Source organism: Blastococcus carthaginiensis, assembly GCF_030731085.1.
GTDB classification, from domain to species: Bacteria; Actinomycetota; Actinomycetes; order Mycobacteriales; family Geodermatophilaceae; genus Blastococcus; species Blastococcus carthaginiensis.
Genome location: NZ_JASNFN010000002.1, coordinates 284,278 through 341,731, shown reverse-complemented (window position 1 = coordinate 341,731; position 57,454 = coordinate 284,278). Strand labels below are relative to the sequence as shown.

The following is a 57,454-nucleotide window of genomic DNA, read 5'->3' as shown; positions in this document are numbered from 1 at the left end:
GCCACCAGTGCCGACTTCGGCCAGATCTCGGTGCTGTCCCGCAAGCACGCGGCGAGCAACCCCAGGGCCTGGTTCCACGGGCGGCCGATCACCCTGGAGGAGCACCAGAACTCCCGGATGATCGCCGACCCGCTGCGGCTGCTGGACTGCTGCCAGGAGAGCGACGGGGGCCAGGCGCTGGTCATCGTCAGCACCGAACGGGCCCGGGACCTGCCGCACCCGCCGGCGGTGATCTCCGCCGCGGCCCAGGGCGTGGGTCCGCAGCAGATCTCGATGAGCAGCTACTACCGCGAGGACATCGACCGGATGCCCGAGGTGGAGCTGGTGGCGCGGCAGATGTGGCGCCAGGCCGGGATCGGGCCCGACCAGGTGGACGCGGCGATCCTCTACGACGCGTTCACGCCCATGGTGCTGCTGCAGCTGGAGGAGTACGGCTTCTGCGGCCGCGGCGAGGCGAAGGACTTCATCGCCGAGGGCAACCTCGAGCTCGACGGCCGGCTGCCGGTCAACACCCACGGGGGCCAGCTCGGCGAGGGCTACATCCACGGCGTCAACGGCATCGCCGAGGGCGTCCGGCTGGTGCGCGGCACCTCGGTCAACCAGCCGGCCAAGGCGATCGACACCGTGCTGGTGACGGGTGGCTCACCGGTGCCGCACAGCGCCCTCGTCCTGACCGCCGACCACTGACCCATCCCAAGGAGTTCTGATGACCGAGACAGTGCGGACCGGGGACCCGGCCGACCGCATCACCTATGCGCGCGCCACCCACGGCGAGGAGGAGATCCGGGCCGTCGTCGACGTCCTGCGCAGCGGCCACCAGGGGTTGCGCATCGGCAGGAACGTCCACGAGATGGAGACCCGGGTCGCCGCGCTGAGCGGCAAGGCGCTGGGCGCGATGTGCAACTCCGGGTCCTCCGGCCTCTACCTGGCCGTCGAGCTGCTCGGGCTGCCTGAGGGCAGCGAGGTCATCACCTCGCCGCTGACCTTCTCCACCGATGTGGCCCCGATCGTGCGGGCCGGGCTGGTGCCGGTCTTCGTCGACGTGGAACCGGCGACCTTCAACGTCGACGTGGCCGCCATCGAGGAGATGGTGACCGACCGCACGCGGGCGATCCTGATGCCGAACCTGGCCGGCAACTGCCCGGACTGGGACGCCATCCGCGAGATCGCCGACCGGCACGGCCTGAAGGTCATCGAGGACTCCTGCGACGCCCTCGGGCCCAGGCTGCGCGGCACCCCCACCGGTGCGCGCGCCGACATCAGCGTCACCAGCTTCTCGATGGCGCACATCATCACCTGCGCCGGCACCGGCGGGATGGTGCTGGTCGACGACGAGGCGACCCGGGACCGGGCCCTCCTGCTGCGCCGGTGGGGTCGTCGGTCCGAGCCGAACCTGTTCGGCTCCTCGGGCACCGGGCGGGTGTTCCGCGAGAGCCTCGACGGCGTCGACTACGACAACGACTTCATCTTCGACGTGCTGCCGTGGAACTTCGAGCCCTCCGAGCTGGGCGCGGCCTACGGGGTCGTGCAGCTCGACAAGCTGGAGGCCAACTACAAGCGCCGCAAGGAGCTGTTCGCCGCCTACACCGCGGCCTATGGCGCCTACCCGGAGTTCTTCACCACCCCGGTGGAGACCCCGGAGCTGGACACCGCCTGGCTCTGCTACCCGGTGATGATCAACGCCGACGCCCCGTTCACCCGCAGCGAGCTGCAGGAGGCGATCGAGGGTGACGGCATCGACACCCGCACGGTGTGGAGCGGCAACATCACCCGGCACCCGATGATGGCCGGCGTCGAGCACCGCACGCCCGAGCGCGGCCTGCCCGAGGCCGACGCGGTCTTTGCCCGCGGCATGACCCTGGGCATGAGCCACGGCCTCGGGAACGCCGAGGTGGCGCGGATCGGCGACAGCATCCACCGGTTCGCCGCCCGGTACCGATGAGCCGGCGGTTCACCGGGCAGCGGGCACTGGTGACCGGCGCCAGCCGCGGCATCGGCGCCGGTGTCGCCGAGCGGCTGGCCGCCGAGGGCGCCGACGTGCTCATCACCGCCCGCACGCTCGAGCAGCACGACTCCCTCAGCGGGACGCTGAGGGAGACCGCCGAGCGGCTGTCGCGCTACGGAACCCGGGTGGAGGTGCTCGTCGCCGACCTCAGCGATCCCGAGGACGTCGCCCGCATCGTCCCGGCCGCGGTCGAGCGGCTCGGCGGCCCGGTCGACGTCCTGGTCAACAACGCCGCGGCGGCGATCTACCAGCCACTGGCGGACTACCCGCTGCGGCGCCGGCTGCTCTCCTTCCAGGTCAACGTGCACGCTCCGCTGGAGCTCATGCAGGGGGTGATCCCGGGCATGCGCGAGGCCGGTCGCGGCTGGATCGTCAACGTCTCCAGCGCCAGTGCCCGGCTCTCGGCCGGCCCGCCGTTCTCCGTGCACCCGCCCGGCTCGGCGATGGGGGTGTACGCCGGCTCGAAGGCGGCGCTGAACCGGATCACCAACCTCATGGCCGTCGAGCTCTACGGGAGCGGGATCCGGGTGAACACCGTGGAGCCGAGGTCCGCCGTCCTCAGCGAGGGAGCAGCCGCCCTGGTCGGCGAGCTGATCCGGCCCGAGGAGGTCGAGACGTTGGAGGAGATGGCGGAGGCGGTGACAGCGCTCTGCGACTGCCCCGAGGACGTCACCGGGCAGATCGGGGTCAGCCTCGACCTGATCCGCGAGTGGAACCTGACCGTGCGCGGCCTGGACGCGCAACCCTGGAAGCGCGAGGAGATCCTCCGATGAAGCCCGTGATCGTCGACGCCGCCCGCACCCCGTTCGGAAAGCGGGCGGGCTGGCTGTCCGGCCTGCACGCCACCGAGATCCTCGGGGCCGCCCAGCGGGGCGTGCTGGACCGTCTGGACCTCGACCCGACGCTGATCGAGCAGGCCATCGGCGGCTGCGTGACCCCGGTCGGGGAGCAGTTCGGCAACATCACCCGCACCGCGTGGGTGCACGCGGGGCTGCCGACCGAGACCGGCTGCACCACGATCGACGCACAGTGCGGCACGGCGGCGCAGGCGGTGCAGCTGCTCGCCGGCCAGATCGCCATCGGTGCGCTCGAGGTCGGCATGGCCTGCGGTGTCGAGCTGATGTCCCGGGTGCCGCTGACCGCCAAGGTGGGCCTCGGGTTCGACACTCCCCGGCCGGCGGACTGGTCGGTCGACATGCCCGACCAGTACACCGCCGCCGACCGGATCGCCCGCAGGCGTGGCTTCTCCCGGGAGGACCTCGACGCCTTCGGGTTGCGCTCCCAGCAGCGGGCGCGCGCGGCGTGGGACGACGGGCGGTTCGACCGCCAGGTCATCCCGGTAACGGTGCCCGGCGCCGACGGCGAGGGGCCGCAGGTGGTCGATCGGGACCAGGGTCTCCGTGACACGAGCACGGAGGCGCTGGCCCGGCTCAAGCCGACGGTCGAGGGCGGGATGCACACCGCGGGCACGTCCTCGCAGGTCACCGACGGCGGGAGCGCGGCCGTGCTGATGTCCGAGGACCGGGCCCGGGCACTGGGGCTCGCGCCGCGGGCACGGCTGCTGGCTCAGTGCGTGATCGGCGGCGACCTGGAATACATGCTGGACGGGCCGGTGGACGCCGGCCGGAAGCTGCTGGAGCGCACGGGCATGTCCGTCGAGGACATCGACCTGTTCGAGGTCAACGAGGCGTTCGCCTCGGTGCCGATGTCGTTCGCCCGCGTGCACGGGGTCGACGAGGACAAGCTCAACGTCAACGGCGGCGCGATCGCCCTCGGCCACCCTGCCGGCGCCACCGGCATCCGGCTGATCGCCACCGCGATCGACGAGCTCGAACGCCGGGACCTGCAGATCGCGATGGTCGCGATCTGCGCGTCGGCGGCGACCACCTGCCTGATCCTCGAGCGCGCCTGAACCCGTACCGCCGTCCCCGATCCCGACTACCGCGAGGAACCAGCCGTGCCCCTTCCGCTCACCGACGACCAGCGCGCCCTGGCCGAGTCCGTCGCGGCGTTCGCCCGGCGGTCCGCGCCGATGGAGTCCACCCGCGCGACCTTCGACGACTCGGCCGCCGGCGCACGTCCTGCCTTCTGGGAGGCGCTGCTCCGTCAGGGGCTGCACGCACTGCACCTCCCGGAGAAGCACGGCGGTGCCGACGCCGGACTGGTCGAGCTGGCCGTGGTCGTCGAGCAGCTGGGCCGGGCCCTCGTCCCCGGGCCGTACCTGCCGACCGTCACCGCCAGCGCGGTGGTCGCCGCCGCCGGAGAGGGCGCCCTGCGTGACGAGCTGCTGGCGGCGTTCGCCGACGGAGCGACCGGGGCGCTGGTCCGCTCCACCGGGCTTCGGGCCGAGTCCGTTGAATTCGGCTGGACGGTGAGCGGCAGTTCCGAGCCGGTGCTGGGTCTGCCGGGAGCCGATGTCGTCGTCGTCCGCGCCGAGGGCGCCGACGGGCCGGTGTGGTTCCGCGTACGCGCGGCGGACGCCGCGGTCCGCACCGAATCCGGCACCGACCTCTCCCGGTCGGTCGGGCGGCTCGAGCTGGAGGCGTACGTGGTCTCCGCCGACGAGGTCCTCCCCGCCCCCGCTCCCGACCTGGTCGACGTCACCGTCAACTCCCTGCTGGCCGCCGAGGCCAGCGGCCTGGCCGCCTGGTGCCTGTCGACGGCGGTCGAGTACGTGCGCACCCGCGTCCAGTTCGGCAAGCCGATCGGCAGCTTCCAGGCGGTGCAGCACAAAGCCGCGATGCTGCTGGTCCGTGCCGAGCGGATCACCGCCGCCGCGTGGGACGCCGCCCGCTCGGCCGGTCAGCCGGCCGAGCAGCAGCGACTGGCCGCCGCGCAGGCCGCGCTCACCGCCCTGCCACTCGCCATCGACGCCGCGCTGGAGTGCGTGACCCTCCTCGGCGGCATCGGCTTCACCTGGGAGCACGACGTCCACCTCTACTGGCGGCGGGCGATCAGCATCGCCTCTTCCGTGGGGACCGAGGAGGAGTGGGCCCGCCGACTGGGCGAGGTGGCGCTCACCGCCGAGCGGGACTTCTCCTTCGTCGACGCCGATGCGCTGCCCGAACTGCGCGCCCAGGTCGGTGCGGTGCTCGACGAGGTGCTCACCTTGCCGCCGGACCCGGTGAGCAGTACCGGGTGGGCGTCGGCCCGCGGCGGTCCACGGATGGCCCGACTGGCCGAAGCCGGGCTGGTCGCGCCGCACTATCCGAAGCCGTACGGCATCGGAGCCGGGCCCCACGAGCAGGCCGTCATCGCCGCCGAGTTCGCCCGCCGCAACCTGCCGCAGCCCACCACGATCATCGGCGAATGGGTGCTGCCCACGATCCTCGCCGGCGGGACCCCGGCCCAGCAGGAGCGCTTCCTGACCCCGACGCTGCGCGGGGAGATCGTCTGGTGCCAGCTGTTCAGCGAGCCCGGCGCCGGGTCGGACCTGGCCGGCCTGTCCACCCGGGCGGAGCAGGTGGAGGGCGGCTGGAAGCTCAACGGTCAGAAGGTGTGGACGTCGTCGGCGCACGAGGCCGACTGGGGCGTGTGTCTGGCCCGCACCGACCCGGATGCGCCCAAGCACAAGGGCATCTCCTACTTCCTGATCGACCTGCGCACGCCCGGCGTGGACATCCGGCCCCTGGTGCAGTCCACCGGGATGGCCGAGTTCAACGAGGTGTTCCTCGACGACGTGGTCGTGCCCGACGACTGCCTGCTGGGGGAGCCCGGTCAGGGTTGGAAGCTGGCGACGACGACGCTGACCGAGGAGCGGGTCAGCATGGGCGGCATGCTGCCGCACGGCGGCGCTCGGCTGGTCAAGCGGGCCATCGCCGAGGGCAGCTACGCCACCAGCCGGGCCGAAGCGGTCCGGGTGCTGGGCCGCAACACCGCCCGGGAGCTGTCCCTGGGTGCGTTGAACCTGCGCAGTGTGCAGACCCTGCTGGCCGGTGCCCGACCGGGTGCGGAGATCAGCGTGCAGAAGGTCTACAACGCGCTCGCCCAGCGGGAGGGCTCGCGGGGGATCCTCACCCTGCTCGGGCCGCTGGGCACGCTGACCGGATCCTCGGTCGATCCGGCCTCGGACTTCGTGCTCGACCACATCGCGCTGCCGTCGGTGCTGTTCGGGGGCGGCACGATCGAGATCCAGCTCAACGTCATCGCCCAGCGGATCCTCGGGCTGCCCCGCTAGTCCGCCCGCACCACCCACTCATCCCCTCGCAAGGAGCGCCCATCCCATGCAGATGGACCTGTCCCCGGAGTCGAAGGCGCTGCGCCGGCAGCTGCGCGAGTACTTCGCCGAGATCATCACCGAGCAGGACCGCCGCGACCTGGTCGACCAGACCGAGGGCGGTCCGACCTTCGACCGGATCTACCAGCGCATGGGCCGCGACGGGTGGCTGGGCCTGGGCTGGCCGGAGGAGTACGGGGGCCGCGGCGAGGACCCGGAGGCCCTCTTCGTCTTCTACGACGAGGTGCTCCGGGCCAACGCCCCGCTGTCCCTGGTCACGCTGAACACGGTCGCCCCGTCGCTGATGAAGTACGGGACCCAGGAGCAGAAGGACTTCTTCCTCCCCCGGATCTTGGCCGGGACGCTGATCTTCGCCATCGGCTACACCGAGCCGGGCGCGGGCACCGACCTCGCCGCCCTGCAGACCCGGGCAGTGGTCGACGGGAACGAGCTGGTCATCAACGGCAACAAGATCTACACCAGTGCGGGGGTCTACGCCGACTGGATCTGGCTCGCCGTCCGCACCGACCCCGACGCGCCGCGCCACAAGGGCATCTCGGTCGTCCTCGTGCCCACGTCGGCGCCCGGGTTCTCGGTCACCGAGATCCACACCGTCGGTGGGATCAGCACCTCTGCGACGTACTACGAGGACGTCCGGGTGCCGATCACCAACGTGGTCGGCGAGCTCGACGCGGGCTGGTCGCTGATCACCTCCCAGCTCAATCACGAGCGGGTCGCGCTGGCTGCCCGTGGCGGGATCGCCAACGAGCTGTTCTCCGGCGTCCTGGCGTGGGCCAAGGAGGAGCGGACCGACGCCGGTCGCCTCTACGACGTGCCCTGGGTGCGCAGCACGCTCGCCGAGGTCTACGCGCTGCTCTCCGCAGCCGATCTGGTCAACCTCCGCCTGGTCGCCGACGTCGCGGCCAACGCGCTCGGTGGCGGCGACTCCGCCGCAGCCAAGGTCTTCGGTACCGAAGCGGTGGTCACCGCCTACGGGCGGCTGCAGGAGGTGCTCGGTGCCCAGGGCCTGCTGCGCCCCGGCAGCCCCGGTGCCGTGCTGCAGGGACGGGTGGAGACCCTCGCCCGCAGAGCGCAGAACAACACCTTCGGCGGGGGCACCAACGAGGTGATGCGGGAGATCGTGGCGGCCAAGACCCTCGGCATGACGCTGGCCGCCCGCCGCCGCGACGAGCAGAAGTCACCGGCCAGGAGTGGGAGCAACTGACGATGCAGTTCGAGCTGGACGACGACCTGGTCGCGGTGCGCGACCTGACGGAGAAGATCTTCGGGGACCGCGCGGAGGTGGAGCGGGTCCGGCAGGTCGAGGCGGACGAGGGTGGCCACGACCGCGAGCTGTGGCGGATCCTGGCCGACGCCGGCGTGCTGGGCATCCCGCTGCCCGAGGACGCCGGCGGTGCCGGGATGGGCATGCTCGGGTTGGTCACCCTGCTGGAGCAGCAGGGACGCCGGGTCGCCCCGGTGCCGCTGTGGGCGGCCCTGGCCACCGCGGCTCTGCCGATCGCGCAGTTCGGTACCCAGCAGCAGGTCGAGCGGTGGCTGCCCGGTCTGGTGGACGGGTCGGTGGTCCTGACCGGAGCCTTCGATGCGCCCACCGGCCGCGCCGTCACGGTCACGGCCGAGGAGGATGCCGGGTCGCTGCGGCTGAACGGGCACCTGGCCTCCGTGCCGGGGGCCGAGGTGGCGGGGGCGGTGCTGGTGCCGGTCGGCCTGCCGGTGGGGGAGACCGCCGTGGCGATCGTCCCGACCGACCGCCCCGGGGTGACCGTCAGGTCCTTGTCCGTGACGAGCCGGGAGAGCAACGCCGCCGTGGCCCTCGACGGCGTCGTCGTGTCCGCCGAGGAGGTGCTGCCCGGGGACGGTGCGGAGATCGCCCGCTGGACCCGTCGGCGCGCCCGCGTGGCATTGGCGGCCCTGCAGGTCGGCGTGTGTTCCGAGGCGCTGCAGATGACCGCCCGGTACACCTCCGAGCGGGTGCAGTTCGGTCGGCCGCTGTCGACCAACCAGGCCGTCGCCGTCCGTGCTGCCGACGCCTACCTCGACACTGAGAGCATCCGGCTGACCACGCAGCGAGCCGCCTGGCTGATGGACCTCGGGCAGGAGGAGGAGGCCGAGGCCGCCTCGCTCGTCGCCAAGTGGTGGGCCTCGCGTGGGGGGCTGCGGGCGGTCCACGCGACGCAGCACCTGCACGGCGGCATCGGCGCGGACATCGACTACCCGATCCACCGGTACTTCCTGTGGGGCCGGCAGGTCGCGTTCACCCTGGGCAGCGCCGACGCGGTCGGCGCCGAGCTGGGCGATGCCCTGGAGCACGGCGGCGACATCGGCGCTCCGGCTTGACCGACGGAGAGGCGCCGACCGGCGCCTGGGACGAGGGGCCGTTCCGCCTGCCGAACCGGACCGCGCTCGTCACCGGCGCGGGCCGCGGCGTGGGCGAGGGCATCGCCCGGGCGCTGGCCGCGGCCGGTGCGGCGGTCGCCGTCAACGACCTGCATCCGGACCGGGCGGATCGGGTCGTGGCCGAGATCGCCGCGGCCGGTGGCCGGGCGAGCGCCGTGCCGTTCGACGTCACCGACGCCGAGGGCCTGGCGGTCGCGCTCGAGCGCATCCGCGAGACGTTCGGTGGGGTCGACATCCTTGTCCACAACGCCGGCATCCCGGACGGCGGTTCGACGATGGTGCGCTTCGGGGATATGCCCTCGGAAGCGTGGCGGCAGCAGATCGAGCTCAACCTGGTGGCAACGATGCGGCTGGTGCAGGCGGTCCTGCCCCACCAGGTGGCGCGTGGCTGGGGCCGGATCATCCACATCTCCTCCGGCGCCTCCTCGCGGGGATTGGCGCTCGGCGTGGGTGCCTACGGCGCGGCCAAGGCCGGATCCGAGGCGCTGATGCGGCACCTCGGTGTGGAGTACGGTCCCGTCGGCATCACCGCCAACTCCCTGGCTCTCGGGATCATGACCGGCCTGGAGGACTCCGGGAGCGGTCTGCTGCAGCGGCTCGTCCAGAGCGTCCCCATCCGCCGGCTGGGAACCGGCGCAGACGTCGGCGCGGCCGCGGTGTGGCTGTCGAGCGCGGCCGGTGGGTTCGTCAATTCCCTGGCCAGCCACCTCACCGGCGGCACCGCGTGCGGTCGCTGAGCCGGCTCGGGCTGCCGCGTGTGCCGCAGCCCGAGCCGGCCGCTCAGTAGGCCGCGGTGTTCTCGAAGTACCGGCGGGGGTTGGCGACGAGCATCGTCTCGATCTGCTCGTCGGTCACCCCCTGCTGCCGCAGGTACGGCAGCACCTTCTCGTGGATGTGGGTGTAGTGCCACGCGGGGAACATCGGTGCGAACTCCGGGGGGACCGCGTCGTAGTAGCAGGCGGCGTCGTGGGAGAGCACCATGTGCCCGGCGTAGCCCCGCCGGCACATCTCGACCACGGTGCCGGCGCGGGCCTCGAACGAGGTCTCGAGGTAGATGCCGAACCGGTCCATCCCCAACAGGAAGCCGGCGTCGGCGAGCTCACTCAGGTGGGCGATGTCCGTGGTGTCACCGCTGTGTCCCAGCACCACCCGCCTCGGATCGACACCCTCGTCGGCGAGCACCTCCGCGACCGCCGACCCCTGGCGACTGCCCGGGTGGGTGTGCACGGTGATCGGCGCACCGGTGCGGCGGTGCGCCTTCGCGACCGCCCGCAGGACGCGTTCGACGTCGGAGGTCATGCCCTGGTGGTCGATCGCGCACTTGAGCAGCCCGGCCCGCACACCGGTGTCGGCGATCCCGTGCTCGATGTCCCGGACGAACATGTCCACCATCGGATCGGGCACCTCCCTGCCCACGACCGCCGCCAGGGCAGGTCCCCGGTACTGGAAGTAGAACGGCAGGTGGTCATAGGTGTAATACCCGGTCGCCACGATGACGTTGAGGTCGACCTGGGCGGCGATCTCCTGGATCCGCGGGATGTAGCGCCCCATGCCGAGCACCGTCGGATCGACGATCGTCCGCACCCCCGTGCCGGCCAGGGCACTCAACCGTTCGACCGCGTCTGCCACGCGTTCGCTCTCGCTGCCCCATTCCTCGGGGTGGTTGCTCTGGATCTCCGGGTCGAGCACGAAGAGGTGCTCGTGCATGAGCACCTGCCCGAGCCGAGCCGTGTCGACCGGCCCGGTGACGGTGTGCACCTGAGGCACGCTTTCCTCCAGCAGCAGGGATGGGCGTCCGCCGGGCCGCCCGCGAAGGGCCGCGCCGGCGCAGCGCAGTCGGACGTCAGGCGACTCAGGCCTCGACGCGGGTCCGCAGCACCTTGCCGGTGGCATTGCGAGGCAGCGGATCCGTGCGCAGCTGCCAGCGGGTCGGGACCTTGTAGTAGGCCAGTCGATCCCGGAGGAACTCGACGAGCTCGGCTTCCGTCACGGGGCGAGCGGGGTCGGGGACGACCACCGCCGAGACCTCCTGCCCGAGGTCCTCGTGCGGACGGCCCAGGACGATGCACTCCAGCACGGCCGGGTGCTCGGCCAACGCGCCCTCGATTTCCGCGGGGTACACGTTCTCCCCGCCGCGGATGATGAGGTCCGACCGGCGGGCGTTGAGATGCAACAGGCCCCGCTCGATCGTGCCGATGTCCCCGGTGTGCAGCCAGCGATCCGGATCGATCGCCGTCGCCGTCGCGTCCGGATCGTTCCAGTAGCCCAGCATGTTGAAGGGGCTGCGCACGCAGATTTCACCCTCGACCCCCTCCGGGACCGCCTGGTTGGCCTCGTCGCGGATCTCCAGCTCGACGGTGGCGATCGGCCGGCCCAGCGTGCCGGGCGTAGCGGCGAGGTCCCCGGCGGTCGCCACGGTCAGTGCCGTGCAGGACTCGGTGAGCCCGTAGCTGTCCACCAGGGCGCGCTCGGCCACCGGCAGCGCCCGGCGCAGCCGCTCCTGGAACTCCGGGGACGACGGCGCCGACGCCAGCGAGAAAGCCCGTAGCGAGGAGAGGTCGTAGCCGGAGAGATCTCCGTGCTGGAGCAGACGGTGGGCCATGGTGGGGACCGCGCCCCAGTTGGTGACCCGCTCCCGCTCGATCAGCCGCAGGACCCGGTCGACGTCGAAGGCGCCCTGGTGCACCACTGCGGTGCTGCCCGTCGCCAGCCGGGGAAGGGCCAGGTTGTGCAGGCTGGCGATGTGGAACAGCGGCGAGGTGAGCAGGTAACGGCGGTCGCGCGGATCGGTGGGGTCGCCGAAGGCCTGGGCCAGCGCATCGTTCATCCGGTGATACTCGATGACCGAGGTCAGGTTCCGGTGCGAGTGCACCGCACCCTTGGGCCGCCCTGAGGTGCCGCTGGTGTAGAGGATCACCGCCGGGTCGTCCTCGGACACCTCGACCGGTGTCAGGTCCTCGCCGGGGTGGGCGGTGACCAGCCGGGGGAGGTCGTCCTCCATCGACAGGACCGTGACGTCGCTGCCGCCGATGAGGGCGGCACGCTTGCTGTCGGCGACGACGACCTTCGGCGTGCTGTGCTCCAGCGCGTAGCCGACCTCGCTCCGCGACCACAATGAGTTGAAGCCGACCGCGATCGCGCCCGTTGCCACGGCCGCCCAGAACGAGACGATCCACTCAGGACAGTTGGCCGCCAGGATGGCGACCCGGTCTCCCTTGCCGACGCCGTGCTCCTCGCGCAGCACCCGGGCCAGGGAGGCCACCTGCTGGGCGTGCTCGGCGAAGCTCAGCCGGGAGTGGGCCGTGACGACGTAGTCCCGGTCGCCGTGCCGCTGCGAGTCCACCAGCACCTCACCCAGCGAGCGCTGCCGGTTGCGGAACACCGTCATCTCCACCCCGAGCACCTCCTCGCGGGCCAGCTCGAACGGCCCGCCGGGGCCGGTGAGGCCGGTCAGTACCGCGAGGGCGGCAGCCTGGGGATCGGTCGAGGTGGTCATCGAAGCTCCGTGGTTCGGGATGGCGGAACAGCGCACACGACGGGCCATGCTGGCTTCTCCGTGGTCCGTCCGGGCACTCGTCCCGATCACCGGGACACGGCCGTGACCGGGGACACCGCCTTCCTGACGTCCGTGGTCGTGGCCGCATCCAACCCCACCGCTTCCCGGTACAGGGGCACCGCGCGGCTCGCCCAGGTGTTCGCCGCCCAGAAGGCGCTGGTTGCCCAGCGCCGCGTCGTCCGGCGCAGGCGCGGTACGAACGCATACAGCGGGTCATCGACCTTGTGGCCGAGCACCGCGGCGCGCTCGTCGCCGCCGGGATGTCGCGGGCGAGCTCGAGGAAGACGGCGACCTCCCGGCCATTGGGAGTGCGCCCGGGTGCCGTCCCCGCCGCTGCCTACCGTCCGCAAGCCGGCGATCGACTACCCGAGCACCGGTTGCGCAGAAGGGGATCTCATGGTGAATTCGATTGTGCAGCGGGCTCGACCCGTCGTCGGAGTGGCAACGGTTCTGGTACTGGCTGCGGCCTGTTCCTCGTCCGGCGGGCGCGGGGCCGATCGGGCGGAGGTTCGGAGCTCCGGGGACGCCTACGAGGTCGGCGTCATCGGGGCCGAGTCCGGAGGTGACCCGGTCGACGGGGGGACGCTGACGTTCGGGGCCTACTCCGAGCCTCGCAGCCTCGACCCCGCGGTCTCGATCGTCGCCGGCTCCACGGGGGGCCTGGAGATGGCGGCGATCTACGACGTCCTGATGCGCTGGGACAGCGAGACGAACACGGTCGAACCCCAGCTGGCCGAGTCGCTCGAGGCGAACGACGACTCCACCGTCTGGACGCTGACGCTGCGCGACGGCGTCACGTTCAGCGATGGCACGCCCCTGAATGCTGAGGCCGTCAGGTGGAGCCTGGAGCGCTACGTCGCCAAGGGCGCCGACGAGGCCGGTTTGTTCACCAACAACGTCACGGGCATCGACACCCCCGACGACCGGACCGTCGTCTTCACCCTGGCCACTGAGTGGCCGAGCTTCGACTACCTGCTCACCACCGGGCCGGGCATGGTCGTCGCGCAGTCCGCGGATGCCGGTGGCACCTTCACCCCGATAGGCGCCGGCGCCTTCACGCTGAGCACCTACGCCCCGCAGGAGGAGATGGTCCTCGAGCCGCGGGACGACTACTGGGACGGCCCGCCTCATCTGGACAGCATCCGGATCGTGTATCTCAGCGACCCGCAGGCCCGGTTCGACTCTTTCCAGGCCGGCGAGATCGGCTCCGCGTTCATCCGGGAGCCCGACCTGGTCGACCAGGCCCTGGACGAGGGAACGTCGGGCTTCCTGAACCTCGTGGCGCTGGGCAGCGTTGCGGTGATCAACACCGACGAGGGGCGACCCGGCGCGGATCCCCGGGTGCGGCAGGCCATGTTCCAGGCCATCGATCCCGAGCTCGTCGTGCAGCGGGCCTCCGGCGGCGCCGGCATCGCCAGCAACGCCATCTTCCCCGAGTACTCCCGCTGGCACACCGACGTGGAGCCGCTGCCCTACGACCCCGAGGCGGCGCGGGCGCTGGTAGAGGAAGCGAAGGCCGACGGCTTCGACGGCAAGGTCACCTATCTGGATGCCCAGGACCCGGCATCGCGCGCGACCGCGCTGGCGGTCAAGGCCTCGCTCGAGACGGTGGGGTTCGAGGTCGAGACCGATCTGGTGCCCACGGTCGCCGACCAGGTCAACCGGGTCGCGGTGAACCGTGACTACGACGTGGCCGGCTGGGGGATCAGCTGGCGTGAGGCCGGACCGTACGGGCGCATGTATGCAACGTTGCACGAGGAAGGCAACCTCACGGTCGGCATGCCCACCAGCCCGGAGATGAGCGCGCTCATCACCGAGTTCCAGGGGGCGGGGACCGAGGAGGAGCAGCGCGAGATCATGGGGCGTATCCAGGAGCAGTGGAACGCCGATGTGCCCGCCCTGGTCTACGGGCCGACGCCGGAGTTCCTCATGTGGTCCGACGATCTCCACGGTGTCGAGGACACGGTCAACAGCATGGTTCTGCTGGACGACGCGTGGCTGGACGCGGGTAGCTGATCGCGGGCACGCCGGCGCCCCCGGAGGCGCCGGCGCCCCCCGTTGGGCAGCGGATGCCGGACGTGACCAGGGTGCTGGATCGCCGATCAACCGGGCGATCGCGCAGGCGTCGACGTCGATCCCCGATCCGGCGTTCTCGCCGTCCACGTCCGGGTTCCGGCCCGGTTGCAGCGCCCATCAGGCGGTGCGGACGGCGCGGGGGTTCCTCGACGGGGGCTACCGCTGGAGGTGGACGTCGATCCGGGCCCGTTGTTCGACCGCGTGCAGCACGCCGTCTTGATGGCCCGGGTGGCCCGCAAGGTCAGCGGCTGCAGAGTGCTGAAGTCGGCCCGACGCCGGACGTCCGGTCGTGTGGGAGGGGGGCCGGGCGACCCCGGCCCCCCTCCCCGTTCCTGGCCGGAGTTCCTACCGGCGCCCCAGCTCCCGGACCACGCCACGGACCCAGCGGAGTTCGCCGGCGCCGGCGTCGTAGTCGGCTTCGATCGGGCTGATCGACACGAGATCTGCCTCGAGCGCCGCGAGGTCGGAGTTGCGGACGTCCGCTGACAGGCCCAGCCCGTACTCGAACGTGAACGAGGACGACTCGCCAGGCTCGGGCAGGGCGCCTGCGTAGTCGAGATCGAACAGCCCGCGGCCGGTCTCGGTGGCGGCCACCCCTTCGGGCTGGCCGCCGTCCTCGACCAGCGGGTAGTTGACGTTCAGGCCGATGCCGTCGGGCAACAGGTCGCCGCGGTGCGCCCGGTCCTGCAACCGGTCGACCAGGCGGACGACGAACTGCGCGGTCTCCGCGAACGGTCCCACGTCGTCGCCATCGACCTCCGTGCTGACGGCGATGGCGGGCACCCCGTCGGCCAGTGCGTTGACCGCGGCCCCGACGGTGCCGGAGTGGATGATGCCCTCCGCGACGTTCTCCCCGACGTTGGTCCCGGAGATCACGAGGTCCGGCGGGTCGTTCTCGTCGAAGACCGCCGACAGGCCGAACTCGGCGGCGTCGACGGGGGTGCCGGTGACCGCGTACTTGCCATCTGCGGGCTGGGCCACGGTCAGCGAGCCGCCGAACGTCAGGGCAGCGCCCTTGCCGCTCTGGTTGGTCGCCGGCGCAACGAGCACCACATGGTGACCAGCTCCGACCAGTTCGTCGTACACGGCGGTGATGCCCGGCGCGTCCCAGCCATCGTCGTTGGTCAGCAGGATGTGCAGCCGCTCGGGTCCGTCCCCCGATGCGGTGGCTGATGTGGCACTCACCCCCAGGACCACACACGTGCTCGCGGCGAGCGCACCGACGATCCTCGTTCTTCTCACATGCACTTCCTCTGGTGATCGGAGACCGACGGTCACCGAGCGGCGAGCGCACCGGGCGATGCGCCCGCTCGTCCTAGCTGTGCGGGACGTCACCGGTCGAGGCCGTCCCGCTGAGTGGCCGCATCCGTGTGCCGACAGACTTCGGTCCTGATCAGCGCTCAGAGAAGCTGGACCATCTCGGTGGAACGCTGAGGGCGCGTGCGGCCGCCGTGAGCGAGCCGTCGTCGGGCAGCCTGCTCGACCGAGCCCTGCCGTCCGCCGCCGTGGCCCGGTGGCTCCCGGTCAGCGGGATCGTCCCCGGGCCCCGCATCGCCGGTGGTTAGCGTCCGCAGGCCAGGGGGCCGTGCGTTCGCTCAGGGCTTTCGAGACCTTCCGGATCGGGGAGGCGCACCAGGTGTGGAGGAGACGACCATGACCCAGAAGCCCGTGGCGCAGCACGAGGTGCCGGACGTGTTCGCTCCGGCCCAGCTCGGCCCGGTCACGCTGCGCAACCGCACGATCAAGGCGGCCACCTACGAGGGCATGAGCCACAAGAGCCTGGTGACCGACAGGCTCATCGACTTCCACGTCCAGCACGCCGCCGGCGGGGTGGGCATGACCACGGTGGCCTACTGCGCCGTGGCGCCGGAGGGCCGTACCGACCGGCACCAGATCCTGTGGCGGCCCGAAGCGCTGCCCGGGCTGCGCAAGCTGACCGACGCCGTGCACGCCGAGGGCGCGGCGATCTCCGCGCAGATCGGGCACGCCGGCCCGGTGGGCAACCCCAAGGCCAACGGCGCGCCCGCCCTGTCGCCCAGCCGGCACTTCCACAAGACCACGCTGAGCTTCACCAAGGTCGCCACCCGCGACGACCTGGCCCGCATCGTCGCAGCCCACGGCAACGCGGCCACCATGGCCGCTGAGGCCGGCTTCGACGCGGTCGAGGTCCACCTGGGCCACAACTACCTCGCGAGCTCGTTCCTCAGCCCGAAGCTCAACCACCGCACGGACGAGTACGGCGGCAGCCTGGAGAACCGCGCCCGGCTGGCGCTGGAGACGGTCCAGGCGGTCCGCCGGGCGGTCGGCGACCGGATCGCGATCATCGTGAAGCTCAACATGGACGACGGCTACCCCGGCGGCTTCTGGTTGGACGAGGCCATCGTGGTCGCCCAGTGGCTCGAGCAGTCCGGGGCGGTCGACGCGCTGGAGATGACGGCCGGCAGCTCGCTGCTCAACCCCATGTACCTGTTCAAGGGCGACGCCCCGCTGCAAGAGTTCGCCGGCGTCATGCCGGAACCGCTCAAGACCGGCATCAAGTTGGTCGGGTCGCGCTTCCTGCACTCCTACCCTTACCGGGACGGCTACCTGCTCGAGGACGCCAAGCAGATCCGTTCGCACGTGAAGCTCCCGATGATCCTGCTCGGCGGCATCACCGACCGGCAGATCATGGACACGGCCATGGCCGAGGGCTTCGAGTTCGTCGCCCTGGGGCGGGCGCTGCTCCGCGAGCCCGATCTGATCAACCGCATCCAGGCCGACGCAGGCACCCGGTCGCTGTGCAACCACAACAACAAGTGCATGACCAAGATCTACGGCGGGACGCGCTGCGTGCTCGTCCCGCAGTCCGACGGGAAGCCGACGGCGCAGGCCCCGGCCGCCGACGTGACCCAGGTGGTGGAGGCGGCCGAGACGCTGGAGGCGCGGGCGTGATGCACCAGACCATCGCGGGCCTGCTGCTCGACCGGGTCGGGGACTTCCGCACCGGTCTGCGCACCCGCGAGCGGACGTGGACCTGGGACGAGGTGGTGCGGGAGAGCGCCGCCCGCGCCGACCTGCTGCGCTCGCTGCGGACCGACGGCCCCTTCCACATCGGTGTCCTCCTGGACAACGTGCCGGAGTACGTCTTCTGGCTGGGCGGTGCGGCGCTGGCCGGTGCCACCGTCGTCGGGATCAACTCCACCCGCCGGGGCGAGTACCTCGAGGCCGAGGTCCGGCACACCGACTGCCAACTGGTGATCACCGACCGTGCGGGTCTGGCGTTGCTCGACGGCCTGGACATCGGTGTCGACCGCAGCCGGTTCCTGCTGGTGGACGACCCGGCGTACGCCGACCAGGTGGTCGCCGCGGACCGCGAGCCCCTGGCCGACCCGTCCGTCACCCCGCAGACGCAGATGCTGCTGCTGTTCACCTCCGGCACCACCGGGGCGTCCAAGGCGGTCCGCTGCTCGCAGGGCCGGCTGGCCGGGCTGGGCACGGCCAACGCGGCGAAGTTCGACATCGACCGCGACGACGTCAGCTACTGCTGCATGCCGCTGTTCCACGGCAACGCCCTGATGGCGCTGTGGGCACCGTCGCTGCTGGCCGGGGCCTGCGTCGCCCTGACCCCCAAGTTCTCCGCGTCGGGTTTCCTCCCGGACGTCCGTCTCCACGGAGCCACGTACTTCACGTACGTCGGCAAGGCGATCAGCTACGTCCTGGCCCTCCCGGAACGGCCCGATGACGGCGACAACCCCCTCACCCACGGGTTCGGCACCGAGGCCTCCCCGGAGGACCAGGCCGAGTTCAAGCGCCGCTTCGGAGCGAAGCTGTACGAGGGCTACGGCTCCAGCGAGGGAGCAGGCATGATCCGGCTCGCTCCCGAGGGCCCGGTGACCGCGCTCGGCCGCCCGGCGCACGACGACGTCTGCATCGTCGACCCGGAGACGCGCCAGGTGTGCCCGCCGGCGCGGCAGGACCGGCACGGCCGGGTGCTCAACGCCGAGGAGGCGATCGGGGAGCTGGTCAACAAGGCCGGCGCAGCGACGTTCGAGGGCTACTACAAGAACCCGGCCGCCGACGCCGAACGGGTCCGGCACGGGTGGTACTGGACCGGCGACCTCGGCTACGTCGACGAGGACGGCTACATCTACTTCGCCGGACGATCCGGGGACTGGATCCGGGTGGACGGCGAGAACGTCTCGGCGTTGCACGCCGAGCGGGTGCTCCGGCGCCATCCGGCGATCCTGGCAGCCGGTGTCTTCGCCGTCCCCGACCCGCGCTCCGGTGACCAGGTGATGGCCGCGGTCGAGGTGCCCGACGGCACGTCCTTCTCCGGCCTGGACCTGCCGGCCTTCCTGGCCGCGCAGGAGGACCTCGGCACCAAGGGTGCGCCGCGGTTCGTGCGGATCTCCCCGAGTCTGCCGACCACGGGATCGGGCAAGCTCCGCAAGAAGGAGATGCAGGCCGAGGGCTGGCGGACCGGTGACCCGGTGTACCGGTGGGCGGGCCGTGGCCGGCCGTCCTACGAGCTCATGACCGACGACGACAAGACCGCGCTGCGCGAGGAGTTCGCCGCCGCGGGCCGGCTGCGCTTCCTGCCCTGACGGGCTGGTAGTCCAGACCCACCCGACCCCGAGGAGAGGCATCGATGGATCTGCGCGAGACGCCTGCCCAGCGCGAGTTGCGGGCGGAGCTCCGGGCGTACTTCTCCGGCTTGCTGCCCGAGGACGAGCGCCGCCGGGTGGGAGAGCAGGGCGTGGGCGGCCCGCGGTTCCGCGAGGTGGTCAAGCGGCTGGGTGAGGACGGCTGGCTGGGCATCGGCTGGCCGGTGGAGTACGGCGGCCAGGGTCGCTCGGTCGAGGAGCAGTACGTGTTCTTCGACGAGGTGCAGCGGGCCGGCCTGCCGTTCCCGTTCGTCACCGTGAACACCGTCGGCCCGACGTTGATGAGCCACGGCTCGCAAGAACAGAAGCAGCGCTACCTGCCGGGAATCCTCGCCGGTGACGTCGTCTTCGCGATCGGTTACACCGAACCCGGCGCCGGCACCGACCTGGCGTCGCTGACCACCCGTGCCGTCCGGGACGGTGACGAGTTCGTCATCGACGGCAGCAAGATCTTCACCAGCGGTGCCAACACCGCCGACCACGTGTGGCTGGCCTGCCGCACCGATCCGGACGCGCCGAAGCACAAGGGCATCTCGATCGTCATCGTCCCGACCGACGACCCGGGCTTCTCCTGGAGCCCGATCGAGACGGTCGGGGGACTGCAGGTCACCGCGACCTACTACAGCGGCATCCGGGTGCCCGCGGGCGACGTGGTCGGCGAGGTCAACGGCGGCTGGAGCCTGTTGACCACCCAGCTCAACCACGAGCGGATCGGGCTGGCCGCTCTGGGGGGTCGGATGATCGCGCTGTGGGAGCAGGTGCGGGAATGGGCCCGTGACAACGGCACCGTCGACCTGCCCTGGGTGCAGGCCGACCTCGCCCGCACCTACGCCAAGCTCGAGGCGATGCGGCTGATGAACTGGAAGATGGCCAGCGCCGTGGCCCGTGGGGAGCTCACCGGCGCCGACGCCGGCGCGGCCAAGGCGTACGGCACCGAGACGCACATCGACGTCCAGCGCACGCTGACCGGCATCCTCGGCGCCGCCGGGCGGATCCGGCCGGAATCACCCGGTGCGGTCCTCGCCGGCCAGGTGGAGCAGCTGTCCCGGCAGGGGATCGTCAACACCTTCGGTGGCGGCGTGAACGAGATCCTCCGCGACATGGTCGCCACCCAGGGGCTGGGGCTGCCCCGGCCGCGGCGGACGGCATGAGCCCCGTACGGACGCCGGCCGGGCCGGCGACGTGGCGGTGCGCGCGCGCCGGCCGGGCACCGTCGCTGCCGGCGCGTGAGCCGACGACGAGGGAGGGACACTGATGGACTTCACCCTGGGCGAGGAGCTGCGGGCGGTCCGCGATCTGGCGCGCGAGATCTTCGCCGATCGGGCCACTCCGGAGCGTGCTCGCGTCGTCGAGGCCGGGGAGGACCGGATCGACGAGCAGCTCTGGGCGGAGCTGGCCAAGGCCGGGCTCGTGGGCGTCGCCGTGCCCGACACCGACGGTGGCGCCGGCCTCGGGCTCGGCGGGCTCTGCGTCCTGCTGGAGGAGCAGGGCCGGGTGGTCGCCCCGGTACCGCTGTGGCCGGCCGTCGTCGGCGCACTCGCCGTCGCCGCGCACGGCAGCCCCGAGCAGCGGGGCAGGCTCCTGCCCGGCGCGGTCGACGGCTCCCTGCGGTTGACGCTGGCGCTGGAGGAGTTCGCCGGTACCGAGCCGGCACGGCCCGGTTGCACCGCCGAACCCGACGGCGAGCGCTGGCGGCTGACCGGCACCAAAGCCGTCGTCCCCTCACCGTTCGGCGCCACCGCGGTGCTGGTCGCGGCCGGTACCGAGCAGGGGCCGGGACTGTTTCTCGTGGCGCCCGACGCCGACGGTGTGCAGTGGCAGGCGGCGGAGACGACGACCCATGACCGGAGCGGTCACCTGCACCTCGACGGCGTGGTCGGCGAGGCGCTGGGCACACCCGGCACCGGCGTCCTCGATGCGGTGCTGGAGCGGGCCTCTGTCGCGCTGGCTGCGCTGCAGCTCGGAGTCGCCCAGGGCGCGCTGGCCTACGCGGCGGCCTACGTCCGCGAGCGTGAGCAGTTCGGCCGCCCGTTGGGCACCTTCCAGGCCGTGCAGCACCAGCTCGCCGACTGCTACATCGACATCGACGCGCTCCGGGTCACCCTCTGGCAGGCCGTCGCCGACCTCGAGGACGGTGCGCCCGACGCCGGGGCCGCCGCGCTCGTGGCGGCCTGGTGGGCCGGCGAGGGCGGGCTCGACGTGGTGCACCGGGTCCAGCACGTGCACGGCGGGATCGGGGTGGACACCGATTACCCGGTGCATCGGCACTTCCTGTGGGGCAAGCAGCTGGCCGGCACGCTCGGGGGGCCGAGCGCCGTCCTGGCCCGGCTCGGCACCGCGCTCGCCGCCGGCACGGCCTCGCGGTGAGCGCGGCCGGAACTCCGCCCGCGACGTCCACAGGGGCGCCCGACAGCGATCCGATCCGAGGAGGGGTCCAGTGACGGTGGCACACGCACGCACGGCAGGGGAGTGGCAGGGTGCGGACCTCGGCACCCGCACGGCGTCCTACGACGAGCGGGACGCGATCCTGTACGCCCTCGCCGTAGGGGCAGCTCCCGACGAGCTGGACCTGGTGTTCGAGGAGCGGCTGCGGGTGCTGCCGACCTTCGCGCTGACCCTGGCCCAGTGGGCGCCGGACGCCCTCGGCGACCAGGGCGCCTTCGACGTCCGCACCGCGGTGCACGGCAGCCAGCGGCTGCAGGTTCTGAGGCCACTGCCTCGTGCGGGTCGCCTGGAGCTGGCCGCCCGGGTCGGCGAGGTGTGGGACAAGGGATCGGCGGCGGTGTTCGAGGTGGTGGTGGAGAGTGACGCCTTCGTCGCGACCTGGTCGTTGTTCGCCCCTGGCTGCGGCGGTTTCGGCGGTGAGCGGGGCCCGTCGAGCCCGAAGCGGCCCGAGGCGCAACCGGGCCTGCGAGCCGAGGTGCGCACCGCGCCGAACCAGGCCGCGCTCTACCGGTTGCTCGGGGACCGGCACCACATGCACATCGATCCGGACGCCGCCCAGGCCGCAGGGCAGCCGCGGCCCTTCCTGCACGGGCTGTGCACGCTGGCGGCGACCACGCTGGAGCTGGCCCGCTCGGTGGGCGCGCACCCGGCCGAGCTCGTCGAGCTGGACGGCCGGTTCAGCGCACCGGTCTTCCCCGGGGACCGCCTGGGGGTGACCGCCTGGCCGGACGGTCGGACCGCGTCGTTCGAGGTCACCGACGGCGGACGCCCGGTGATCTCCGGCGGCCGCGTCCGGTTCGGCTGATCACCCGGTCGCCGTACCGGCGGTCTGACGGCCGGGACGGCGACCGGGTGGTGCCGGTCAGGAGCGCGTGGCGAGGTACCGGGCCGGCAGCTCGCCACCACCGTGCACGGCGAGATCCGACCCGGTCACGTAGCCGGCCAGATCACTGGCGAGGTACAGGCAGCTCCGCGCGATGTCGGCCGGCACGGCCATGCGCTGCATCGGGATGACCGCGGCCACCGCGGCGCCGCCGTCCTCGCCGTAGACCGACGCCGCGGCCTCGGTGCGGATCAAGCCGGTGGTGATGTGGTTGACGCGGACCTTCGGCGCCCATTCCAGGGCCAGCGCCCGGGTCAGCGCGAGCAGTCCGGCCTTCGCTGCGGTGTAGGCCGCCGTCCCGGGCTGGGGATCGTGCGCCGAGACGCTACCGATGTTGACGATCGCGCCACCGGACTCCTGCTCCTGCATGATCGCGTTGGCCGCCTGCGCGACGTAGAAGGGTGCGAGCAGGTTGAGCGCGACGATCTTCTCGACGAACCTGGGGGAGACGGTCGCGGCAGGTGCGTCGGGCGAGCCGCCGGCGTTGTTCACCAGGACGTCGAGCCGGCCGAACCGGTCGACGGTGGTCCGCACGAGCGCGGTGGCCTGGGCTGCCTCGCGGACGTCGGTGGGGACGAAGACGGCCTCGTGCCCCCCGCCCTGCGGTGGTCGTTCGGGCTCGGTGCGCCCGCACACCACCACGTCGGCGCCTGCCGCCAGGAAGGTCTCGGCGATCTCGCGGCCGATTCCCTTCGTGCCGCCGGTGACCAGCACCGTCCGTCCCGAGAAGTCCAGCCCAGTGCTCATGCCCGTCCTCGTCGTCGATGGCCCGTCGAAGGCTAGGCAGTGCACGGGGGGACGGGCGTCGGCTTCTCGCTCAGCGGAACGCCCACCACGGCCGGGCTCACGCCGACCACGATCTCGACCGGCGCCCCAGCCGCACCTGGCAGGCGTCGTACCGATCAGTGGGATGGATCACGCCGGCGGTCGCGGAGGTGCTTTCCTTTGCCCCCGGGCGCAGAGCCCGTCCGCACCCGGCGAGGTGGAAGAGAGGAGGCGCGATGGGCCGCACCCTGCTGAAGCGAGTGGGCGAGCTCGCGGCGGTGCTGCTGATCGTCAGCTTCGGCACGTTCATGCTCGTGTCGCTGCTACCCAACGATCCGGCGGTGACGATCCTCGGGGAGGGGCGCGAACCGGCCGAGTACGCCGAGGTCCGGGAGGACCTGGGGCTGAACGACCCGCTGCCGGTGCGCTACCTCGACTGGCTCGGCTCGGCGGCCACCGGTGACCTCGGCGAGACGGTCGTGCCGCCGTACACCGACGTGCTGGACAGGATCGCCGCCGCGCTACCGGTCAGCGTGGAGCTCGCCGTGCTCGGTATGGGGATGGCGCTGCTCTTCTCGATCCCGCTGGCGATGTGGTCGGCCTACCGCGCCGGTGGACGGGTCGACCGGGTGATCAGCGCCGGTGCCTTCGGCGTGCTCTCGGTGCCCAGCTTCCTGGCCGGCCTGCTGATCATCATGGTGTTCGCCAACCAGCTGGGCTGGTTCCCGCGGGCGCAGTGGGTGCGGATCAGCGAGAGCCTCGGGGACAACCTGTACCACGCCTTCCTGCCGGCGCTGGTGATCGCGCTGGCCGAGACGGCGCTGTTCACCCGCATCCTCCGCAACGATCTGATCACCACGCTGCAGGAGGACTTCATCCTCGCCGCCAAGGCCAAGGGCATGTCGGCGCGGCACATCATGCTCAGCGATGCCCTGCGCCCGTCGTCCTTCTCCATGATCACGTTGCTGGGGATCAGTCTCGGGCGGCTGATCGGCAGCACCGTCATCGTCGAGTACCTGTTCGCCCTCCCGGGCATGGGGTCGCTCGTCATCGGTGCCGCCAACACCGGCGACTTCACCATGGTGCAGGGAGCGGTCCTGGTGATCGCGGTGATCTACGTGCTCACCAACCTGCTGATCGACCTCTCCTACGGCGTTCTCGACCCACGGATCAGGCGGGCTCATGTCTGAGATGACCCAGGTGTCCACTCCTCCTGCCTACGGCCAGGCGGTGGATGCAGCTGTCGCCCCTGCACCGGTGCGCGACCCCCGCCGCTCCCGGTCGTTGTGGGCGGGCGTTGTTCTCACCGCGCTCGGCATCGTGACGGTCGCGATCGGCGTCGCCGGGCTGAGAGGTGCCAACGGCTGGCTGCAGCTGGCCGTCGTGGTCGCCGGTCTGGCCCTCACGCACGTCGGGGCCGGCCGGTTGCTCCGCCACCGTTTCGGGGCCGGTTTCGACCTCACCTCCTGGCTCTCCGCCATCTGGCTGGTGCTCCTGGTCCTGGCCGCGCTGCTCGCACCGGTGCTGCCGCTGGGAGAGCACGAGGACATCGCGAGCACCCTGAGTGCGCCGGTCTTCGCGCGGCCGGATCTATTGTCGGAGTACCCCCTCGGCACCAACAACTTCGGCCTCGACCTGCTCGCCCGGGTCCTCTACGGTGCCCGCGCATCCCTGGTCGTGGCGCTGGGAGCCGTCGCGATGGGGCTGGTGATCGGCGCGGCGCTGGGGATCGTCTCGGGCTTCTTCCGCAAGACCACCGACGCGGTGATCGGCATCTTCACCAACTCGCTGCTCGCGGTGCCACCGCTGATCCTGCTGATCGCGCTGGCCACGGTCCTGGAGCCGAGCCTGCGCAACCTGGCGTTCGCGCTGTCGTTGCTGGCCCTGCCGAGCATCGTCCGCATGGCGCGGGCGAGCACGCTGACGTTCGTGCAACGGGAGTTCGTCCTCGCGGCCCGGGCGATGGGGGCGAGCCGGCTGCGGATCATGACCCGCGAGCTGCTGCCCAACGTGATGCTCCCGCTGCTCTCCTACGCGATGGTCATGATCTCGGTGCTGATCGTCGCCGAGGCGTCGCTGAGCTTCCTGGGTCTGGGGATCCAGCCCCCGGATCCGTCCTGGGGCAACATGATCGCCGAGGGCGAGGGCAACGCCTTCGAGGAACATCCGCACATCGTCCTCGTGCCGGGCGTCGTGCTGTTCCTGACCGTCTTCTCGTTGAACCTGCTCGGGGAGAAGGCGCGCAAGCGCTTCGACCCGCGCCAGGCGAAGCTCTAGGGAGTGCCATGAGCTCCAGTTCCGCTGCGCTCCAGGAGAGGTCCGGCGCCGAACGGGAAACGCCGGTGCTCGTCGTGGACGACCTCCGGACGCAGATCCACACGCCGCACGGCGACGTGCAGGCCGTCGACGGCATCTCCTTCACCCTCGGTCGCGGCGAGACCCTGGGGGTCGTCGGCGAGTCCGGCTCCGGGAAGTCGGTGCTCGGGCGCACGATCATGGGGCTGTACACCACCGGCCCCACCATGACGGTGACGGGACGGGTGCTGATCGCCGGCAAGGACGTGCACGCGCTGAGCGCGTCCGAGCTGCGCGACCTCTGGGGCGGTGACGTCGGCATGGTGTTCCAGGACCCGATGACCGCGCTCAACCCGGTCAAGAAGGTCGGCGTGCACCTGACCGAGAGCCTGCGCAAGCGCCGCGGGATGAACCGGCCGCAGGCGAAGGCGCGCGCCGCGGAGCTGCTGGCCCTCGTCGGCATCCCCGAGCCGCGGCGCCGGCTCGATCAGTATCCTCATGAGCTCTCCGGTGGCATGCGGCAGCGGGTGGTGATCGCGATGGCGCTGGCCAACGAGCCGGCGCTGCTGATCGCCGACGAGCCGACCACGGCACTCGACGTCACCGTGCAGAGGCAGATCCTGGACCTGCTCGCGCGGCTGCAGGACGAACTGGGCATGGCGATCATGCTGATCAGCCACAACCTCGGGGTCGTCGCCGGCCGGGCCGACCGGGTGGCGGTGATGTACGCCGGCCGGGTGGTGGAGACGGCGGACGCGGCGGCGTTGTTCGATGCGCCGCACCACCCCTACACCGAGGCGCTGCTCGAAGCCATCCCGCGGCTGCACCAGCCACCGCACGTGCGACTGGCGGCGATCGACGGCTCCCCGCCGAACATGGTGGCTCCGCCGGTCGGCTGCCGCTTCGCCCCCCGGTGCCGTTACGCGCAGCCCGACTGCACCGAGGCGCCGCCGTCGCTGGACCCCGCCACGGTGAACGGCGCGGTCACCCCCGGACACGCTTTTGCCTGTTACCACCCCGTCAACGCAGGAGGGCAGTGATGGCTGGGAGCGGAGTCGCGCACCTGCGACCGGAGGCCGACCAGGTTCTCGCGGTCGAGGAGCTCGTCGTGCAGTTCCCGGCCAAGGGCGGGCATACGGTGCATGCGGTCTCAGGCATCAGCTTCGACGTGCTCGACGGTGAGACGCTGGGGATCCTGGGCGAATCCGGCTGCGGCAAGTCCAGTGCCGGCCGCGCCCTTATGCAGTTGCCGCCGCCGACCTCCGGGTCGGTGCGTCTCGGGGACGACGAGCTGACCGGACTCACGGCGCAGACCGTCCGGGAGCGACGAGCCCGGATGCAGATGATCTTCCAGGACCCGGTCTCGTCGCTCAACCCCCGCCGCAAGGTCAAGGATCTGGTGGCCGAGGGGCCCAGGATCTGGGGCAAGGAGGCCACCCGGGAGCAGATCGAGGCGGTGCTGCGCGCGGTGGGGCTCGATCCGGCGGTGGTGTGGGAGCGCCGGCCGCACGAGCTCTCCGGCGGGCAGTGCCAGAGGCTCTGCATCGCCCGGGCGCTGATGCTCGATCCGCAGGTGCTGATCTGCGACGAGCCGGTGTCGAGTCTCGACGTCTCGGTGCAGGCCCAGATCCTCAACCTGCTCGAGGACACCAAAAAGCGCTACGGCCTGAGCATGGTGTTCATCGCGCACGACCTTGCCGTCGTCAAGAACATCAGCGACCGCATCATGATCATGTATCTGGGCAAGGTGTGCGAGGTGCTGCCCGCCGCCAGTCTGGCCGAGCACGCGATGCATCCCTACACGCGGCTGCTCCTGGAGTCGGTGCCGGAGGCCACCGCCTCGGAGGCTGCGACCGGCGGGGAGCAGCAGCGGGCCGGCGGCGAGCTGCCCTCGCCGCTGAACCCGCCCAGCGGCTGCCGGTTCCGCACCCGCTGCCCGCTGGTCACCGAGGAGTGCGCGGCGGTCGAGCCACAGCTGCGCGAGGTCGGCGAAGGGCACTACCTCGCCTGCCACAACTCCGGCCCCGGCGCCTTCCCGGCGGCCTGAACCGCCGCAGGTCGCAGCTCCTCCTCCCCTCGCTCGCGGTGCCCCGGCCGACCCGGCCGGGGCACCGCTGTGCGTGGAGCGTCCCGAGTGGGAGCACCTGGCGGCGGTCTCCTCGGCATCCGCCGCCCGATGCTCATCTGTGATTCCACTCACCGAGACGGGACCCGGTCCCTGCTCTCCGCGTTGCTTCGCTGATGCAGTCAGCCACCCGGGCATCCGATCGGTGGCGCGTGACCGTCCTGTTGGAGGAGCTCCGTGACAAGAACACTGCTGTCCGCGCGTCTGGTCGCCACCTTCGGCGCCGGTGCTCTCGTGCTGTCCGCCTGCGGTGGCGGCGGAGGTGCACCATCCGGCTCCGCGAGCGGGGAGACGCCCGAGCCCACCACCGGGATCATCGGCGGTCAGGAGGACTGTGACAACCCCGTCGAGGGTGGCACGCTCACCCTGGCTGATTTCTCCGAGGCTCGCAGCCTCAACCCCACCCAGACGATCGCGAGCGCCTTCGCGGGTGGTACCGCGCTGGCGGCCGTCTACGACGTCCTGGTGCGGTACAACCCGGAGACCCAGGAGTTCGAGCCGCACCTGGCCGAGGACGTGACCTCCAACGAGGACTTCACCGAGTGGACGGTCACCCTGCCCGAGGGAGTCACGTTCAGCGACGGCACGCCGCTGAACGCCCAGGCCGTCGTCGACAGCGCGAACTGGTACCTGACCAACCGCGGGTTCGAGGCCGCGGTCATCGGCCCTCACCTGGACGGCATCCGGGCGGAGGGCGACAACACGGTCGTCTTCGACCTCTCGACGCCGTGGGCCACGTTCCCGGCGTTGCTCGGCCAAGGGATCGGCATGATCGTCGCGCCGGCGGCCATCTCGGGGCCGGAGTTCCAGCCCATCGGTGCCGGACCGTTCACGTTGGACCGCTACGCCCCGCAGGAAGAGCTCGTGCTCGACGCTCGGGACGACTACTGGGGCGGTGACCCGTACCTCGACCAGCTGCGGTTCGTCTGGCTCGGCAACGACGACGCCCGGTTCGAGACGCTCGAGGCCGAGGGCGCCGACGTCACGGTGCTGCGGGATCCCGGCGTGGTCCAGGAGGCGCGGGACGCGGGGTACTCGGGCTACTCGACGGTGCAGAGTCTCGGCAACATCATCATGGTCAACAACGCCGAGGGCCGGCCGGGCGCCGACCCCAGGGTGCGGCAGGCCCTCGCCCTCGCCGTCGACCCCAGCGTCCTCAACGAGCGGGTGTTCGGCGGTGTGGACATCGCGAGCAAGGCGCTGTTCTCCGACCTCTCGCGCTGGCACGCCGAGGACGTCGAGATCACGCCCCTCGACGTCGAGCAGGCGCGCGCGCTCGTCGACGAGGCCAAGGCCGATGGGTTCGACGGCACCATCCGGTACCTCGGTAACGCCTCTCCGGGGGGTCGGGACCAGGCGCTGGCGCTGCAGGCGATGCTGGAGAACGCCGGCTTCACGGTGGAGACGGAGCTGCTGCAGTCGACCGCGGACATCATCCAGCGGGTCTTCGTCTCCCGGGACTACGACCTGTCCCAAGCGGGTCTGTCGATCACGGAGGAGGACCCGTTCCAGCGGCTGTACAGCAGCTTCCACAGCGAGTCCCTGTCCAGCGCCAGCGGGTACGCCAACCCGGAGATGGACGCGCTGATCACCGAGCTCCAGGGGACCGAGGGGGACGAGCGCCAGGACGTCCTCACCCGCATCGAGGAGCTCTTCCAGGAGACCATGCCGGTGGTGTCACTGTCCCCGGTCACTCCCTTCTTCCCCTGGCAGGACGACGTGCACGGCGTCGAGCCGACGATCGACGGCATGCTCCTGTTCGGGGACGCCTGGATCGGTGAGTGCTCCTGACGTCGGCCCGGGCCGGGGCACGGCACCGGGTCAGAGAGCCGGAGCTGAGGGCTCTGCCTGAAACCCGGCGCTAGGGTTTCCTTCAGCACAGGCGGTTGTCCACTGTTGTGGGCAACCGCCTGTGCCGTCGGGCCACGAGAACTCACTGCCCTGACTTCCACGTCGATGACGAGCGCACCCGGCCGTGGTGGGTGACGGGCGCGGGGCCAGGTCCTGCTCCCGCACCGAGACATCGGAATCGGTCTCAGGAGCTCGGCGACCGCCGAGCAGGGGCCCCGCGTGCGCGGGCGACCCGGCCAGCCGCAATCAGGCGTCGGCGGTGCAGGCCATGCCGGAGAACGTCGGCTTCACGGTGGAGCCCCAGTCGCTGCAGGCGATCGCCGACCGGATCCTGCGGACGTTCGTCACCCGGGACTACGACGTCGCCCAGGCGGCGCTCTCGGCCTCCGAGGAGGACCCGTTCCAGCGGCTGTACACCAGCCTGCACAGCGCCTCGGCCGCGAATGCGCTCGGCTACGCGGACCCGGAGCTGATCATCGAGCTGCAGGTCACGGCCGGAGAGGGCCGCCCCGAGGTGGTCAGCCGGACAAGGAGCACTTCCAGGAGACGGCGCCCCTCCTGTCCTTCGCCCCCTCGGTGCCCTTCGTGTCGCGGCAGGAGGACGACCACGGGGTGACCCCGATCAACGAGGGCATGCTGAGCTTCGACAACACCTGGATCGGGGAGTGCTGACGCCGGTGTGACCGGATCGGCGCTCGACGGCGCGGGCCGTCGCAGGTGTCTGCCCGCGGCCGGCCCGCTGCGTCCGGTTGCGCCGACCGGCCTGTCCGGTTCGCGCACGCGCGAGCCACCCGCCACGTCAGCGTGGTGGGAGCGCCCCGTCCCCGACCGGCGCGGTCATGAGCGCCACAAGGGTGGCCACGAGCTCGCCGACCACCTGCTCGGTCGGCGCGGCTCGGTCGTCCCCGGAGGCGAGCTGCCGCTCCTGCTCCGCCAGGATGCGGAAGGCGATGAGGGCGGCCCACTGGCTGCGCCGGCGAAAGGTTGCCGCCGACTGCGAGGGGCACAGCGCCCGCAGTCGCCCGCGCATCCAGCGCAGTGCAGGCTGGTCGGTGCCGGAGGACTCCGCGTTGCGCACGAACGTCGGGTGGTCCATCAGGCTGGCCAGAAAGCGCAGGTAATACGTCCGCTCTCCGCCGGCGCCGATGGTCTCCGCGAGCGGGCGGACCAAGAGGTGGAGCAGGGACGCCGGGGTGAGCCGCTCCCCGGTGGCCTGGAGCTCGGTGACCAACTCCAGCCGCCGTGCGTCGATCAGCGGTGAGCGAGCGGCGATGACGGCCTCGATCAGCCCCTCCTTGGACCCGAAGTGGTACTGGGCGACGGAGTTGTTGCGCTGACCGGCGGCCGCCCCGACCATGCGGAGCGAGACAGCTTCGATCCCGTACTCGGCGAACAGCCGCTCCGCGACGTCGACCATCCGGGCACGGGTGGTGGCGCCCGCGCCCTCGACGGGCGCACGGGTCAGCGGGTCAGCGGCCACGGCGCCAGGCTAACCCGAGCGACCCGCGACCTCCTTGGGCATGCCGGATCCAGCGCGCGCAGTCGGAGGACGTTTCCCGGCGTGTTCGGCCCGAGGCGCGACCGCCTTTGCTTGACCGGCTAAGCCACGTGTCTTAACGTGCGCAGTAAGACGCGTGTCTCAAACAAGGGAGAATCTCGTGGCCGTCACGTTTCCGGAGAACCAGAGGGCGTCTGCGCGCGCCGCGTTCGGCCTCTTCAATCCCGAGCAGGGGCGGCGGATCTTCTCGCGCGCCCACGGCTCGGGCCACGAGCCGATCGTGCTGGAGGCCACCCCCCGCACCTGGTACATCCAGCCGGGCATGGTCAACGTCGCGCTGTTCGAGACCGACGAGGGTCTGTTGTTGGTCGACGCCGGGTGCGCCGGGGACGGGCCGGCACTGCTGCAGGCGGTGCGGTCGGTCAGCGACAAGCCGCTGCACACCGTCGTCTACACCCACGGGCACAGCGACCACGCCTTCGGGCTCTGGGCCTTCCTGGAGGCCGGCGAGACGCCGCGCGTCGTCGCGCACGAGAACGTGGTCGCGCACTTCGAGCGCTACATCAAGACCGCAGGGCTCAACGCCCGCATCAACGGCCAGCTGCCCGGGCCCGACGGCAAGCGCTGGGCCAGCGAGCGCGAGGACTTCGTCTGGCCGACCGAGGTCTTCTCCGACACGCTGGAGCTCACCCTCGGCGGCGAGCGGTTCGTCCTCCGGCACGGCAAGGGCGAGACCGACGACGCGACGTGGCTGTGGGCGCCCGAGCGCGGCGTGTTGGCCGCCGGCGACCTCGTCACCGGCTACCTGCCCAACGCCGGCAACCCCAAGAAGGTGCAGCGTTACGCCGAGGAGTGGGCCGACGCCGCCGAGGAGATGGCGGCACTGCGCCCCGAGGTGATCATCCCGGGCCACGGCGAGCTGGTCACCGGTGCCGATGCCATCGTCGACGAGCTGCAGGCGATGGCCCGCTACCTGCGGCACATCGTCGACCACGCGCTGCGCGGCATGAACGCCGGACTGCTGGCCGACGAGATCGTGGAGACCCTCACCATCCCCGAGGAGCTCGCCGCGCACCCGCGGCTGCCGGCGGTCTACGACCAGCCCGAGTTCATCTGCCGCAACGTGATCCGCCGGTACGCAGGCTGGTGGGACGGCTACCCGTCCTCGCTCCTCCCGGCGCCCCGCCCGCAGCAGGCCCAGGAGATCGCCCACCTGGCCGGTGGCGTCGGCGCGCTGGTCGACCGTGCCTGGAGCCTCGCCGACGAGGACCTGCGGCTGGCCTGCCACGTCGCCGAGTGGGCCTTCCTCGCCGACCGGGACGACCCCCGCGCGCAGGACTGCTACGAGCAGATCCTGGAGCGTCGGGCCGCTCTCGAGACCGGTCTCATGGCTCAGGTCAACCTCCGCGTCAGCCGGTACTGGGTCGAGGCGGCCCGGTCGGCAGGCGCGGCTGCGGCGACGTCGGGCGCTCGGTGAGCACCCGCCCGAACGTCGTCGTCGTCCTGCTCGACGACGTCGGCTTCGGCGCACCTGCCACCTTCGGCGGGCCGGTCGAGACACCGGTGCTGGATGCGCTGGCGGGGGAGGGGCTGCGCTACAACCACTTCCACACCACGGCCATCTGCTCACCGACCCGTGCGGCGCTGCTCACCGGCCGCGACGCGCACGCCGCGGGCGTCGGCACGGTGCTCAACAGTGCCAACACCAATCCCGGGTACGAGGGCGTCCTGCGGCCGGAGACCGCGACCGTGGCCACCGTGCTCAAGCAGGCCGGATACAGCACGGCGGCCTTCGGCAAGTGGCACCTCGGCCCGCCGTGGGAGTCGTCCCAGGTGGGGCCGTTCGACCGGTGGCCGACCGGGCAGGGCTTCGAGCGGTTCTACGGATTCCTCGGCGGGGAGACCGACCAGTACGCGCCGACGCTGTACGAAGGCACGACGCCGGTTCCGCCGCCGGACCGCGAGGACTACCACCTGACCGAGGACCTCGCCGAGCAGGCGGCGTCCTGGATGCACATGCAGCACGCGATGACCCCCGACCGGCCCTTCTTCCTCTACTTCGCACCCGGGGCCACGCACGCACCGCTGCAGGTGCCGGGCCCGTGGAGCGAGAAGTACCGGGGGCGCTTCGGCGCCGGGTGGGACGTCGTCCGGGAGGAGACACTCGCCCGCCAGAAGGAGCTGGGGGTGGTGCCACCGGACACCGAGCTGACCCCGCGCCCCGACGCGCTGCCGGCCTGGGAGTCCCTCGGCCCGGACGAGCGGGCCGTGGCCGAGCGGCTCATGGAGGTCTACGCCGGCTTCCTCGAGCACACCGACGTGCAGATCGGAAAGCTGGTCGATGCGCTGAAGGACAGCGACCGGTTCGACGACACGCTGTTCGTCTACGTCGTCGGCGACAACGGGAGCAGCGCAGAGGGCGGTCCGCCCGGCAGCGTCAACTACATGGGTGCCCTGCAGGGCATCCCGGAGCCGGCCGCCGGCCTGGTGCAGCGCCTGGACGAGATCGGCGGCCCGGACAGCTACCCGCAGTACCCCGCCGACTGGGCGTGGGCCATGACCGCGCCCTTCCAGTGGGTCAAGCAGGTCGCCTCGCACCTGGGGGGCACCCGCAACCCCATGGTGCTGAGCTATCCCGCGCGGATCGCCGACCGGGGCGGGCTGCGCAGCCAGTTCGCCCACGTCAACGACATCGCGCCCACCATCCTCGAGATCGCCGGGACGACCCTGCCGGAGCAGGTCCACGGCGTGGCCCAGCTGCCGATGGACGGCACCAGTCTCGCCTACTCGTGGGACGACGCCGCCGCGGCCGAGCGGCACCGCACCCAGTACTTCGAGGTGTACGGGCACCGCTCGATCTACTCCGACGGCTGGATGGCCTCGGCCTACCACGGCGGGCTGCCGTGGGGCGTGGGGCGGCCGGGCGAGGAGCGTTCCTTCGACGAGGACGTGTGGGAGCTCTACCACCTCGACACGGACTTCAGCCAGGCCCGGGACGTCGCCGCGGCCGAGCCGGAGAAGCTGGCCGAGCTGCAGCAGCTGTTCCTCCACGAGGCCGGGCGGGTCGGCATCCTGCCACTGCACGACGCGCGGGTGCGGACGGCCCTGTCGCGGATGCCGAACCTGAGCGCCGGCCGGAAGTCCTTCACCTTCCATCCCGGCACGGTGGGTGTCCCGGAGTCGAACGCGCCTCGCCTGGTCGGTCGCTCCTGGACCATGCGGGCCCGGCTGCGCCGGACGGGCGAGGAGCCGGTGCGCGGCGTCATCGCCTCGATGGGTGGGCGGGCCGCCGGGCTGGCGTTCTACCTCGACGACGTCGGCCGGGCGGCGTTCCACCTGCGCACCTTCGACGTCGCCACGCTGTCGCTGCAGGGCGAGGACCCGGTGGGTCCCGGCGAGCACGAGCTGGAGGTCGATTTCCGGTACGACGGCGGTGGGTGGGCGCGCGGGGCCGAGGTGGTGCTCTGCCTCGACGGCGCAGAGATCGCGCGTGGACGGATCGCGGTGACCCCGCCCGTGATCTTCTCCATCGACGAGACCTTCGACATCGGGCTGAGCACCGGATCCCCGGCGGGCCCCTACCGATCGCCCAACGCCTTCACCGGCGGGCGGCTGGAGCGGGTCGACGTGGAGCTGGCCTGAGTGACGCCTGACCGCGCCCCGGTACGTGCCCGGGCGTGGTCAGGCGTCGTTGGCGCAGCGGAATCCGATGTTGGATGCCGACGAGTCGGGGGTGTTGCTGGACCGGGCCGCCACCCGGTAGCGGTTGCAGTAGGAGTCGTGGCACAGGAACGACCCGCCGCGCAGCACTCGCGCGGCGCCCCTCTCCGGGCCCCGCGGATCCCGCAGAGGGGAATGCTGGTAGTAGCTGGGGTCGAACCAGTCCGCGCACCACTCCCACACGTTGCCCGACATGTTCCACAACCCGAATGCGTTGGGGCGGTAGCTCTTCGCCGGCGCGGTGGCGGCGTGGCCGTCCTCGGCGGTGTTGCGCGTCGGGAACGTGCCCTGCCAGATGTTGCACATCCACCGGCCGCGGGGCCGTAGCTCGTCGCCCCAGACGTAGCGCCGTCCCTTCGCGCCGCCCCGGGCGGCGTACTCCCACTCGGCCTCCGTGGGCAGCCGCTTGCCGGCCCACCGGCAGTAGGCCTGCGCGTCCTCGTGGGAGACGTGGACGACGGGGTGGTGGGGCATCCGGTCGATGCCGGAGAGCGGCCCGAACGGGTGTCGCCAGTCGGCTCCCCGCACGGCCAGCCACCAGGGTGCGTCGGTGACGCGACCGAGCACGTCGCGCGGTGCGGCCTGGAGGGTGCCGTGGAAAATGGCAGAGGAGCCGAATCGCTCGGCGTCGGTGACGTGCCCGGTGGCACGGACGAAGGTGGCGAACGCGGCGTTGGTGACCGTGGTCGCGTCCATCGCGAACGGCGGCAGCAGGATCTCGTGCACCGGGGTCTCGCCGTCGGCGGGGTAGCCCTCGCCGAAGGCGTCGCCCATCGCGAAGCGGCCACCGGGCAGCCGCACCTGCCCGTTCGTGCGACGCTCACCGGCGGCCGGCCGGAAGGGCTCGGGGGCGACCGACTCGGCGGCCGGCCGATCGGGCCGCGGACCGCCACTGCAGCACGGATTGCCCCGGTCGGCCGCCGCCGGGCCGGTGCCGGGCAGGTCCGGCTCCCCGGGCCTGCCGGTCACCGGAGCCACACGGCTGTCGCCTCGGTCAGCGCGAGCACCGCGGTGGCGAGGGTGAGAGCCAGGGGAGCCCGACCGTCGCGCGAGCGGGACCGGCGGCGCAACCCGGCATCGTGGGCGTAGCGGCCACGGCTCTCCAGGAAGACCCAGGCCGCGAGCGGCACTGCGGCGCCCATGCTGGCCAGCGACGCCAGGCCCAGCGCGTCGGCCGTGAACCGGGTCAGCAGGGCGGAGGCCGCGATCAGCGCCAGCGCGGTCCGCTGCCAGGCCAGGGCCGTTCGTTCATTGCCCCGCCCCGGATCCGGGACGACGCCCGTCACCGGGCAGCCACGAGCAGGAGTGCGCCGCAGACCACGATGCCGGCGACGAGGACGGCTCCCATCAGGGAGGAGGGCAGCGGTGTGCCGTGCCGCATGGCCCGCTCCGCCCTCGCCCAGCGGAACCAGGAGGCCACCGCGGACACCAGGGCAAGCAGCACCAGCAGCAGGGCCAGTGGCCGCTGGAGCGCGTCGGACATGGGGAGATCGAGTGCATCCAGCGCCACGCCGCCGGCGATCAGCGCCAGTGCCGTCCGCAGCCAGGCGAGCAGGGTCCGCTCGTTGGCGAAGCTGACCCGGGGGTCTGGCTCCTCGCCGATCCCGTACACCCACCCGGGCCAGCGTCGATCGCCGCTCATACCGTCCTCACCAGCGTCGCCGGATGCGAGGCTCGGCCCGGCTCTGCGACCAGCCTGGCAGGACCCTCGGGACCGATTCGGGCCGGTCCCGGAGACCGGGATCGTCCGGAAGGGCCGGGCGCGACCCTTCTACGCTCCGCCTCCAGCGGGCCGACGAGTGCAGATGAGGTGGCGGAGTGGTCGAACAGCCATGGGATGCGGTCGAGACCGCGAGCCGGATCGACAGCGGCGAGGTATCCGCCCGCGAGGTGGTGGAGGAGTCGATCCGCCGGATCGAGAAGCACGACCCCGACCTCAACATGATGGTGGCCACCCGCTTCGAGGAAGCCCTCGCGGAGGTCGACCGGGGCTTGCCCGACGGCCCGCTCCGGGGTGTCCCCATCGTGATCAAGGATCTGGGGGCCGATGTCGCCGGGCTGCCCAGCACCAAGGGCAGTCGCCTCTTCGCCGAGGGCGTCGCGGCCCGGGACAGCACGGTGGTGGCGCGCTATCGCGCCGCAGGCATGGTCGTGCTGGGCACCACCAACAGCCCGGAACTGGGCAAGAACGCGAGCACCGAGCCTGTTCTGTACGGCCCCACGCGGAACCCGTGGAACATCGACCGTTCGCCGGGCGGGTCCAGCGGAGGATCGGCGGCCGCGGTGTCGGCCGGCCTGGTTCCGGTCGCGCACGGCAACGACGGCGGCGGATCGATCCGGATTCCGGCCGCCATGTGCGGGCTGTTCGGCCTCAAGCCCAGCCGCGGCCGCGTGCCGTCGTGGCCCTACCCCAGCGCGCTCTCCGCGCCGGTGTCGGTGCACCATGCACTCACGACCACGGTGCGGGACAGCGCAGTGCTCCTGGACGTCGTCGCCGGCCACGTGCCGGGTGATGCGTACGGTGCCCCGACTCCTAACCGGTCGTTCGCCGAGCACCTCGAGGTCAGGGCTCCCCGGCTGCGGATCGGCTGGTCGACCGCGGCTCTGGGCGGCGTCCCGGTCCACCCGGACTGCGCCGCGGCCGTTCAGCGGGCTGCGGAACTCTGTGCGGAACTCGGGCACGACGTCGCCGAGGTGACGCTGAACCATGATCCTGCCCTGGTCATGGCGGCCTCCGGCACGATCATGGCCGTCGAGTTGGTGGCCGCCGTGGAGCAGCGGCTGCGTGAACTGGGCCGGGAGCTGCGGGACGACGACCTCGAGCCGTTCACCCACGGGCTCCTCCAGCACGGGAGGACGATCACCGGGGCGCAGACCGCCGAGGCGTTGCGGGCGGCGCAGGAGGTCGGCTGGCAGGTGGGGCGCCTGTTCGCCGACCACGACGTGCTGCTGCTCCCCACGCTCGCGCAGCCCGTGCCGCCCCTGGGCCTGCTGGACACGACGCGTCCCGAGACGCTGTACGAGCACGGGACCACCTACTCGATCTTCACCAGCCTCTTCAACGTCACCGGGCAGCCGGCGATGTCGGTGCCGTTCGGAACGGACACGGCGGGTCTTCCCGTCGGCGTGCAGTTCGCCGCCGACCTGGGGGAAGAGGGGCGGCTCCTGCAGCTCGCGGCCCAGTTGGAGCAGGCCGCTCCCTGGCCCCGGAACGCGCCAGGCTACGCGCAGGAGTGACGCTCGCGGCCCTCGCCGCGGCGGCGGCCGCGGTCTTCCTGCTGGCCGCGACCGCGCAGGCGGTCACCGGGTTCGGTTTCGCGCTGGTCGCGGTACCGCTCCTGCTGCTGGTCACCGACTCGGTCACGGCGGTCGTGGCGACCACCGCGGTGAGCCTGGTGCTCACCGGTCTCATCGGCTATCGGGAGCGCGGGCACGTCCAGCGGCCGACGGCGGTCCGTTTCATCGTCGCGGGACTGATCGGCATGCCGCTGGGGCTCGTGGCTCTCGCGCGACTGGACGAACGGCCCCTGACGGTCCTGATCGCGGTGGCCGTGCTGCTGTGCGCCGGCCTGCTCTGGTCGGGAGTGCGCGTACCGGCCGGTTCCGGGCCGCAGTGGGGCGCCGGTCTGCTCAGCGGGGCGCTGCTCACCTCCACCGGGATGAACGGCCCTCCCGTCGTGCTGATGTTGCAGGCGCGCGCGCTCGCGCCGCGTCCCTTCCGCGCGACGTTGCAGATCGTCTTCCTCGGCCAGGACGTCGCAGCCGTGGCCGCCTTCGCCGTCCTCGGGTACCTCTCTCCGGTCGTGGCGACGGTCGTGGCCGCCGCCGCGGTCGGGGTACCGGCCGGCTGGTGGCTGGGCGACCGGCTGTTCGGCCTGCTACCCCCGGCGGGGTTCCGGGTCCTGGTCCTGACGACGGTCACAGCGACCGCCGCCGTGTCCCTCGCCACGGCGGCGACCTGAGATGCTCCGCATGCGGCCTCGCCGGGGCAGGAGACCGTCCGACGTGGCCGGGCCGTCGCGGGCCGGGGAAGCGGCACCCGGCGCATTCGACATCCTGCGCATCCGTCCGTTCCTGGTGCTGTGGCTCAGCGCGGCGGTCGTGTTCCTGGGCGTGATGGCGCAGAACATCGCCCGCACCTGGCTGGCGTTCGAGCTCACCGGTTCCAACGCTGCGCTGGGTGGCGTCCTGCTCTCCTTCGGCGTCGCGATGCTCGTGGCGACGCCGTGGGGCGGCGTCGCGGCCGACCGGCTCCCCAAGCGGCTGGTGATGCAGGTGGCCACCCTGCTGCTCGTGCTGTCCAGCGCCTGGATCGGCGTCGCGACGGCCACCGCCGTCGTCACGTACTGGATGCTGATCGTGGCCGGTGTCGTGCAGGCGATCGGGTTCGCTCTCTTCAGCCCGGCCCGCATGGCCCTGCTCGCCGAGCTGGTGCCGCGGGACGCGGTGCCCGGCGCGGTGTCGCTGATCCTGGTCAACTCCGAGGTCAGCCGGGTCGTGGGGCCGGCGCTGGCCGGCTTGGTCATCGGCAGCTTCACGTTCGGCACCGAAGCGGTCTTCCTGACCAGCGCCGTCCTGCTGGCCCTGGGGATCGGAATCAATCTCGCCCTTCCGCCGGGCCGCCGCCGGGTCGATGCGTCGGGCCGGTCACCCCTGGGTGAGTTGATGGACGGGCTGTCCTACGTGCGCCGTCGGCCGGACCTCGCGGCCCTGCTGTGGTGCGGCATCGGGGTCACGATGGCCGGCCTGCCCTACCTGGCCTTCCTCCCGGCGGTGGCCAGCGATCTCTTCGATCTCGGTTCGCTCGGCTACGGCCTGCTGTCGGCGAGTTCCGCGGTAGGCGCGGTGCTGACCGGGCTCACGCTCGGTCGGAGGTCGCACCGCGGCGACCAGCACCGGCTGCTCATCGTGGCGGGGGCGGTCTTCGGGCTCGCGCTGGCCGCGATGGCGGCGGCGCCCAGCTTCGTCCTGGCGGTCGTCGCACTCGTCGTGGTGGGTGGGGCCCTGCTGGCCTTCCAGACGACGAGTCAGGCGCTGCTGCTCGCGCTGTCGGACATCGAGTTCCACGGCCGCGTCCAGGGGCTGGTCATGCTCAGCTTCGGTGCCTTCGGCGTCGCGGCACTCCCGCTGGGAATCCTGGCGGATGCGATCGGGGCACGGTGGACCCTCGCCGGGATGGGCGTGGTGGTCGTAGGGATCGTCCTCGTCTTCGCCGTCGTCAGCAGACGGACGAGGGCGGCGTCGCGGCTGCTCGACCTCGGCTGATCCCGCCCTTCAGCTTCGCCAGTCGACCCCGGGCAGGGTGGCGTTCCACGATTCGACGATCCGCCCGCCGGCCAGGCGCTGCACCACGAGCCAGGTCAGCAGCGACGGCTCACCCGTGTCGAGGTTGAGCCCGTCGGTGGTGGCACGGGTCCAGACCCGGTCACCGTCGACCACTTGGTCGTCCACGGTGCTGACGGCGTCGTGCAGAAAATGCCAGGCGGTCCGGAACTCCCTCTTGAGCTCTTCGCGCCCGAGGACCTTCGTGCCCGCGGAGGAATGGCGGACGTACTCCTCGGCGAAGAGTTCGTCGACCACGTCCACGTTCCGCCGGGTCCACAGCTCGTCCCAGTAGCGCGCGACCGTCGCAGCCATCTCCTGTTCGTCCACGACCGGCGAGTCTAGGTGCCGGCACCGGCCGCAGCCCCTGCTTCGCTCACCCGGTGCGGCCGGACGCTCAGACCTCCTCGACGGCGAAGGTGCGGGTCGGCGCGACGAACTCCTCCTGCGCGGCGACCAGCAGGATCTCGCGGGAACCGGCGTCCTCGGTGCGCTGCAGCAGGCCGAACACCGAGGCCGCGGCGCGCCCGAGGGACTCGGCCGCCGAGCGGGTCTCCAGCCAGTGGGCGAGGAACAGCGCGGCGATCGCGTCGCCGGCCCCGTTGACCGACACGCCCAGCCGCGGGGTGCGCACGCGCCAGTGCCGGCCGCCCTCGGAGGCGAGCAGGTCGACGGCGTCGTCGGGGGTGCCCTCGGCGACCAGTGACGTGGTGAGGACGACCCGCGGCCCGAGCGCCTGCACCGCGGCGACCGCGTCCTTCACCGAGGCCGGCGAGCGGGTGGTGGTGCCCGCGAGCAGGTCCAGCTCGTAGTGGTTGGGCGTCACCAGGTCGGCGGCCGGGACGGCGACCTCGCGCATGAACTCCTCGATGCCGGGGCGCACGAACACGCCGCGGCCGACGTCGCCGATGACCGGGTCGCAGCAGTAGACGGCGGCCGGGTTGGCCGCGCGCACCCGCGCCACCGTGCCGACGACGGCGTGCCCGATGTCGGCCGAGCCGAGGTAGCCCGACAGCACCGCGTCGCAGCTGCCGAGCGCGCCGCGGTCGGCGACGCCCTGCACGATCTCCTCGATCGACTGGCCGTCGTAGACGCGGCCGGTCCACTCGCCGTAGCCGGTGTGGTTGGAGAACTGGACGGTGTGCACCGGCCACACCTCGATGCCGAGGCGCTGCAGCGGGAAGACGGCGGAGCTGTTCCCGACGTGGCCGTAGGTGACGTGCGACTGGACGGAGAGGACGGCGGTCACGTCGGCCACCCTGGCACACGCGCCCACCGCCGCCACCAGCTCACCGGGTCATCGGCCTCGTCCTCCCTCACCGGGAGGCGTCCTCCCTCACCTCCTGCGCCGAGGGAGGACACGCCACGATCAGGGAACCTGATCGTGGCCGGGGTCAGGCGGTGGCGTCCGTCGTCCGCCCGGGGGAGAGCTCCACGTGCGGGCGGGACTGCCACAGCGCCCACTCGGCGCTGATGTCTCCGGCCGTGCGCAGCAGGTGGGGGAGGTGCTCGCCGACCAGCCGCTCGGTGGAGGTCTCGGCGGCGTGCACGGTGACGTTCATGGCCGCGCGGACGACGCCGTCGCCGTCCCGGACGGGCACCGCCACCGAGCGCACGCCCGGCGCGAGCTCCTCGTCGGCGAACGCCCAGCCGCGGGCGCGCACCTCGGTGAGCTCGGCGCGCAGCTGCTCGGGGGAGCGTCCGATCACGGGCGGCAGCCCGGCGCGGCTGGGCTGGGCGAGCGTGGCGGCGAGCTGGTCCGGCGCCAGCGCGGCGAGCAGGACCTTCCCCTGCGAGGTCTGGGCCGCCGGGAAGCGGGTGCCGATGTCGACCCGGAGTGCGATCAGCTTGGGCACCGCCACGCGGGCGACGTAGACGATGTCGGACCCGTCGAGCTGGGCCATCGAGGAGGATTCGCCGGTGCGGGCGACCAGCGCCTCCAGGTGCGGGCGGGCGATGTCCCAGAGCCCGAGCGCGCCGACGTAGGCCATGCCGAGAATGAGCACCTTCGGGGTGAGGGCGAACGCGCCGGCCGACGACCGCACGAAGCCCAGCTCCTCCAGCGTGAGCAGCAGCCGCCGGGCGGTCGGACGCGCCAGCCGCGCCGCCGCCGCCACCTCCGAGAGCGTCATCGTCGGGTGGTCGCGGTCGAAGGAGGCGAGGACGTCGAGGCCCCGTGCCAGCGCCTCGACGAAGTCGGGCCCGCTGCCGCGCCCTGCCATGTCCGTCGTCCTCTCTCGGTGCCGCGGTGGCGCGGCGGTCCCGCACGCACCCGCTGCCGGGAGTGTGCGAGACCGCCGGGCCGGTGCGCTCAGTGGTGCCGGGTCGGCTGCTCGCCGGCCGGCCGCTCGGTGGCCAGGTGCTCCTCGAACACCTGCTCGCGGGCGGCGTGCGTGCCGTGCGACTTGTACTCGGTGTACTGGTACGGGTTGTCGAGCACCTCGGTGCCGGGCAGGTCGGGGTACATGCCACCGGCCCACGCCTCCTCGCCCATCGCGCCGCGCAGGTGGTCCACGGTCGCGTCGACCTCCCGGCGGACGGCGGCCAGGTCGACGTCGACCAGGCGGTGCGCGTGCTTCACGACCCGGCCGTCGACCAGCACCGTGTGCACGTCGCCGCGCTGCGCCTGGAAGGCGACGTGGCCGAACGGGTTGAGCAGCGGGAAGGAGACCGGCGAGGCATCGTTCTTGATCAGGACGACGTCGGCCTTCCTGCCCGGCTGCAGGGTGCCCAGGTCGTCGCGGCCGAGCGCCAGCGCCCCGCCGCGGGTGGCCCACTGGACGACGTCCTGCGCGCGCAGCTGCAGGTGGGTGACCGTCTCGCCGGTCAGGTGCGCCTCGAAGTGCTCGCGGGAGCGGTCGGCGCCCAGCGTGGTGCGCATCGCGGAGAACAGGTCACCGCTCCACCACACGCTGGTGTCCATCGACAGCGACACCGGGATGCCGTGCGAGCGCACCTGCCAGGTGGGCGGGTACCCCTGCCCGGCGCTCTGCTCGGACTCCGTCGACACCGAGATCGACCCGCCGGTGGCGGCGATGCGGTGGTAGGAGTCAGGGGTGAGGGTGGCGGCGTGGACGTAGACCGTCTCGGGGGTCATGAAGCCGTGCTCGTGCATGAGCCGGATGCCGTCGTCGTTCGTGGCGCCCCAGACGCCGGCGTGCGTGGTGACCGGCAGGCCCAGCTCGCGGGCCACCTCGAAGGCGGCCTTCTCGGGGAAGGCGGGGTCGCCGGTGACGTCGAAGGCCAGCTGCAGGCCCAGCATGCCGTCGGCGGCGTCGCGGTGCCGCTCGAGGAAGGCGCGGACGGCCGGGTCGGCGGTCCACTCCCACGGCGCGGCCTGGATGTTGCCGTAGGCCAGGACGAAGCGGCCCGGCACCGAGCGCAGCGCCTCGACGGCGGCCTCGGCGTGGTCGACCGACTGCAGCCCGTGCGACCAGTCGACGGTGGTGGTGACGCCGGCCTCCAGCGCCTCCAGGGCCGAGAGCCGGTTGCCCGCCGCGACGTCCTCGGGCCGGAACTTCCGCCCGTGCTCGAGGTAGTACCAGACGAAGTACTGCGTGAGCGTCCAGTCGGCGCCGTAGCCGCGCATCGCGGTCTGCCACATGTGCCGGTGGGTGTCGATCATCCCGGGCATCACGATGCCGCCGCGGGCGTCGATCTCCTGCGTGCCCTCGGGCACCTCCAGCGCCGGCCCGACGGCGGCGATGCGGTCGTCCACGACCAGCACGTCCGCGTCGGGCAGGACGGTGCAGGTCTCGTCCATGGTCAGCACGGTCCCGCCGCGCAGGACCACCGGACGGCCGGCCGCCGGAGCGGGTTCGGAGTGGGTCATCGTCTCCTCCTGGACGTCGTCGTCGCGTCGCCGGACCAGCGTCCGTGCAGCGGACACCCAGTGCGACCTTCGTCACGATGTCCGGTGCGACCGGCGCTGTCAACCGGTGCAGCGTCGGTCCGTCCTGCGCCACGGACCGCGGTTGACAGCCTTCCGCGGGCGCCGGAGACTGCGGACGCCGATTTGCGGACGGTCGTCCGCGCGCGTCGACGACGAGGAGGGTGCATCCCGGATGAGCGCTGACGCCGAGGACTCCGGGGGACCGGCGACCGGCCCTCTCTCCGGCCTGCTGGTGGCGGACTTCTCCCGCATCCTGGCCGGGCCCTACGCCACGATGCTGCTCGCCGACCTCGGGGCGGAGGTGGTCAAGGTCGAGGGGCCGCACGGCGACGACACCCGCACCTGGCAGCCGCCCGTCCGCGACGGCGTCTCGACGTACTACATGGGCGCCAACCGCAACAAACGCTCGGTCGCCCTCGACCTCAAGGACCCGGCCGACCAGGCGGTCGCGCAGGAGCTGGCGCGGCGGGCCGACGTCTTCGTGGAGAACTTCAAGCCGGGCGGGCTGGCCCGCTTCGGGCTGGACTACGACGCCGTCGCGCGCACCAACCCCGGCGTCGTCTACGCCTCCGTCAGCGGTTTCGGCAGCGCGCCCGAGGGCGCGTCGCTGCCGGGCTACGACCTCATCGTGCAGGCGATCTCGGGGTTCATGAGCCTGACCGGTGACCCCGCCGGGTCGCCCTACCGCGGCGGGGTCGCGCTCTTCGACGTGATGGCCGGCCTGCACGCCACGATCGGGGTGCTCTCGGCGCTGAACCACCGGCACGCCACCGGGCGGGGGCAGCACATCGAGGTCAACCTGCTCTCCTCGGCGCTCTCGGGTCTGGTCAACCAGACCAGCGCCTACGTCGCCGGCGGCGTGGTGCCCTTCCGGATGGGCAACAGCCACCCCAGCCTGTTCCCGTACGAACCGCTGCCCTGCGCCGACGGCGACCTGATCGTCACCGCCGGCAACAACGGCCAGTTCCGCAAGCTGGTGGAGGTGCTGGGCGTACCGGAGCTGGCCGACGACCCGCGGTTCAGCCGCAACGAGGACCGCACCGCCAACCGCGACGAGCTGCGCCCGCTGCTGGTGGAGCGGCTGCGCACCCGTACCAAGCAGGAGTGGTTCCGCGACATCATCGGCGCCGGCGTGCCCTGCGGGCCGATCAACACGATCGACCAGGGCGTGGCCTTCGCGCAGGAGGTGGGCCTGGACCCCGTCGTCGAGGTGGGGGAGGGTGCGGCCGCGGTGCCGACCGTGCGCAACCCGATCACCTTCTCCGAGACGCCGCCGGCCTACCGGCTGCCGCCGCCGGGCCTGGACGAGCACGGCGCGGAGATCCGCCGCTGGCTGAGCGCACCCGAGGAGGAGGCCCGGTGACCGCCGAGCACCCGCAGCACCTGCAGTACCGGACGGCGCTCGGCGCCTCGAGCCTGGAGTCGATCACCCTCCTCGGCACGGACCTCGCCCGCGACGTCATGGGCACCGTGGGCTTCGGGGAGCTGGCCTTCTGGCTGGCCACCCAGCGGCGGCCGGCGCCGGGCGAGACCCGCGTGTTCGAGGCGGTGCTCGCCGCGCTCGCCGACCACGGCTTCACGCCGACCGCGATCGTCACCCGGCTCACCTACCTGTCGGCACCCGACTCGATCCAGGGCGCCCTGGCCGCCGGTCTGCTGGGTGGCGGGTCCCGCTTCCTGGGCGTCACCGAGGACTGCGGCCGCTTCCTGCACGGCGTCCTCACCTCGGTGAACGGCGACCTGCCCGACGACGACGCCGGCTGGGACGCGCTCGCCCTGGAGACGGTGACGGCGCAGCGGGCCGCCGGCCGGTTCGTCCCCGGGCTCGGCCACCACGTGCACAAGCAGGGCGACCCGCGCACCCCGCGGCTGTTCGAGATCGCCGCCGAGGAGCGCCTGGTCGGCCCGCACCTGCAGCTGTTCGCCGCCATCGGCCGCACCCACGACCAGGTGCTCGGCAAGCGGCTCCCGCTCAACGGCGCCGGCGTCTGCGGTGCCGCCCTGGCGGACCTGGGGCTGCCGATGGAGCTGCTGCGCGGGTTCGCGCTGCTCGCCCGCACCGCCGGGCTGATCGGCCAGCTCGCCGAGGAGCTGCGGCACCCGGTGGCCAACGACGTCTTCCTCTCGGTCGACCTGAACAACCGGCCGGTCGAGCCCGATCCCTTCGTCCCCGCGCCGCTGCCCGGCGCCGGACCGCAGGGCTGAGGGGCCGGCCGTGCGCGCCGCCGTCCTGCACACGCCGGGGGAGACCCCGGAGCTGCGCGAGCACCCCGACCCCGGGCCCGGCAGTGACCGCACCGTCGTCCGGGTGACCGCGGCGCCGCTGGTCCCGCTCGACCTGCTGTGCGCGTCGGGCACCTCGTACTTCGGGCGGCCCGCGGTGCCCTACGTGCCCGGGGTGCAGGGGGTGGGCGTGGTCGAGAGCGGGCCGGGCGCGGCCGCGGGCACGCGGGTCTGGTTCAGCACGACCGCCGGCATGGCCCCCGGCGACGGCAGCCTCGCAGAGCGCTGCGCGGTGGCGGCCGACGACGTCGTCCCCGTGGACGCCGACGTCCCCGACGCCGCCCTGGCCGCCCTCGGGCTCTCCGCCGTCGCCGCCTGGATGTCGCTCACCTGGCGCGGCGGGTTGCGGCCGGGCGAGCACGTGCTCGTGCTCGGCGCGGGCGGGGCGGTCGGCCAGGCGGCGGTCGGCGCGGCGCGGCTGCTGGGCGCCGGCCGGGTGGTGGCGGCGGCGCGCTCGGCCGCGGCCCGCGACCGGGCGCTGGCCGCCGGCGCCGACGCGGTGGTGGCGCTGGACGCCGGTGCCGACGCGCTCGCGGAGCGGTTCGCCGACGCGGCCGGCGGGCGGCTGGACCTCGTCGTCGACCCCGTCTTCGGCGTGGCGGCCACGGCCGCCGCCCGGGCGCTCTCGGCGGGCGGGCGGCTGGTGAACCTGGGCGGCGCCTCGGGGGACACCGCGGAGTTCTCCTCCGCGGTGCTGCGGGGGAAGGCGGCGTCGGTGCTCGGCTACACGAACAACGCGCTGACCGCGGCGCAGCGCGCCGAGTCCGTCGGCGCGATCGCACGCGAGGCGGCGGCCGGCCGGCTGGCCGTCGCGCACGAGCAGGTGCCGCTCGCCGACGTCGCCACCGCGTGGCGGCGGCAGGCGACGGGCGACCCCGGTGTCCGGCTGGTCCTGACGCCCTGAACGAGCAGGCCCCGCGCGGGAACCGCGGGGGGAGGAACCGCGCGGCCGGCACCCGGTCGCGCCGGACGGCAGGAGGACCGTCGTGCACCTGGTGACCGAGAAGAACATCACCGAGCTCGCGGTGGAGCGCTGGGCCACCGCCCGCGATCCGCGGCTGGCGGAGGTCATGACCGCGCTCGTGCGGCACCTGCACGACTTCGCCCGCGAGGTGCGGCTGACCGAGGACGAGTGGATGTCCGCCGTCCAGTGGCTGACCGCCACGGGGCAGATCAGCACCGAGAAGCGCGAGGAGTTCATCCTCGCCTCCGACGTGCTCGGCCTGTCGATGCTCGTCGTCCAGATGAACCACCGGCTGGACCCGCGGGCGACCCCGGCCACGGTGCTGGGGCCCTTCCACATCGAGGGCTCGCCCGAGCTCGGCCACGGCGAGGACATGTCCGAGGGGCTGCCCGGCACCCCGCTGTACCTGCACGGCCGGGTCACCGACCTCGACGGCGCCCCGGTGGCCGGCGCGGTCCTCGACGTGTGGCAGGCCGACACCGAGGGCGCGTACGAGTCCCAGATCCCCGACATCGACGAGGCCCGGCTGCGCGCCAAGTACACGACGGACGACGACGGCCGCTACTGCCTGCGCACGATCGCGCCGCTGGGCTACACGATCCCGATGGACGGCCCGGTCGGCGACCTGGTGGCGCGCACGGAGATCAGCCACTTCCGGCCGGCGCACATCCACTTCCTGATCAACGTGCCGGGCTTCGAGCCGTTGATCACCCACCTGTTCCAGGAGGGCGCGCAGTACCTGGACAGCGACGTCGTCTTCGGCACCAAGCAGGAGCTCGTGACCTCCTTCGAGGAGCGGGAGCCGGGCGCCACGCCCGACGGTGGCTCGATCGACGTGCCGTGGCTGGAGTCGCGCTACGACTTCGTGCTCCAGCGGCAGGGCTGAGGGGCACCACCACCTGCCGCGTCCGGGCCGGTCCGCCGACGGGCCCGGCTCGCGGCGGGCCCGGCTCGCGGCCACGATGGGGGCACGGACGCCGGACCGACGGAGGAGAGTGGGATGACCGACCCGAACACCCAGGGACAGGCCGAGCCGACCGACGAGGGGTCGCACGCCAGCGTGGGCGAGGACCCGGCCCGCCCCGGCGGCGGTCGCACCGGCGGGGAGACCTCCGTCGACGAGGCGATGGGCCAGGAGCCGGCCGACCCGGCCTGAGGAGGCCGCGGTGTCGGCGCGCGAGCTCGTCGTTCTCGGCACCTCGAGCCAGGCGCCGACCCGCGATCGCAACCACAACGGGTACCTCCTGCGCTGGGACGGCGAGGGCCTTCTCTTCGATCCCGGCGAGGGCACCCAGCGGCAGCTGCTCCTCGCCGGGGTGCCCAGCAGCGCGATCACCCGGATCTGCATCTCGCACTTCCACGGTGACCACTGCCTGGGGCTGCCCGGCGTGCTGCAGCGCATGAACCTGGACCGGGTGGCGCACCCGGTGCCGGTGCACTTCCCGGCCGGCGGCCGCCCGTGGTTCGACCGGCTGCGCTCCGCGTCGGTGTTCCACGACGTGCTCGACGTCCCCGAGCTGGCCGTGGCCGGCGACGGGCCGGTCGCGGTCGGCGGCTTCGGCACGCTCGATGCCCGGCGGCTGGACCACCCGGTCGAGACCTACGGTTACCGCCTGGTGGAGCCCGACGGGCGCCGGATGCTGCCCGACCGGCTCGCCCGCCACGGCATCGCCGGCCCCGACGTGGGTCGGCTGCAGCGGCTCGGCACCCTGGAGCGGGGCGGCCGGGTGGTGCACCTGGAGGAGGTCAGTGCGCCGCGGCCGGGCCAGCGGTTCGCCTTCGTGATGGACACCCGGCTGTGCGACGCCGTGTGGGCGCTGGCGGAGGACGCCGACCTCCTGGTGGTCGAGTCCACCTTCCTCGACGCCGACGCGGGGTTGGCCCACGAGTACGGCCACCTCACCGCCCGGCAGGCCGCGACCGTGGCCGCCGACTGCGGGGTGCGGACGCTCGTGCTCACCCACTTCTCCCAGCGGTACGACGACCCTCGCCGGTTCGGCGACGAGGCTCGGCCGGTGTTCGGCGGGGACGTCGTCGTCGCGGCCGACCTGCAGACCGTGCCGGTGCCGCCCCGCGCCGAGGCGGCCGCGGGGACGCCCGCCGCCGGCCGGGTGCATCCCGATCGCCGTGCGTGCCCGACGAGGTCGTGGGTAGGAGCCACCCCGACCGGTTGTGCATGACGGAGAGAAGAGGAGGCCACCCGTGGCCCTGGACTACCCGACCCTGCCCGGCGACATCGACCACCTGATCGCCGACGACCACGCGATCGTCGAGCGGCAGTTCCAGCACCTGGAAGCCGGCCGCGGCAACCGCCGCGTCCTCGTCGACCAGGTCTCCTTCGAGCTGGCGCTGCACGCGTTCGCCGAGGAGACGGTGCTCTACCCGATCTGGACCGAGATCGGGATGACCGACGAGCACGACGACGCCGAGCACGAGCACCAGGAGATCAAGGAGATCCTCGTCGTCCTCGGCCGCACCGAGCCGGGGGAGCAGGAGTTCGAGCAGGCGCTCACCTCGCTCATGCAGGTCGTCCGGCACCACGTGGACGACGAGGAGAAGGAAGAGCTGCCCGAGTTCCGCCAGAAGGCCGGACCGGAGCGCATGGCCCAGCTGGGGAAGGAGTTCCTGGCCGCCAAGCGGCAGGCGCCCACCCGGCCGCACCCGAACGCCCCGAGCGAGGGCGTCGCCGAGAAGGTCGCCGGGATGCTGGCCAAGCCCCTCGACCAGGTCCGCGACATGCTGGAGGGCAAGAAGAAGGAGATGGCCACCGACGCCTCCGGGTTGCTCGACCCCCAGGCGCAGGCGATCGTCGACGCGCACTCCTCCCTCGGCCCGCTGCCGTTCGAGATCCTCGAGCCCGACCAGGCGCGCAAGCAGCCGGGCCCGAAGGAAGCCGTCCAGAAGGTCATGGCCGACAAGGGCCTCGAGGGCCCCGAGGAGGTCGGCTCGGTCGAGGACATCGTGATCCCCGACGCCGCCGGCGGGCAGATGCGCATGCGCGTCTACAAGCCCAAGGACGCCGGGGCCGAGGCCCTGCCGGTCATCATGTGGATCCACGGCGGCGGCTGGGTGCTGTTCGACATCGACGACCACTACGACGACTCCTGCCGCGGCCTGACCAACAAGACCGGCGCCATCGTGGTCAGCCCCGACTACCGGCGGGCGCCCGAGGCGGTCTTCCCCGCCTCGCACGACGACGTCCTGGCCGCCTACCGGTGGACCGTGCAGCACATCGCCGAGCTCGGCGGCGACCCGTCGCGCATCGGCATCGGCGGCGAGTCCGTCGGCGGCAACATGGCGCCGGCCGCGGTGCTCCAGCTCGCGCAGGCAGGCGAGCCCGTCCCGGCGGCGATCGTGAGCGTCTACCCGGTGACCACCGGTGAGCAGTTCGGCGAGTCGATGGAGGACGCCGCCGATGCGCGCCCGCTGAACCGGGCGTTGCTCTCCTGGATGGCCATGCACGCCTTCGAGGGGCAGCCGGACGCGGCGAAGGACCCGCGCATCGACCTGCTCGGCTGGAGCCGCGAGCAGCTGGCGCTCATGCCGCCGACGCTGGTCATCACCGACGAGCGCGACGTGCTGCGCAGCCAGGGGCAGCAGTTCGCGGAGAACCTGGAGGCCGCCGGCGTCGCCACGACGCACCGCTATTACGCGGGCGTCATGCACGAGTTCTTCGGTGCCGCCGCGGTGCTGGACAAGGCCGAGCAGGCGCAGCAGGAAGCGGCGCAGCACTTCGTCCGCGCCCTCGGTGCCGCCCGGCCGGCGGTCGGCGCCACGCCGTCCGGCAGCACCGCCCGGTGACGACGGCCGAGCTGCGGCTCGCGACCGACGAGCGGGTGGGCGACCTCGAGGTCGTCCACCTGTTCGACGGCGCGATGCCCACCGGGGTCACGGTCTCCCACGGCGGGCGGGTCTTCGTCTGCTACCCCAAGTGGGGTGACGACGTCGGTTTCACGGTCGCCGAACTGCGGGACGGGCAGGCGGTCGCCTACCCGTCGCAGGAGCTCAACGACAACCGCTCCGACGCAGACCCCGAACGGCTGGTCTCGGTGCAGAGCGTGGTCGTCGACCCGGCCGACCGGCTGTGGTTGCTCGACACCGGCAGCCCGATGTTCCGGCCGACGGAGCACGGCGGGCCGAAGCTGGTCTGCGTCGACCTGGCGACCGACACCGTCGAGCGGGTGGTCCTCTTCCCGGCCGACGTGGCGCTGCCGACGACGTACCTCAACGACGTCCGCTTCGACCTGCGGCGGGGCGAGGGCGGCTGCGCCTTCATCACCGACTCCTCCGACCAGGGGCCGAACGGGATCATCGTGGTGGACCTGGCGTCGAGGGAGTCGTGGCGCCGCCTGCACGAGCACCCGAGCACCAAGGCCGCGACCCCGCCGGACCTGCGGATGGTGGTCGAGGGCGTGGAGTTCGCCGAGCGGTCGCCCGACGGCGAGGTGCAGCCGGTGACCATGGGCGCCGACGGCATCGCGATCGCCGCCGACGGCGACCGGCTGTACTACTGCCCGCTGGCCGGGCGCCGCTGGTACAGCGTGTCGGTGGACGCGCTGGTCGACCGCTCGCAGGACGACGACGCCGTCGCCGCCACCGTGCGGGACGAGGGCGACAAGGGGTGCGTCAGCGACGGCCTGGAGACCGACGACGCAGGCCGGCTCTACGTCACCGACGGGGAGCACGACGCGATCCACCGGCGGCTGCCCGACGGCTCGTGGGAGACCGTGGTGCACGACCCGCGGCTGCTGTGGCCCGACACCATGAGCGTGGCCGCCGACGGGCACCTCTACGTGACGGCCAACCAGCTGTACCGGCAGGGTAAGTACCGCGGGGGAGAGGACCAGCGGCGGCGGCCCTACGCGCTCTTCCGCACGCCGAGCGCGGCGGGCCCGGCCCGGCCCCGCTGTGGCCAGGCCCGGCGCCCCCCCCGGCCCGCCGGGGCGGGCGCCAGCCGGGACGCCGCCGTGCGGCACCAGCGCTCCTCGAGCTCCACCCCGATCGACCGGCGGCCGACCCGCCGTGCGGCGACCAGCGTCGCCCCCGTGCCCGCGCAGGGGTCCAGGACGACCCCGCCGGGCGGGCAGGCGAGCCGCACCAGCGCCGCCATCACCGGGACCGGCTTGGGCACCGGGTGCCCCAGGCGCCGGCGCAGCTCCGGGGTGCGGGCCAGCACGCGGCGGGCGGTGTCGAGCCGCCGCGCCGGCGGGTACCAGCCGGGCGGTGCGGCGATCACCACCGCCTCGGGCGCGCCCGGCTCGCGGTGCCAGTCGAGCCAGGCGGCGATCCGCAGACCGCTGCCCTGCAGCAGGGACGGGACCCGGGTGGCGTTGTGCGTCCCGATGCAGGCGACGACGGGGCCGCGGCTGACCCGGGCGCACTCGCCCAGGAGCCGGCGCAGCCAGCCGAGGTATTCGCCCTCGGGCAGCCGGTCGTCGTGGCGGCCGTAGGGACGGCCGAGGTTCCACGGCGGATCGGTGACGACCGCGTCGACGGAGCCGCCCGGAAAGCCCGGCAGCAGGTCGCCGGCGTCCGCCCGCACGACCAGCGCCGCGGGCGCGGTCAGCGCGCCGAGCGCACGGCGTACGTGAGGTCGGCGGCCTGCCGGCCGACGCGGGCGTCGTGCACCCGCACGACGTGGCCGCCGCACGCGGCCCCCAGGGCGCAGGCCGCCGAGGTGGCGACGTCGAGCGGTGCGTCGCCGAGCTCCAGCGCACGGCGGAGGAAGATCTTGTTCGAGACCGCGACCAGCACCGGCAGGCCCAGCGCCGCGACCTCGTCCAGCCGGGCGAGCAGCCGCAGCGACTGCTGCCAGGACTTGCCGAGGTCGATCCCGGGGTCCAGGACGATCCGGTCCCGGCCGATCCCGGCCGCTTCGGCGGCCTTGACGAGCTCCGTCAGCCGGCCGCACACCTCGCCCAGCAGGTCGGCGTAGTCGGGATCCGGGTCCGGGACCCCGGGCGGTCGGCGGATGTGCGTGGCGATCACGGCCGCTCCGGCAGAGGCGGCGGCCGGCAGGTAGCCCGGGTCCCGGAAGCCGCTCATGTCGTTGCCGAGGACCGCCCCCTCGGCGAACGCGGCCGCGGCGACGGCCGCGCGGGTGGTGTCGACGGCCAGCGGCAGGTCGAACCGGGAGCGGAGCGCGGCGACCGTGCCGGCCGCGAGGTGGCACTCCTCGTCCGCCGAGACCTCCGCGACCCCGACGCCGCCCGGGCGCGCACCGACCTCCAGCACGTCGGCGCCGTCGGCCACCAGCTGCTCGGCCCGGGCCAGCAGCCGGTCCAGCGCGAAGTACGCGTCCCCGTCGTGGAAGGAGTCCCGCGTCCGGTTGAGGATCCCGACCACCAGGGGGCGTTCGGCGAGGTCGACGCGGCGGGCGCCCAGCTGCAGATGCATCTTCCCGGCCTACCGGATGCCGCGTCGCCGCGCGCGCCGGGCGGCACGGCCCGGACTGCTCGCAGGTCCCGTCCGGTCCGGAGCCGCGTCCGTCGGTTGGTGGGGGCCGGCCCGGGGAACCAGCCCCGGGGTGAGCACGCGGATCGGACTCGTCGGGGCCGGCTTCACCGGTGGCCGGCACGCGGACTCGCTCGCCGCCCAGGACGGCGTGGCGGTCGTCGGCATCGCGGAACCGCAGCGCGAGCGCGCCCGGGCCACCGCCGATCGCCTGGCCACCCGCATCCAGGAGACAGGGCTGCTCACCTCGGTGGGCTACCACTGGCGCTACCTGGACACCGTCGACGCCGCCCGGGAGCTGCTCGCCGGGGCGCCGGCCCGGATGGTGCTCGCGACCTGGCTGGACAAGGCGCCGCGGATGGACCGGTGGGCCCGCCAGGACCGGTCGGGCGGGCAGACCGTCGAGCGGCCACCCACCTGTTCGACGTCGCCCGGCTGCTGGTCGGCGAGGTGACCGGCGGGTCGGCGGTCGGCTCGCGGTCGCCGGACGGCCCGGGGGACGTCCTCGACGTCTGCACGGCCGCACTGCGGTTCGAGTCCGGTGCGGTCGGCTCGTTCGCCAGCAGCTGCCTGCTGCCCCGGGGCACCCGGATCGGCGTGGAGCTGGTCGCCCCCGGGCGCGCGCTGTGGCTCACCGAGCACCGGCTGATCGTCACCGACGGGGACGGGGAGCGCACCGTCGAGCGGCAGGTCGATCCCGTCGACGCGGCGGCTGCCGGGAACGGCGTCGTCCAGGTGCCGGCGACCGCGGGGGAGCGGCGGTGAGCGCCCGGGCGGTCCGGTCGATCGGCGTCGCCGGGCCCGGCCGCCCGGTGGTGCTGGACGACGTCGAGCCGGAGCCGGGGCCGGGCCAGGCCTGGGTCAGCACGCTGTGGAGCGGGATCAGCGCCGGGACGGAGGTGGCTCTCGTCCGCGGCACCGACCCGCATCACCAGGTGGGCTGGGACCGGGAACTGCGGGCGTTCGGTCCCGGCGGTCGGCGCTCGGGCTACCCGGTGACCGGGCTGGGCTACATGGAGGTCGGCCGGGTCACCGAGAGCCGGGCGGACGCGCTGCCCGAGGGCGCGCTGGTGGCCATGGCCTACGGCCACCGGACCGGCCGGACCGTCGACCCGGCGGGGTCGGTCGCCGTCCCGGTGCCCGACGACCTGGACCCGCTGCTGGGCGTCTACCTCGCCCAGATGGGGCCGATCCGCGTCAACGGGCTGCTGCACGCGGCGGCCGCGTGCGCCGGGCCGGGTGCGGCGGTCGGCGACGGCGTCCGCGGCCGGCAGGTGCTCGTGACCGGTGGCGGGGTCGTGGGACTGCTCTCCGCGCTGCTCGCCGTCCGGCACGGCGCGGCCGACGTGGTGGTCGCCGAGCCGTCGCGGGGCGCCGGGCGGTCGCCGAGGCGCTGGGACTGACCGCCGTGGACGACGCGGGGAGCCAGGCGTGGCGCACCGCGAAGGAGCGCTGGCGCAACGGCCCGGGGGACCACGGAGCCGACGTCGTCCTCCAGTGCCGCGGTCACGACACCGCGCTGGCGACCGCGCTCAAGGCGCTGCGGCCCCAGGGCGTCGTCGTGGACCTCGGCCTCTACCAGGGCGGGGCCCCGAGCGTCCGCCTCGGCGAGGAGTTCCACCACAACGGGCTGTCGCTCGTCTGCGCGCAGATCGGCCGGGTGCCCCGCGGCGTGGCCGGGGCCTGGCCGCGGACGGCCCTGGCCGCGGTCACCCTCGACCTGCTCCGGGAGCGGGGGGACGACGTCCGCCGGCACCTGGTCACCGACGTCGTCGGGTTCGAGGAGGGCCCGGGGCTGCTCGCCGACCTGGCCGCGCGACGGCTGCCCGCCCCGCCGCTGCAGGCGGTGCTCCGGTTCGACGGGCAGGTCGCGGGCGCCCCGTGAGTCAGCGCGCGATCGACCGGAACAGCTCGACGAGCCGGTCGGCGTGCGCGTCGAAGGTGTGCCGCTCGCGCGCCGCCAGCGCCGCCCGCGCACCCCGGCGCCCGGCCCGCTCCCCGGCCAGCACCGCCGCCACGTCGTCGGCGGTCCGGTAGAACAGCCCGGTCCCGTCAGCGCGGAGCACCCGCTCCACGGAGACGAGGGAGCCGGGGTTCGCCTGCTGCAGCAGGGGGAGCCCGGCGGCCAGCAGCACCGGCAGCCGGGCGGGGGAGTTGAGGTCGTCCCACGTGGCCCGGGCGAGCTCCCCGCAGTTGGTGCTGGTGAAGCGGTGCAGCCAGCCGGCGTCGTAGCGGGACAGCTCGGGAACCCAGTCCTCCGGCCCCACCGCGGGGTGGACGTGCACGTGTGCCGGGGCGGCGGCCAGCGCCGCGTCCAGCCAGGCGGCCCAGGAGCCCTTCGGCCCGGGGGCCCGCACCTGCCCGTAGAGGTGGGTGTGCACCCCGCGGCGGGCCAGCTCCACCACCCAGTGCGCGTCGAACCCCGACGGGCGGCCGACGACGACCGCGTGGCTCTCCCCGTCGGCGTCGGACAGCCTGGGGCTGCGCGGTGCGTCCAGCCACTCGCGCTTGGGCAGGTCGCCGTCGAGCACGCCCAGCCGGGCCCGGTCGACCCGGCCGCGGAGGGCGGCGGCGAACCAGTCCCGCTCCTCCTCGGTGGCGAGCAGGCAGGCGTCCGCGCCGGAGACGAGGTCGGCGAGCAGCGGCCACTCCCCGCGCACGATGCTGCGCTGCGGCGCCTCCTTGAAGTGCCACACGAACGGCAGGTCGGGGCAGGCGGTGCGGACGGCGTGCGCGAAGGGGACGGCCCGCCAGTTCAGCTGCGCCCACACGACGTCCGGCGGCCGGGCCCGCACCGCCTCCTGCCAGCCGTCGCGGTCCAGGTCCGGGACGTGCCCGAACGGCAGCGGGCCGACGGTCGCATCGCCCAGCCCGTCGGCCGTCCACAGGCCGGTGAGCCGGTGGCCCCGCTCGGCCAGGGCCAGCACCCGTTCCGGGTTGAAGGCGAGCTCACCGACCACCAGGACGTCCAGGCCGTCCGGCGACCGGGGGTAGGCCGCCTCCCGGAAGCGGGCGTAGCGCGCGACCTCGTCGGTCTCCCCGCCGTCGGTCGTGGCGAACCGCAGCGGCCCGCTCACCCGGTACCTGCTGCGGAAGACGTTGAGCCCGCCGTCGGAGGACTCCCGGATGGCCCGCGACCGCTGGCGGGGGTGCCGGGTCCAGCTGCAGGTGACCCGGCCGGTGTCCACCACCCGGCCGGGGCCGGTCACCCGGGCCCAGTACAGCCGGTCCAGGTCGTCGCTCTCCAGCTCCGCCCGCTCCGTCCACCGGGCGCCGGTGCGCCGGTGCGCGACCTGCACGAGCTGGGCGTAGGGCGTGCCGGCCGGCTCGGGAAGGCCGCTGCGGGCGAGGGCGACCGCAGGATCGGCCAGCGCGCCGAGCAGGCTCGCGAGGTGGTCGGCGAACCAGACGTCGTCGGCGGGGAGGTAGGCGACCACCGGCGCGGTCGTCGCGTCCAGTCCCGCGTTGAGCGCCGCCCCGAGGCCCCGGTTGCCCGGGTGGTGGCGGAGGCGGATGCGGTCGTCGGGGAGGCCGGCGAGCACCGCGGCCACCGCGTCGGGGTCTCGGGAGCCGTCGTCGACCACGACCGCCTCCCAGTCGGCGACCTGCTGGGACAGCAGGCCGTCGAGCGCGCGCGGCAGGTACGCGGCCTGGTCGTGCACGGGCACCAGGACGGCGACCCGGGGCGCCGTCACGCCACGGGGGCGGGAACCGGCTCCAGGACCCGCCGGTAGACGTCCGTCACGCAGCCGGCGAGGTGCGGCCAGGCGTAGGCGCGGGCACGCGCCCCGGCGCCGGCCGCCAGGCGCGACCGCAGCGGCTCGTCGGCGACCAGCCGGTCCAGCGCGGCGGCCAGCGCGTCGACGTCGCCCGGCGGCACGAGCAGGCCCGTCTCGCCGTCCCGGACGACCTCGGGGATCCCGCCGACGTCGCTCGCCACCACCGGCAGCCCCGAGGCCATGGCCTCGACCAGCACCGACCCCATCTCCTCGTAGGCCGACGGGAGCACCAGGACGTCCAGGGAGGAGAGCACGGCCGGCACGG

Annotated in this window: 53 protein-coding genes and 1 pseudogene (2 of these 54 running past the window's edge); 37 read left to right on the top strand and 17 right to left on the bottom strand. The window is 73.0% G+C overall.

Going from position 1 to position 57,454, the window contains the following annotated elements; genetic code table 11:
- The 8 genes in view from QOZ88_RS04470 to QOZ88_RS04435 are tightly spaced (at most 46 nt apart) and all read left to right on the top strand, a layout consistent with a single transcriptional unit that may run on beyond the window.
- On the top strand, positions 1–687 hold the 3' portion of the coding sequence (locus QOZ88_RS04470; protein WP_305998584.1) for a lipid-transfer protein. It extends 498 nt beyond the left edge of the window; 687 of the gene's 1,185 nt are visible here — the last part of the coding sequence; its start codon lies beyond the left edge, outside the window; the stop codon is at positions 685–687.
- A 19-nt stretch (positions 688–706) separates the two neighbouring features.
- A complete protein-coding gene (locus QOZ88_RS04465; protein ID WP_305998583.1) occupies positions 707–1,942 on the top strand; it encodes a DegT/DnrJ/EryC1/StrS family aminotransferase in 1,236 nt (411 codons plus the stop codon).
- Positions 1,939–2,778, top strand: a complete 840-nt coding sequence (locus QOZ88_RS04460) for an SDR family NAD(P)-dependent oxidoreductase (protein WP_305998582.1) — start codon at positions 1,939–1,941, stop codon at positions 2,776–2,778. The genes QOZ88_RS04465 and QOZ88_RS04460 overlap by 4 nt, the downstream gene beginning before the upstream one ends.
- Positions 2,775–3,917, top strand: coding sequence for a steroid 3-ketoacyl-CoA thiolase (locus tag QOZ88_RS04455; RefSeq protein WP_305998581.1), 1,143 nt, complete (start codon positions 2,775–2,777; stop codon positions 3,915–3,917). Before QOZ88_RS04460 ends, QOZ88_RS04455 begins: the two co-directional genes overlap by 4 nt.
- A gap of 45 nt (positions 3,918–3,962) precedes the next feature.
- Positions 3,963–6,182, top strand: a complete 2,220-nt coding sequence (locus tag QOZ88_RS04450) for an acyl-CoA dehydrogenase (RefSeq protein ID WP_305998580.1) — start codon at positions 3,963–3,965, stop codon at positions 6,180–6,182.
- A 46-nt stretch (positions 6,183–6,228) separates the two neighbouring features.
- Entirely contained in the window at positions 6,229–7,446 is a 1,218-nt protein-coding gene (locus tag QOZ88_RS04445; RefSeq protein ID WP_305998579.1) for an acyl-CoA dehydrogenase family protein, read from the top strand.
- A gap of 2 nt (positions 7,447–7,448) precedes the next feature.
- Entirely contained in the window at positions 7,449–8,579 is a 1,131-nt protein-coding gene (locus tag QOZ88_RS04440) for an acyl-CoA dehydrogenase family protein (RefSeq protein WP_305998578.1), read from the top strand.
- Entirely contained in the window at positions 8,576–9,376 is an 801-nt protein-coding gene (locus QOZ88_RS04435; protein ID WP_305998577.1) for an SDR family NAD(P)-dependent oxidoreductase, read from the top strand. The genes QOZ88_RS04440 and QOZ88_RS04435 overlap by 4 nt, the downstream gene beginning before the upstream one ends.
- A gap of 43 nt (positions 9,377–9,419) precedes the next feature.
- On the opposite strand, the gene QOZ88_RS04430 is transcribed toward QOZ88_RS04435, so the two are convergent.
- The 3 genes from QOZ88_RS04430 to QOZ88_RS04420 form a co-directional block, all read right to left on the bottom strand.
- On the bottom strand, positions 9,420–10,406 hold the full coding sequence (locus QOZ88_RS04430; RefSeq protein ID WP_305998576.1) for a phosphotriesterase family protein: 987 nt from the start codon (positions 10,404–10,406) through the stop codon (positions 9,420–9,422).
- Between the two features lie 85 nt (positions 10,407–10,491).
- Positions 10,492–12,135, bottom strand: coding sequence for a class I adenylate-forming enzyme family protein (locus QOZ88_RS04425; protein ID WP_305998575.1), 1,644 nt, complete (start codon positions 12,133–12,135; stop codon positions 10,492–10,494).
- 86 nt (positions 12,136–12,221) lie between these two features.
- Positions 12,222–12,431 (bottom strand): hypothetical protein, encoded by a 210-nt coding sequence (locus QOZ88_RS04420; RefSeq protein ID WP_305998574.1) that lies wholly within the window; start codon positions 12,429–12,431, stop codon positions 12,222–12,224.
- Between the two features lie 202 nt (positions 12,432–12,633).
- On the opposite strand from QOZ88_RS04420, the gene QOZ88_RS04415 reads away from it, so the two are divergent.
- Positions 12,634–14,211, top strand: coding sequence for an ABC transporter substrate-binding protein (locus tag QOZ88_RS04415; RefSeq protein WP_305998573.1), 1,578 nt, complete (start codon positions 12,634–12,636; stop codon positions 14,209–14,211).
- 405 nt (positions 14,212–14,616) lie between these two features.
- Here QOZ88_RS04415 and surE read toward each other — a convergent pair whose 3' ends face one another.
- Entirely contained in the window at positions 14,617–15,456 is an 840-nt protein-coding gene (gene surE / locus QOZ88_RS04410) for a 5'/3'-nucleotidase SurE (protein WP_305998572.1), read from the bottom strand.
- A gap of 468 nt (positions 15,457–15,924) precedes the next feature.
- On the opposite strand from surE, the gene QOZ88_RS04405 reads away from it, so the two are divergent.
- From QOZ88_RS04405 to QOZ88_RS04385, 5 genes are all read left to right on the top strand, one after another.
- Positions 15,925–17,202, top strand: coding sequence for an NADH:flavin oxidoreductase (locus tag QOZ88_RS04405; protein ID WP_305998571.1), 1,278 nt, complete (start codon positions 15,925–15,927; stop codon positions 17,200–17,202).
- Positions 17,202–18,854 (top strand): AMP-binding protein, encoded by a 1,653-nt coding sequence (locus QOZ88_RS04400; RefSeq protein ID WP_305998597.1) that lies wholly within the window; start codon positions 17,202–17,204, stop codon positions 18,852–18,854. The genes QOZ88_RS04405 and QOZ88_RS04400 overlap by 1 nt, the downstream gene beginning before the upstream one ends.
- Before the next feature lie 44 nt (positions 18,855–18,898).
- Positions 18,899–20,065: an acyl-CoA dehydrogenase family protein gene (locus QOZ88_RS04395; RefSeq protein ID WP_305998570.1), complete on the top strand. Its 1,167-nt coding sequence runs from the start codon at positions 18,899–18,901 to the stop codon at positions 20,063–20,065.
- A gap of 103 nt (positions 20,066–20,168) precedes the next feature.
- Positions 20,169–21,281, top strand: a complete 1,113-nt coding sequence (locus QOZ88_RS04390; protein WP_305998569.1) for an acyl-CoA dehydrogenase family protein — start codon at positions 20,169–20,171, stop codon at positions 21,279–21,281.
- Between the two features lie 70 nt (positions 21,282–21,351).
- On the top strand, positions 21,352–22,164 hold the full coding sequence (locus QOZ88_RS04385) for a MaoC/PaaZ C-terminal domain-containing protein (protein WP_305998568.1): 813 nt from the start codon (positions 21,352–21,354) through the stop codon (positions 22,162–22,164).
- 57 nt (positions 22,165–22,221) lie between these two features.
- On the opposite strand, the gene QOZ88_RS04380 is transcribed toward QOZ88_RS04385, so the two are convergent.
- A complete protein-coding gene (locus tag QOZ88_RS04380) occupies positions 22,222–22,989 on the bottom strand; it encodes an SDR family oxidoreductase (RefSeq protein WP_305998567.1) in 768 nt (255 codons plus the stop codon).
- Positions 22,990–23,243: 254 nt separating this feature from the next.
- On the opposite strand from QOZ88_RS04380, the gene QOZ88_RS04375 reads away from it, so the two are divergent.
- The 6 genes from QOZ88_RS04375 to QOZ88_RS04350 all read left to right on the top strand — a co-directional run bounded on the left by QOZ88_RS04375 (position 23,244) and on the right by QOZ88_RS04350 (position 29,894).
- Positions 23,244–24,197, top strand: a complete 954-nt coding sequence (locus tag QOZ88_RS04375; RefSeq protein WP_305998566.1) for an ABC transporter permease — start codon at positions 23,244–23,246, stop codon at positions 24,195–24,197.
- Positions 24,190–25,284 (top strand): ABC transporter permease, encoded by a 1,095-nt coding sequence (locus QOZ88_RS04370; protein ID WP_305998565.1) that lies wholly within the window; start codon positions 24,190–24,192, stop codon positions 25,282–25,284. Before QOZ88_RS04375 ends, QOZ88_RS04370 begins: the two co-directional genes overlap by 8 nt.
- A gap of 8 nt (positions 25,285–25,292) precedes the next feature.
- Positions 25,293–26,342 (top strand): ABC transporter ATP-binding protein, encoded by a 1,050-nt coding sequence (locus QOZ88_RS04365; RefSeq protein WP_305998564.1) that lies wholly within the window; start codon positions 25,293–25,295, stop codon positions 26,340–26,342.
- Positions 26,343–26,410: 68 nt separating this feature from the next.
- A complete protein-coding gene (locus QOZ88_RS04360) occupies positions 26,411–27,349 on the top strand; it encodes an ABC transporter ATP-binding protein (RefSeq protein ID WP_305998563.1) in 939 nt (312 codons plus the stop codon).
- Between the two features lie 255 nt (positions 27,350–27,604).
- Positions 27,605–29,218, top strand: coding sequence for an ABC transporter substrate-binding protein (locus QOZ88_RS04355; RefSeq protein WP_305998562.1), 1,614 nt, complete (start codon positions 27,605–27,607; stop codon positions 29,216–29,218).
- A gap of 328 nt (positions 29,219–29,546) precedes the next feature.
- Complete coding sequence (locus QOZ88_RS04350) at positions 29,547–29,894, top strand: hypothetical protein (RefSeq protein ID WP_305998561.1); 348 nt, start codon at positions 29,547–29,549, stop codon at positions 29,892–29,894.
- A gap of 183 nt (positions 29,895–30,077) precedes the next feature.
- On the opposite strand, the gene QOZ88_RS04345 is transcribed toward QOZ88_RS04350, so the two are convergent.
- A complete protein-coding gene (locus QOZ88_RS04345) occupies positions 30,078–30,758 on the bottom strand; it encodes a TetR/AcrR family transcriptional regulator (RefSeq protein WP_305998560.1) in 681 nt (226 codons plus the stop codon).
- Between the two features lie 178 nt (positions 30,759–30,936).
- Here QOZ88_RS04345 and QOZ88_RS04340 point away from each other — a divergent pair, with 178 nt between their 5' ends.
- Both QOZ88_RS04340 and QOZ88_RS04335 read left to right on the top strand, forming a co-directional pair.
- Positions 30,937–32,253, top strand: a complete 1,317-nt coding sequence (locus QOZ88_RS04340) for an MBL fold metallo-hydrolase (RefSeq protein ID WP_305998559.1) — start codon at positions 30,937–30,939, stop codon at positions 32,251–32,253.
- Positions 32,250–34,418, top strand: coding sequence for an arylsulfatase (locus QOZ88_RS04335; RefSeq protein ID WP_305998558.1), 2,169 nt, complete (start codon positions 32,250–32,252; stop codon positions 34,416–34,418). The genes QOZ88_RS04340 and QOZ88_RS04335 overlap by 4 nt, the downstream gene beginning before the upstream one ends.
- 39 nt (positions 34,419–34,457) lie before the next feature.
- Here the strand turns inward: QOZ88_RS04335 and QOZ88_RS04330 are convergent, their stop codons facing one another.
- The 3 genes from QOZ88_RS04330 to QOZ88_RS04320 are packed head-to-tail and all read right to left on the bottom strand — an operon-like array spanning position 34,458 to position 36,138.
- Positions 34,458–35,465 carry a formylglycine-generating enzyme family protein gene (locus tag QOZ88_RS04330; RefSeq protein WP_305998557.1) on the bottom strand — a complete coding sequence of 336 codons (1,008 nt, stop codon included), beginning with the start codon at positions 35,463–35,465 and terminating at the stop codon, positions 34,458–34,460.
- Complete coding sequence (locus tag QOZ88_RS04325) at positions 35,462–35,782, bottom strand: DUF202 domain-containing protein (protein WP_305998556.1); 321 nt, start codon at positions 35,780–35,782, stop codon at positions 35,462–35,464. Before QOZ88_RS04325 ends, QOZ88_RS04330 begins: the two co-directional genes overlap by 4 nt.
- Entirely contained in the window at positions 35,779–36,138 is a 360-nt protein-coding gene (locus tag QOZ88_RS04320; RefSeq protein ID WP_091929809.1) for a YidH family protein, read from the bottom strand. Before QOZ88_RS04320 ends, QOZ88_RS04325 begins: the two co-directional genes overlap by 4 nt.
- A 176-nt stretch (positions 36,139–36,314) precedes the next feature.
- Here QOZ88_RS04320 and QOZ88_RS04315 point away from each other — a divergent pair, with 176 nt between their 5' ends.
- Genes QOZ88_RS04315 through QOZ88_RS04305 form a run of 3 tightly spaced genes read left to right on the top strand, consistent with a single transcriptional unit; the run spans position 36,315 to position 39,761 of the window.
- Entirely contained in the window at positions 36,315–37,733 is a 1,419-nt protein-coding gene (locus QOZ88_RS04315; RefSeq protein ID WP_305998555.1) for an amidase, read from the top strand.
- Complete coding sequence (locus QOZ88_RS04310) at positions 37,730–38,458, top strand: sulfite exporter TauE/SafE family protein (RefSeq protein ID WP_305998554.1); 729 nt, start codon at positions 37,730–37,732, stop codon at positions 38,456–38,458. Before QOZ88_RS04315 ends, QOZ88_RS04310 begins: the two co-directional genes overlap by 4 nt.
- Before the next feature lie 43 nt (positions 38,459–38,501).
- Positions 38,502–39,761 (top strand): MFS transporter, encoded by a 1,260-nt coding sequence (locus tag QOZ88_RS04305; protein WP_305998553.1) that lies wholly within the window; start codon positions 38,502–38,504, stop codon positions 39,759–39,761.
- A 9-nt stretch (positions 39,762–39,770) separates the two neighbouring features.
- Here QOZ88_RS04305 and QOZ88_RS04300 read toward each other — a convergent pair whose 3' ends face one another.
- From QOZ88_RS04300 to QOZ88_RS04285, 4 genes are all read right to left on the bottom strand, one after another.
- Positions 39,771–40,148 (bottom strand): ester cyclase, encoded by a 378-nt coding sequence (locus QOZ88_RS04300; RefSeq protein WP_305998552.1) that lies wholly within the window; start codon positions 40,146–40,148, stop codon positions 39,771–39,773.
- Between the two features lie 67 nt (positions 40,149–40,215).
- Positions 40,216–41,067 carry a pyridoxal kinase PdxY gene (gene pdxY, locus QOZ88_RS04295; protein WP_305998551.1) on the bottom strand — a complete coding sequence of 284 codons (852 nt, stop codon included), beginning with the start codon at positions 41,065–41,067 and terminating at the stop codon, positions 40,216–40,218.
- 145 nt (positions 41,068–41,212) lie between these two features.
- The gene (locus QOZ88_RS04290) at positions 41,213–42,040 is read right to left on the bottom strand and encodes an IclR family transcriptional regulator domain-containing protein (RefSeq protein ID WP_305998550.1); all 828 of its coding nucleotides are present in this window, start codon (positions 42,038–42,040) and stop codon (positions 41,213–41,215) included.
- Positions 42,041–42,129: 89 nt separating this feature from the next.
- Entirely contained in the window at positions 42,130–43,707 is a 1,578-nt protein-coding gene (locus QOZ88_RS04285) for an amidohydrolase family protein (RefSeq protein ID WP_305998549.1), read from the bottom strand.
- A gap of 175 nt (positions 43,708–43,882) precedes the next feature.
- Between QOZ88_RS04285 and QOZ88_RS04280 the strand changes: the two genes are divergently transcribed.
- The 8 genes and pseudogenes from QOZ88_RS04280 to QOZ88_RS04245 form a co-directional block, all read left to right on the top strand.
- On the top strand, positions 43,883–45,073 hold the full coding sequence (locus tag QOZ88_RS04280; RefSeq protein ID WP_305998548.1) for a CaiB/BaiF CoA transferase family protein: 1,191 nt from the start codon (positions 43,883–43,885) through the stop codon (positions 45,071–45,073).
- Entirely contained in the window at positions 45,070–45,915 is an 846-nt protein-coding gene (locus QOZ88_RS04275; protein WP_305998547.1) for a citryl-CoA lyase, read from the top strand. The genes QOZ88_RS04280 and QOZ88_RS04275 overlap by 4 nt, the downstream gene beginning before the upstream one ends.
- A gap of 10 nt (positions 45,916–45,925) precedes the next feature.
- Complete coding sequence (locus QOZ88_RS04270; RefSeq protein ID WP_305998546.1) at positions 45,926–46,897, top strand: zinc-binding dehydrogenase; 972 nt, start codon at positions 45,926–45,928, stop codon at positions 46,895–46,897.
- An 82-nt stretch (positions 46,898–46,979) separates the two neighbouring features.
- Positions 46,980–47,843, top strand: a complete 864-nt coding sequence (locus QOZ88_RS04265; protein ID WP_305998545.1) for a dioxygenase family protein — start codon at positions 46,980–46,982, stop codon at positions 47,841–47,843.
- 114 nt (positions 47,844–47,957) lie between these two features.
- Complete coding sequence (locus QOZ88_RS04260) at positions 47,958–48,113, top strand: hypothetical protein (RefSeq protein WP_305998544.1); 156 nt, start codon at positions 47,958–47,960, stop codon at positions 48,111–48,113.
- A 10-nt stretch (positions 48,114–48,123) separates the two neighbouring features.
- Positions 48,124–49,137 (top strand): ribonuclease Z, encoded by a 1,014-nt coding sequence (locus QOZ88_RS04255; RefSeq protein WP_305998543.1) that lies wholly within the window; start codon positions 48,124–48,126, stop codon positions 49,135–49,137.
- A 22-nt stretch (positions 49,138–49,159) separates the two neighbouring features.
- The gene (locus tag QOZ88_RS04250) at positions 49,160–50,758 is read left to right on the top strand and encodes an alpha/beta hydrolase fold domain-containing protein (RefSeq protein ID WP_305998542.1); all 1,599 of its coding nucleotides are present in this window, start codon (positions 49,160–49,162) and stop codon (positions 50,756–50,758) included.
- A 74-nt stretch (positions 50,759–50,832) separates the two neighbouring features.
- Positions 50,833–51,771 (top strand): annotated as a pseudogene (locus QOZ88_RS04245) (L-dopachrome tautomerase-related protein); the annotation flags it as partial.
- Between the two features lie 44 nt (positions 51,772–51,815).
- Here the strand turns inward: QOZ88_RS04245 and QOZ88_RS04240 are convergent.
- Complete coding sequence (locus QOZ88_RS04240; RefSeq protein WP_305998596.1) at positions 51,816–52,067, bottom strand: DNA methyltransferase; 252 nt, start codon at positions 52,065–52,067, stop codon at positions 51,816–51,818.
- A 452-nt stretch (positions 52,068–52,519) separates the two neighbouring features.
- A complete protein-coding gene (gene folP, locus QOZ88_RS04235) occupies positions 52,520–53,353 on the bottom strand; it encodes a dihydropteroate synthase (protein ID WP_305998541.1) in 834 nt (277 codons plus the stop codon).
- Positions 53,354–53,483: 130 nt separating this feature from the next.
- Here folP and QOZ88_RS04230 point away from each other — a divergent pair, with 130 nt between their 5' ends.
- The 4 genes from QOZ88_RS04230 to QOZ88_RS04215 are packed head-to-tail and all read left to right on the top strand — an operon-like array spanning position 53,484 to position 55,295.
- Positions 53,484–53,864, top strand: a complete 381-nt coding sequence (locus QOZ88_RS04230) for a hypothetical protein (protein ID WP_305998540.1) — start codon at positions 53,484–53,486, stop codon at positions 53,862–53,864.
- The gene (locus QOZ88_RS04225) at positions 53,861–54,175 is read left to right on the top strand and encodes a Gfo/Idh/MocA family oxidoreductase (RefSeq protein WP_305998539.1); all 315 of its coding nucleotides are present in this window, start codon (positions 53,861–53,863) and stop codon (positions 54,173–54,175) included. The genes QOZ88_RS04230 and QOZ88_RS04225 overlap by 4 nt, the downstream gene beginning before the upstream one ends.
- Positions 54,172–54,813 carry an MDR/zinc-dependent alcohol dehydrogenase-like family protein gene (locus QOZ88_RS04220; protein ID WP_305998538.1) on the top strand — a complete coding sequence of 214 codons (642 nt, stop codon included), beginning with the start codon at positions 54,172–54,174 and terminating at the stop codon, positions 54,811–54,813. The genes QOZ88_RS04225 and QOZ88_RS04220 overlap by 4 nt, the downstream gene beginning before the upstream one ends.
- A gap of 5 nt (positions 54,814–54,818) precedes the next feature.
- A complete protein-coding gene (locus QOZ88_RS04215) occupies positions 54,819–55,295 on the top strand; it encodes an MDR/zinc-dependent alcohol dehydrogenase-like family protein (protein ID WP_305998537.1) in 477 nt (158 codons plus the stop codon).
- A gap of 1 nt (position 55,296) precedes the next feature.
- Here the strand turns inward: QOZ88_RS04215 and QOZ88_RS04210 are convergent, their stop codons facing one another.
- Both QOZ88_RS04210 and QOZ88_RS04205 read right to left on the bottom strand, forming a co-directional pair.
- A complete protein-coding gene (locus QOZ88_RS04210; protein WP_305998536.1) occupies positions 55,297–57,105 on the bottom strand; it encodes a glycosyltransferase family 2 protein in 1,809 nt (602 codons plus the stop codon).
- Positions 57,102–57,454, bottom strand: partial view of a glycosyltransferase gene (locus tag QOZ88_RS04205; RefSeq protein WP_305998535.1) — the 3' portion only. The gene runs 901 nt beyond the window's last position; 353 of the gene's 1,254 nt are visible here — the last part of the coding sequence; the start codon falls outside the window, past its right edge; it ends in the stop codon at positions 57,102–57,104. Before QOZ88_RS04205 ends, QOZ88_RS04210 begins: the two co-directional genes overlap by 4 nt.

Bases quoted from the DNA above. Each gene is read 5' to 3' on its own strand.
- QOZ88_RS04465 (WP_305998583.1), top strand. From the start codon at position 707: ATGACCGAGACAGTGCGGACCGGGGACCCGGCCGACCGCATCACCTAT.
- QOZ88_RS04460 (WP_305998582.1), top strand. From the start codon at position 1,939: ATGAGCCGGCGGTTCACCGGGCAGCGGGCACTGGTGACCGGCGCCAGC.
- QOZ88_RS04455 (WP_305998581.1), top strand. From the start codon at position 2,775: ATGAAGCCCGTGATCGTCGACGCCGCCCGCACCCCGTTCGGAAAGCGG.
- QOZ88_RS04445 (WP_305998579.1), top strand. From the start codon at position 6,229: ATGCAGATGGACCTGTCCCCGGAGTCGAAGGCGCTGCGCCGGCAGCTG.
- QOZ88_RS04440 (WP_305998578.1), top strand. From the start codon at position 7,449: ATGCAGTTCGAGCTGGACGACGACCTGGTCGCGGTGCGCGACCTGACG.
- QOZ88_RS04425 (WP_305998575.1), bottom strand. From the start codon at position 12,135: ATGACCACCTCGACCGATCCCCAGGCTGCCGCCCTCGCGGTACTGACC.
- QOZ88_RS04405 (WP_305998571.1), top strand. From the start codon at position 15,925: ATGACCCAGAAGCCCGTGGCGCAGCACGAGGTGCCGGACGTGTTCGCT.
- QOZ88_RS04400 (WP_305998597.1), top strand. From the start codon at position 17,202: ATGCACCAGACCATCGCGGGCCTGCTGCTCGACCGGGTCGGGGACTTC.
- QOZ88_RS04395 (WP_305998570.1), top strand. From the start codon at position 18,899: ATGGATCTGCGCGAGACGCCTGCCCAGCGCGAGTTGCGGGCGGAGCTC.
- QOZ88_RS04390 (WP_305998569.1), top strand. From the start codon at position 20,169: ATGGACTTCACCCTGGGCGAGGAGCTGCGGGCGGTCCGCGATCTGGCG.
- QOZ88_RS04380 (WP_305998567.1), bottom strand. From the start codon at position 22,989: ATGAGCACTGGGCTGGACTTCTCGGGACGGACGGTGCTGGTCACCGGC.
- QOZ88_RS04375 (WP_305998566.1), top strand. From the start codon at position 23,244: ATGGGCCGCACCCTGCTGAAGCGAGTGGGCGAGCTCGCGGCGGTGCTG.
- QOZ88_RS04370 (WP_305998565.1), top strand. From the start codon at position 24,190: ATGTCTGAGATGACCCAGGTGTCCACTCCTCCTGCCTACGGCCAGGCG.
- QOZ88_RS04365 (WP_305998564.1), top strand. From the start codon at position 25,293: ATGAGCTCCAGTTCCGCTGCGCTCCAGGAGAGGTCCGGCGCCGAACGG.
- QOZ88_RS04350 (WP_305998561.1), top strand. From the start codon at position 29,547: ATGCCGGAGAACGTCGGCTTCACGGTGGAGCCCCAGTCGCTGCAGGCG.
- QOZ88_RS04320 (WP_091929809.1), bottom strand. From the start codon at position 36,138: ATGAGCGGCGATCGACGCTGGCCCGGGTGGGTGTACGGGATCGGCGAG.
- QOZ88_RS04290 (WP_305998550.1), bottom strand. From the start codon at position 42,040: ATGGCAGGGCGCGGCAGCGGGCCCGACTTCGTCGAGGCGCTGGCACGG.
- QOZ88_RS04280 (WP_305998548.1), top strand. From the start codon at position 43,883: ATGAGCGCTGACGCCGAGGACTCCGGGGGACCGGCGACCGGCCCTCTC.
- QOZ88_RS04260 (WP_305998544.1), top strand. From the start codon at position 47,958: ATGACCGACCCGAACACCCAGGGACAGGCCGAGCCGACCGACGAGGGG.
- QOZ88_RS04240 (WP_305998596.1), bottom strand. From the start codon at position 52,067: ATGGCGGCGCTGGTGCGGCTCGCCTGCCCGCCCGGCGGGGTCGTCCTG.
- folP (WP_305998541.1), bottom strand. From the start codon at position 53,353: ATGCATCTGCAGCTGGGCGCCCGCCGCGTCGACCTCGCCGAACGCCCC.